The following is a 57,671-nucleotide window of genomic DNA, read 5'->3' as shown; positions in this document are numbered from 1 at the left end:
AGGCCGGGGCATCCGCACGAGATCGTCTGGAACGACCGCGTAGGCGACCACCACGCCACTCGGATCCTCAACCTCCAGACGGGAGCCGAACGCGTGCTCGACGACGCCATCTATTGCCTGAGCCCCGACGGGCGCTTTGGCGTCGGCACGGATTTCCGGCGCATCCAGAACATGCGCCCGGGCTACGGCTATGCTGGTCTGCCAGACCCCAATGAGTCCAACCGCACGCCGGACGATACGGGCATCTATCGTCTGGATCTTGATACGGGCCAAAAAACGACGCTCGTCTCGATCCGTGATCTGGCCCTCATCCCACACCGGGGCGAGTCGCTGGCAGGCTTCTGGAACTACTTCAATCACCTCCTCATCAGTCCGGATGGTCAGCGGTTGGTCTTCCTCCATCGCTGGCGTCGCACGATGGGGGAACGGGCCTCCCGTGCCTCAGGGGGCTTCGAAACCCGCATGGTGACGATGGATGGGGACGGCTCGAATATCTACATTCTCGACCCTTCGGGCAACACTTCCCATTTCATCTGGCGCGACCCCGAACACATCTGCGCCTGGACCCAGCCCGAGGGTGGGGCGGAGAGGTTCTATCTGTTCCGGGATCGCACGGCAGAGCTGGAGCCCGTGGGCCATCGGCTGATGCCGCGGAACGGTCACAATACCTACCTCCCCGCGCCGCACGCCGACTGGATCCTCAACGACACCTACGCCCACCAGAGCGGTCGTAAGCAGGAGCTCTATCTGTATCATCCGGGTCAGGACCGTCGCATCGAGCTCGGTGCCTTTCCGGCGGCCCCGGAATACACAGGCGAATGGCGTTGCGACCTTCATCCCAAGGCCACTCCTGATGGCAGGACCATCCTGATCGACTCCACTCACGAAGGCGACGGTCGGCAAATCTACGCGGTCGACATCAGCCAGTTGCCCCTCGGTTCCTGAAGCGCTCGACGCACTTGATCTACAGGGAGACTTGTTGATCAGTCGTCGTTTGCGGCGGCACTCAGATACTACTTTCAGAACCCCATGGAGCGCGGCTTCATTCGTTGGTCGCATTGTGATATCACTCTGATCAGCCCGCGCTCCAGACAGCTTTAAGAAGGTCAACTCCCCCCTCCCATGATTGCGGAATATGCTACTCTAGCCATTTACTTCGTAGTGCTCATTATCCTGGGCGCAGTCTTGTCTCGGCAGAACAAGAACCTCAGTGATTACGTCCGCGGTGGCGCCCAGGGCGTCTGGTGGCTCATCGGCACCAGTATGCTGATGTCGGGCATCAGCGCGTTTACCTTCACGGGTAATTCATCGGCCGCGTTTGAAGCCGGCCCGACGATGCTGGCAATCTACTTCGCAAACTGCTGCGGCTTTTTCGTATGCTGGCTGTGGGTAGGTGCCCGCTTTCGCAATACCCGTGCCTACACGATTGTCGATATCGTACGCTCTCGCTATGGCACCGTCGTGGAGCAGTTCACCGTGTATGCGGGGCTGCTTACATTGCCCCTGTCGGCGGCGATCCAGCTGTGGGCTCTCGCTGTATTCACCAGCTCGATCTTCCAGCTCCCGCTCGAGCCCACCATCGTGGCGATCGGGGCCGTGGTGGTCTTCTATTCGACCAGCGGTGGACGTTGGGCCGTCATGGCGACGGATTTCGTGCAAGGCCTCGTGCTGGTCCCGATCACCCTCCTGATCGCCTTCCTGGCCCTGAAGGAAATCGGTGGAGTCGGCGCGTTTCTGGGTTACTTCAACGACCCGCGTTTTGCGGCAGACTTCACCTGGGCGAAGGAGCCCGGAGCTTTTCCCGACAACAAGTTTACTTGGGAATGGATCATCGTGATTTTCCTGATGCAGTTCATCGGCTTTGTCGGGCACGGGAGCGCGCAGCGGTTCCTGGCGGCAAAGGACGGTAAGGAGGCGGGGAGGGGCTCGCTGCTGGCCCTCATCCTTATGATGATCGGCACCGCGGCATGGTTCATCCCCCCGATGGTCGCCCGCTTCCTGTATGAAGGCGAAATCATGGCGCTGGACATGGAGAACCCCTCCAACGCCGCCTACGCCTACCTCGCCACCAAGCTCCTGCCTTCTGGCATGACGGGCTTGATGATCGCAGCCATGTTTTCTGCCACCATGAGCAGCATGGACACCGGCCTGAACAGCCAGACCGGGATTATCGCCAACAACCTCGTCCCTAGGGTGCGCGAAGCCATGCGCCTGCCACCGTTGTCGGACAAGGCCAACCTCATCCTCTGCAAGACGGTTACCGTGCTCCTGGGGCTGCTGCTGGTCAGCTATGCGCTGTTGCTTTCCCAACAGGAGGAGTTCCGGCTCTTCGATGCCTACCTCATGGTGCAGTCGGTCATCGGTCTGCCGCTCGCGTTGCCCTTGCTGGTCGCGCTTTACCTGAAAAAGCTCCCCCGTTGGTCGTTCTTCTTCATCTTTTTCGTCTGCCTGATTCCCTCCATCTGGTCGATGGTCGATGCGCACTTCTTCGGCGAAAGCTGGACGATCCAGGAGCGGGCGATGTGGATCCTCATCTCCTGTGGACTGGCGGTGCTGGCCTGTCGCCCCTTCTATCGTTACTCCAGCGAGAAATACAAGGCGCAGGTCGAGTCGTTTTTCCGCACGATGGCGACTCCGGTCGACTATATGAAAGAGGTGGGGGTTTCCAAAGACTACGACCAGCTCTTTATCATGGGTAACACCTGTCTCGTGGCGGGCGGCCTGCTCTGCCTGCTGTTGCTCGGCATCAGCGAGCTATGGGAAGCCTTGTGTGTCTTCTTCGTCACCGGCTTTGTCGCGGCCATCGGCTTACTCTTGCGCAAAGGAGCGGCCGCCGAGAAACGGCGTGCCGAACGCCTCCTTCAAGCCGCTTCGGCCTCTCCTTTCAACCCCTAATCCCCTTTATTTCATGATGTTGAAAACAAATCACTGGCGTTTTAGCGCGATGGCTGCGCTCCTCCTTGGCCTTGGCACCAGCGCGTGCGCCCAAACCAAAGACAAGAGCCCTGATACTGAAGATTCCCCTGTCATCCTGGTCCGATCCGGCTGGCAGACCTCCAATATCGGCGACATCGCACACACGCCCGGCCTCCTGGCGCTTTTGGAGACGCACGCGCCGGATGCCGAGATAGTCCTTTGGGGCAAGGATCTGGGTATCGGGGTCAAGGAAACGCTGCAGCGGCAGTTTCCCCGCGTGAGCTTTGTCGATGGAGACGTGAACCCCGACGGGACCTTTACGACCGATGCGCTTTCGCAGGCATTTGACGAAGCCGATCTGCTGCTGCACGGATCCGCCCCTGCTATCCACCTGAACCCAGGCTTCCAGCTCTGGTGGAAGGAATCAGGCAAGCCCTTCGGCTACTACGGCGTCACCCTGGATCATGACACCTTGTTCGCGCAGATCTCGGAACGTGGCCCCATTGAGCCGGAAACGGTGGAATTTCTCAGCGATGCCGCCTTTGTGTTTTTCCGTGAGGCGGATTCACTGGAAGCGGCGCAAAAGGCTGGCATCAAGGCAGAAATAATGGAATTTGCGCCCGATGCGACCTTCGCTGCAACCCAGCAAGACGAAGAGAAGGCGCATGCCTGGATGGAAGCGCACGAGCTCGAGCCCGACGCCTATATCTGCATCATCGCACGCACCCGCTTTGCCCCCTACTACCGCATCCGCAACCGGGAGCCGAATGAGATCGACCGCAGGAAGGATGCTTTCAACGCTCGATACCTCGAAGCCGACATGCGGAGCATCCGCGAGATCATCGTGCGCTGGGTGCGCGAAACCGGCCTAAAAGTCGCCCTCGTGCCGGAAATGGTTTTCGAGATGGATCTGCACCGCGAGTGGGTGTTCGACCGACTGCCGGAAGATGTGAAGCCTTACGTGGCGTGGCGGGAGGATTATTGGCTGCCCGACGAAGCCGCCGCCCTCTACGAGAATGCGGTCGCCCTCGTCAGTATGGAATGCCATTCTCCTATCCTGGCTTCCGCAGTCGGCACCCCCGCCATTTACCTGACCTCTTCCACGGAGACCTACAAGAAGCAGATGTGGAACGACATCGGGCTGAGCGACTGGATGTTCGACATCGACGAGGCGAGCAGCGACGACATCGTCCAAACGCTATTCGAGATGCACCGTGATCCCACGCAGGCCCAACAAAAACTGGCGGAGGCCATGAAGATCGTCGAAGAGCGCCAGCGGAAATCCATGGCCATCGTTCACGAAGCGGCCTTTGGAACCGAGCAATAAGATGGCTTCACCCATGGAATTTTCGACCGCCCCGCGCATTGGAAAATACTCTACCGGGCTTGTCTCGGTCACCTTCCGGCAGCTTTCGCCTCAGGAGATTGTTGCTCTGGTGGCCGCAGCGTCCCAGCGGGGCATCGAGTGGGGAGGGGACGTGCATGTGCCGGCAGGTGATCTGGCGCAGGCGCATGCCGTCGGTCAGATGACGCGAGACGCGGGTCTGGAAGTGGTCTGCTACGGCTCCTACTACCGCTGCGGCGAGCAGAAGCCGGGCGAGCCTGAATTCGAGACCGTGCTGGAGACCGCACTTGCCTTGGGCGCCCCTAGCATCCGCGTGTGGGCGGGGCGGCGCAGCCCCCAGGATTACACTCAAGAGGAAGCGCAGGCGGTAAAGGACGATTACGTAAGAATCTGCGAGCTGGCTTTGACTCACCAGATCGACGTCGCGACCGAGTTCCACGGCAAAACGCTTACCGAAAATCGCCCATCCACAGTCCAGTTCTTTCGAGGCATCGACTTGCCCAATGCAAAATCGCTCTGGCAGCCTCACGCAAGAACGGACTTTGCCACCTGCCTTGCCACCATGGATGATGTGCAAGACCGGCTGGCCCACATCCATGTCTTCCACTGGGGCGCTGGCGGGTGGACGGATCGACGCCCCTTGGCCGAAGGCGAGGAGGATTGGAAAGCCTATCTCGACGCCGTAGCGGCCGACGGCCAGCACCGCTGGGCCCTCATCGAGTTCGTCGCCGGTGATGACCCGGCGCACTATCCGCGCGAGGCCGCTACGCTCAATCATTGGGTACAGCATGCGGCTCGCTGAAAGCACAGATTGAGGCTCGTTTTAGCTTTCAAATCGTTAGTCTGGATCGTGCCCCATACTGGACATCAGCTGTCGGCTTTACGAGAAGCAGCTTCCAAGGCGTGCACATGCTACGCAAAGGCATCGGAGAGCCAAATATTCAAGATGCTTAGAGCCGCTTTGGGGCAAAATCAGCAACCTTTCCGTTTCTGGCCGCCCGCCGCCCCTCACCCAGCGCCAACCACCGCTTCACGATGACGTCGCAGTAGGCGGGCGAGATTTCCATGCCGTAGACGCGGCGGCCAAGTTGTTCGGCTGCGATGAGCTGGGAGCCGGAGCCGCTGAAGGGCTCGTAGCAGAGGTTGCCGCGGCGGGTGTGCTGGCGCATCGGGATGGCGAAGCACTCAAGCGGCTTCGGGGTGGGTGGTCGGGCCGCTCGGTGTGGACGATGTTCGAGATCTCCCACACTGAGTTTAAGTGCCCCTCAGCGGTTTTCTCCGGCTTCTGACGTTTGAGCCAGCCGAAGAAGCACGGTTCGTGGTTCCAGAAATACCACGAGCGGGTGAGGATCGGCGTGTTCTTGAGCCAGATGATCTGCTGGTGGACGAGCGCCCCGTGCTTTTCCCAGGCCTCTTCCAGTAGCTTTTGCCGTCGGCTCGCGTGCCAGCAATACCACGCCGCGTTTGGCGCGATCGCGTGTGCCTTCGCCGGCGCGATAAAGCGGTCGTAGAGGTCGCTGTTCTCTTCCTGCTCGTCCCAGGTCTTCCCGTAGGTATCCGACCAGTCCTTGTTCGCCTTTGGGTCGGGATTCGGATGGTTGCACCCGTCGTAGCCGACCAGGTAGGGCGGGTCGGTCGCGAAGAGGATCGCGCGCTCGCCCTGCATCAGGCGGATCAGGTCTTCGGGGTTGGTAGCGTCACCGCAGAGCAGTCGGTGCTCGCCCAGCTCGTAGAGATTGCCTGGCAGGGTGATAGGATTCGCCGGAGGCTCCGGGACTTCTCCGGCGGCCTCCTCGGTCTCGATGCCGCGCAGCAAGTCGGCGATCGCGTCGCCGTCGAAGCCGGTCAGGTCCATGTCGATCTCGCCTTCGAGTTCGGCCAGCAACTCCTTGAGAGCGTCCTGGTCGGTATCGGCCAACTCCGCGATGCGGTTATCGGCCACCATATCGGCCCACTCGGCCGCCTCGTGTTCGTAGTCCTGATAGTCGACCGGCACCGCTTCCATCTCGAGCAGGCGGGCCGCGTCCAGCCGCCCGTGCCCCTTCACCACGAAACCGCTTCGCTTAATACCACGATCGCGTTGCGGAAGCCCTGCGCCCGGATGATCTTGGCCAGCTGCTTCACTTGGCTTTCCGGGTGTCGGTTCGGCACCAGCCGCTCGATGTCCACTAGTTCGGTGTGCGCGTAAGGATTTGAATCTCGCTTGTTGCGAACGACGGGGGCAACTAGTGCTGTTTGATATGGCGGGATATTATGATGAATAATGCCGCGAAGAAGGGAAGCAAAATACTTGAAGGCTCTGGAATTTGCGCATTATCATAAACAACAAATATGGAGGTTATTTGTCTTCCACCCGGGACGGTTATGGTTTTACGTTTTCCTGTAAGCGGATCTAGGATTGTAAGTTGATCAGCAACTGATGCATGCTTGTGGTTTACGAGTAGATCACCCCAAGGTAGGAAGCTTATTTCTGTAGGGCTCTGGATTCCGCTAAATCGGACTGTATCTTGTCCTTTGGGTAGTGCGAAAATTGCATTACTTCCAGTAGCAGCAATGTAGATAGTACCCGTGATCGGATTGAAGTCTACGCTTGAGGGTCCGTCGATATTATGATATAAAATTGATCTATCTAGTTTAGGTGAGCCATCTGGCATAAAGTCATAAATGTAAAGCTCGTCTCGTCTGGTATGTGTGGCATATAGCTGGCCAGAAGGTGAGATAGTCAAAGAAGATAATCCAGTTTGAATCGTGAAGTTTTCGACAAAAGCCATGCTGCCTGCTTGATACTCAAACATGCTAAGGAGACCTCCGTTCAGAACGTAGGCTCTATTTCCAAAAGCAATGATGTCATCCGCTCTGCCGCTACTGATTCTGTCCGTTACTCTTTCGATGAAATTTGGATGGTAGCGATCACTATCATACCTAACAAAACTCGAAGTAGGTCGATCTGTGACCAGCAGGTCTCCGTTGCCTGCGATGGAGAATCCCGTCGGAACGCTTGGCGTTTCATAGCCAGTTTGGCGCGAGTCAATTAGGACGGGATCTTGGCCTTGAATAAACCTGAAGGTATAAAAACCGACACTTCCGCTTTCAGTTCCGACGTATACCAGAGCCGTTTCTACGGCGGCATAGCCAGATCGGATCGCGAGCGAAAGGGCAAGAAAGAGGGTGATCCAAGAGGATTTCATTAGAATCTAAATCATAAGAGGCATACTCGGGAGTGTCGAGAGCGTTGATCAATATTTAATGTTACGTTATAGTAACTCCTCTGCCCCCACCAGCTTCGGCATCGTAGCGGCGACAACCTGCATGGCCTCACAATCGAAGTAGTGGTTCGGGCGCTTGCCGATCTGGACCCACTGCCACTTGCCCTTGACCTGGGTGCGGTGCTCGCTTTCAAGCTGCTTCAGGTAGCCGTCGGGCGCGTCTTCGGAGACTTGCCATATGGGTTTCGCCGTCGGGGCCGGACTCGCGGCGTAGGCGGGCGAGAATGTCTTTGATCGAGAGGTTCGACCAGTAGTGCATGAGGCAGGTGCGGCCGCTGACGTCGGTCCGGCGGGCGGGGGAGTAGAAGCGCTGCATGCGCCGCTTCCCGTCGTTGTGCCAGAACGAGGCGTGGTTGCCGTCGCCCATCAGAGCAGTCCAGCCGCGGGCGGCGCAACGCCGGTAGACCTCGTAGCTGTTGTAGCCGGCGTCGATGAACACGAGGCCCGGGTGGATCTCGAAGCGCTCTTGGACCTGCTCGATCTCCTCCCACGTGAGCGCGCGCTGGCACCAGAGCAGCCGCGACTGGCCCTCGGCCGACCAGCTCCGCACGACGAGCCAGAAGTGATCCATCTGCACGTCGACGGTCAGGAAGCGCAGTCGCACCTTACGCGAGGCGACGGGGAAGGGCGCCGGCAGGATCTGCCCACGCGCGTCGAGGCCCGCTTCCTCCGGCCAGTCCTCGCCGAGGCGGTAGCGCTGGGCGTAATCTCGACCTTGAAGTCCTCCGCGTAGTCGTGCCAGGGCAGGGCGAGCCGCTTCTGGTAGAACACCTGCAACTGGTTGATGTCGCCCTTGCGCGCCGCCAGCTTGGCCCGCAGGTAGAGCTCGGCCAGCTCGCCCCACGACATCGTGGCCAGGCTGTTCCAGTGAAAGCCGACGTTCTCCGCCGCCGCATGCGAGTTCTGGGGCACGAATCGGCCGGTCGCGTTGAGCCGACGCCGGTTCTCCGGCGTGTCGTCGATCGCGTGGTTGCAGTGCGCGCAATGCATCACGGTCGCCTGCCGGATGCGCGGAAAGTCGTACTGGTCGTCGGCGTCCTTGCAGTCCTTCGGCCATTCGACCTGCTCCCACTTGAACGGCTGGCGCTCGCCGCAGGCCGGGCACGCAAAGGTCCACTCGCGCATGTCCGTGCTCTCAAACTTGCGGTGCGTATCGTCGTGCGCGAGGCCGCCCTGGCTCATGAAGATGCACTTGCCCAGCCAGCCAAAAGCCATCACGCGGGCCTCGGCTTCCGCCATGTGGCCGGGAGGCCAGCGCCACGTCTCGTCGCCGATCAGCCAACGGATCGAGCGCCGTTGCATGTTCGTTTTAGTGTGAGCTCCGAAGGCCCACAAGGTCATGCCGTTCGAAAAGTGGATCGTGTCCTTGCGCTTCTTGTGGCGGTTGAGCGGGAAGAGCGCCTTCACCGGCTCGCACTCCTCGAAGAGCACATGTAGGCGCGCTTCGACCTGATCCTTGGCGTCATCGTCGGTCTGGTCGAGCCACAAGGCGGGGCCCGGCAGGTTGGCGATGATGTAACAGATCGCCAGCTCGATCCCCAGCGTCTTCGAACTCTGAATGCTCGCCATGATCGAGACCACCCTCACTCGCGGGTCGACCATTGCGTCCATCACCTCGCGCAGCCACGGCGAGTTCTCGCTGCGGAACCGCCCCGGCATCGGCGAGTAGGGTATGGCGGTCACATGCTCCTCGCACCATTCCCACGGCTGCCTACGGTCCGGTGGCCGCCAAGCATCGCGCCAGATTTGTTCGAGGGTGGTCATTGCTCTGGCGGAAGCGTCAAAACTACTTTCTCTGTTGCTTGCCTACTTTACGTTCACGCGCGTATCTCCTTTGAGCAAATCGTCGTTAGCTATCCAAATTTCGATTGGATGAGCGTTGCTGCAGTCGCTCTCGTTGCGCTTCCTTCTTGTGGAATATTATGCTCAGCCTGAGTAGTGTGAATAATATCTCCGAAACGGCAATCACTAGCGTCAGGGAGTATGTACCCAAAAGCCCGCAGAATAACCAGAATGCTTTTATAAACCGCTCATCGCCGAGAAATCTAGCCGAATCTGGAGCTGGAAGCTGATATGCTGTCTTAGCTGCGATAGCTAGCAAAAGCGCTAAAAACTGCATAAAAATAAAATGGATGAAAACTCCACCGGCTATGCCTAATGGAGAGCGCAAGGATTCTTTCTTATGATTCGCTTCGCTGGTTGCACATAGGATGTTTACAAACTTGTGCCCGTTTGTCCCAAAGCTCAGGACGAATCCCAGACCAGCAACCGAGAACCCCAATATCGCAGGATGTGTCTCCAAGATGATAGCCCACCATCCCGGCTTTGCCCAAATCGACTGAGATAGCCAAGTAAGTAATAGGGCTATGTGGAAGTATGGGCTTTTAAGAAGCCTAGAAGGGCCGCCGTAGGCGATTTGATACCTACAGAGGAATTTTATAAGTTGTTTCCATCCTGAGAAGAACCCTTTCATCGGTGATTCGGATAGATAACTCTACAAAGCTTCCTCGCACTCTCGATGAGAAAGTCGAAATAAGTCTGTTCTGAATGAGCGTCGTATTGGTAGTTTTCCCTCACTGGGGACTCTGCGGTGTCCTCGCTTCTCTTGTCGTCTTCTTCATCAAGTCCCCTGGCTTGAACCCTTCCATTGGTGAGTGCGGCTCTCATCAGCTTTTTAGTCCTTGTGTTTGGTGTAATCGAATTACCCTTTTTTGCTGTTAGTTCAAGTTTGCTTCTGCCAATGTTCTGCTCTTCCATCTCTTCTTCGATTGTCTTTTCGATGTCATCTCCTGTGTCGTTTGGTCGATTTAGCTCAATTTTTAGCTTCTCAATTTTTAGGCTGAAGATTCTGTCTAGAGATGCGGTGCTCTGAACTAGGTTCACATCTACAGAGGCATAATCCGCGGACTGCACGATCCTATTGTCATTGAATAGTTCGCTTATGTAGTCTCGCATCATGCTCTCGGAGATGCTCCCTAATACATTATCTGTAGTGACGAAAACAAAGAGGTGCTTTTCCGGAATAAAAACGTACCCGATTCGCTTTAAATGAGGGACTACTCCTTCGGGAATTTGAATTTGTTCTGCCTCCTCCTCCGTCAGCGGTTCCCCTTCTTCGAAGTGAAACCAGTCGGATGGCCCAATTCGGGTGAAAGTGTAGATTTCACCGTAAATCAGAGAATTTTCTTCTTTCCCATTCTGAAATGCAGATTTTAGAATTCCGTAGCGAATTCCACGTATCCGGATTGGCTGCCTGAGTTTTAATGCAGCACTAAAAATACTCTTATAAGATTGGGAAGAATGAGGGTGAGTAACTAGGTTTAGGGCGGAAAGGCAGATGTTACGAGACATTGTATTGCTAATTTCTAGATGAACATTTCATAGATTAGAATAGTTACAAACGCATAGTTGGCAAGACACAAATGGTCTGTCATGATTCTGTGCGCTCATCCATGCAGCGCCTCACACACCTCATCGATCGCCGCCGCGCATTCCTTCTGGATGCCGACGGCATCAAAGCCTGAGAGCACGGGCGGCAGTTCGCTCTCGAACTTCGACCGCAGCAAGGCGATGGCTTTGCCGACTCGGGTGGTCTACTCCTCGCGGACCTGAGCCAGAGGAATGTAATCGCCCTTCATTATCGCCGTCTTCAACTCGCGCTGCTCGACCTCGGCCAGAAGCTTCCGCGCCTTCAGTGCTTCGCTTGAGGCCGGGGCGTCGTCCGAGTTCTTCAGGTCTCTCGCCTTGGCAAACTCCCGCCACGCGATCACGTCGTGCTCGCCATTCGCCGCGGGCACCGGCGCGCCCTCCATCTTCTTCCATGCGTAGAGCGTCTGGCGCGTCACGCCCAGCAGGGACGCCAGTTGCGTCAGGTTCTTCGCCTTCGTCACCGAGGCGTCGGTCTCGCCCGCAACCGACCGAATCCGCTGGAGTTCGGAGGGCGTCAGCGTCTTGCCGGCCTTCACCTTCTTCAGGATATTGTGGACGTCGGCCTTCACCAGCTTCTCGGCATCCTCGGGAGTCAGCGAGTTGGAAAAGACCAGGGCTTCGTTGTCTTTGCTACGTCTGAGCGGCATACCCTTCTTCGCTGTCAAGCTTGACGCTCCTTCCACCGCCTCGAGAGGGCTGCGCAGTATTCTACCAGTGCCCAACGCAAATTCGTGTAAAGTGGGAAAATTTGGAAGTCACACGGAAAGGCCGCGCTGCTGATGGACCCCGCAGGGCGTATAAGTGGCCTAAAAGATTCCTTACGCCCCCCTCCCTTAGGTGGGGATCTTTGGTTCGGGCTGGACAACCCGCTAACCGCTGGCTAGCGGGAATAGATGAGTCCATCGCAAAGGCGGCTGCTTTCAGAGATCGAGGACGGGAAGACATCGTTCGCGTTTCGTGAGGGCGAAGACCTCGAATCTTGGGCCGATATAACTAACGCGCTCGATTGGCTCGCGTCTCGGCAAAAGATCTGGGTAACCCTGAGGCACAAGAACAGCCGTTGTTCCGAGCCGGAGCATGACTTGTATCTCGTGGACCGGGTCGAACTGTAGATCACACCTCTTCGGCCTCCAGCTCTTTGACCTTGGTGGGAGCTAGCCGGCGATCTTCGGGAGCGTCATATCCGATCGGGTGAAGCTCCCGTAGCTATTTCCACCGGTTGAAATCTGGGCTTGTCGAAGAGGGGGCTCTTTCCGGTGGGGGAAGATCAACCTGAATAGTCAGCGGGATCGGAAAATCCACCCCGATAATGGCTGCTTCTCCGGGAGCTAGATTCGGTACGAACTTGGCAGCAGCGGCGTCGATCTGCCCACATGCCATCTCTACCATTCGACGGTCCGCTTCATTGATCAGTCGATGAACGATCAAGGTTCCCATTTGGCTGAGAATTCCTGCTGGGATGTCGCGAGGCTGCTGGGTTGCAAGAACAAGACTCAACCAGTATTTCCGCCCCTCTTTGGCTAGCTTTTCAAAAGCATCGAGTCGATAGCGAGCTTCATCCTCCCCAAGGTGCTGATTGAGAAAGTTATGGGCCTCATCAAGAACGACCACCACGGGTGCTCTCTCCTTGAGCCTAAAATCTCTGATGTGCTCGTTCAGCCAGCGCCCGATCAAATTCACCGTTATTTCGCGGAGCCCAAAATCGAAGCTCAGCTGGCTGAGGTTGATCCTGAGAATCTGCTTGTCCTCTCTGGCTAAGAAGTTCTCCAACTCGGTAAATAGAGAATTACCTTCGGCGCTGCCAAATATCGGAGCCCAGGCGTTTGACGCTTTGACTGCCCGGATTTTTGCGACCAACGGCTGGCACCACCCTTGGGACTGTTGGTCTTCTATCCACGTAGTGCCTTCGTCTCTCGGGTTTTCCTTAACACATTCAAGAAGGATCTGATCCGCAAGGTTGGTGAACTCAAAGGAGTATTCCGGATCCTCGATACGTTTACGAATTTCAGCCTGCGAAACCACGCTAAAATACTCACGGCATGGCTTGTTCTTCTTTTTCACCAACCCGCCTTGTGTGAAGAAAGATGTCAGCTTATTCTTATATGCAGTATACTCAGAGCCATTTAGTATCTTGACCAGCCGGAGGCTATGGATCGCCTCAGTAAGCTTGATTCGCTGAGTTGTGGAAGGTGCCAGAATTGAGAAATAATCGGATTCTCGGAGGTTGTCGGGTGGGATTCGAACCTTGTCCTCCCCGTTGGGCGCCTCTCCAGTACCCAGGAAACAGGATTTATGACCTGTGGCCGCACGTGCGTATTCGCCCGTGGGATCAATCAGGATGATCTTGCACTTCGGGAGCTGCTTGCAGCAAGAGTGCAGCAGAGTGGCAATGGTTGTGCTTTTGCCCCCTCCCGTGGTCCCGAGGATGGCGCAGTGTCTTGAGAATAGTCCTTTAGCCGAGAGGCTTACCTGAGTAGCTGCAGAATCTTTCACATGGCCCAAGTGAACACATGCGACGTAATCTTGGCCCAAAGACTGCGAGATAGCCCCCGCAAAGCGTCCGACGATGGAGGGAGAGGCACCGTAAACCTGCGCTCCAAGCGTGGGATGCCGGGTCACTCCGCCGATAATCTTGTCTTTGTTTAAATCCAGGACGCCCAGTAAATGGAGTTTTGCAATGGGGTGGGGCGTTGCAGTTCGTCCAAGATTCGGCTCAAGGTCTAATCGTTCGACTGTGGGAAGGCGCACTTCCATGACCCGGGCAAAAACGGCTAAGGAATCGCAGTCAATGACTACGAAGTCACCGACGCCACCGCCCCCGAAAGAATTTCCATCGAGAATCCTCCCAGCGATCTGGCTTTCACCATCAAGGTTGATTAAAACGGCATCCGGAAAAACGGTGGTCACAGAGCCCACCCGTCGAACTGGATCAAAGGTCCTGGGAAGTTCCGACGCGTCCATTGCTCAGTTTGATCTTTCTCCTGGAATTCGGCGGCCAGATTCAAGCGCCTGAACCAAGCGGTTTACGAGATCGTCCTGACGCCTTGCCTCTGAGAAGCTCGGCAGAATCTGCGTGAAGTTTGCGAACGAACCCTCTACGAAAGTGATGTCTGCACCGGCGAGCTGACAGTCTGAAAGCTCTGTCCAGGGTTCCCAGCCCTTGGCCCCTATCTTCTCCTCAATCGCGTGGTCTGCGATCACCATCTTGAATGAATTTGGATTCGTCAGGAGAGCAGTTCTAATTGGTTGAACCAAATGATGGTCATTGAAACCAAAGCCGACTACGACGAGGCATGTATCCGGTTCGCGAAGCGATGACTGGTAGCGAGAAATCATCTCTAGGAACGGCTGTTCGTAGGATAATGCAAACTTTTCGTCTCGAGGATATACGAGGTGGGGCCTCTTGGTTGCTGGATTTCGCAACACGGAACCGGTGTCTTCATGAAGCTCCCAGTCAACCGAACCATGCAGCTTCAGAAGTTGAAACACGCCGTCGAGAAACTCGGATCCTGCCTTGTCCTTACCTCGCTTTACTAAATCATAGTCCAGCCAGCGGCCATGAAATCGGCGCGGGTAGGCGAACGAGAAGCCGTCCAAGTAAGGCATACCAAGCTGCTCTGCAGCGTTTTCCAAGCAAAGATCATAGTTGGTTGTGAAGATTTTCGTTCTAGGAAAGTCACCTCTGCGGGGAACCAACTTTCGGAGAAGCTGAACGTAGGGGGCCAGCGTGTCAGGAGTGCTTGCAAACTCCCGACACAGTCTCGAAATTTTCTTCTCCGCCTGCGCCTGAAAGTCACGCACTTTCTTGCCATCGGCGTCATCCCCAGCATGAAGCCTAGAGTGAAAAAGGCAAAGGCTCAGCAGGTGCTCAATGTCTTCTTCTCTGCCCTCTGACCTCGGGTGATTTACCAATTTTACTACTTCGGCGTGGTTTGCGATGCTGGAGCAAGATTTCCATAGGTCACTCATTCCTGGCCCTCCCACCGCTCTGGACGCTCCAGAACCAGTCAGAACCAAGAGATTCCTCGTTGTGAGTGCCCCGCTGAGAATCTGGGTAAGGCGTTCGGTTTCATTATCGTCTCTTGGGGGACTCTGCAATTCCACCCATTCTCCATTGCGGCCCGTACGAAAGCGCAGAAAGGGTTGTTGACTGTTCAGGGGATTAGCCTCGGACATCGTTGGAATTATAGGCCGAAAACTCGCTGATTGTCTATACATTGATGTCTCGAACTGTGCCCCGGGATGCTTTCGTCCTTACTGCCCCAGTCTGCGGCTAGCTCTGCTTTGCCGGCGCACGAACTAGCGCGGGGCAAAAACCGCCGGACTGGGTTTGACGTGACGCGAGGGCCAGAGTCTTAAAAAGGTAGGCAGCACGAAATCCTGAGGACTACTGTCCACCTTTGGACTCATGTACCATGACTTAAGCCCACGAGAGGCCGAGGTTGAAGGCAGGGTGGGGGCGAGTCAGGGGCCGCCCTGCCAAAACTTGTTTTTGATGACCAACATCAAAAATCTTCCAGAACCCATCACCCTCACGACTGAGGGCTTAACCGAGCGCTACTACCCGTGGCCGTTTTTCGAAGTCCAGGGGGCTGAAATCAGAGCTCATGGCATCGACCCGTATCATTGGCAGGCGATGCTGCATGACCGGCTGCCTGCTGACCACCCGCTGACTCCCATCGTGCAGACAATTCCGGCCGAACTGCTGTCGCTGGTCCGAACGCTGCCGGGGTGCACTTACGAGGCCCTGCAGCTCGCGCGGGCCAACCGCGCCGCTATGATGAAGATCTTGAGGACCTGCCCGTTACTGGCGGTTCATTTGGGTATTTATTGGAGGGAGCACCCGATGGACCTTCTGACGCTGATCTCGCACCTGAATGATGACTTTCCATCGCTGGCGCGCTGGCTGCGCCTGGTGCGATCGGATTGTGAGGACTATGGCGCGCCATTTCTCGTCCGCATGCTGAAGCGGGTCGAGATAGAAGGCGTCACCTATGAAGACCTCAATATCTTCTATCGGTCCTTAAGCCACATGCACGTATGCCGAACGTTGGCTCAGCATAAAGGTCCCATCAGCCCAGGAGTCATTCGCTGTCTTGAACTGCGCCCTGAGATCCTATCCCCCGCAGTGCTCAGAGTCGCGGCAGCCTCCGCCCTGCCGGTGCACGAACTGGCGCGCCGCTATGGTGAGCTCACCTTGATGTTGGGTAGGCGCCTGCTTGAGTGGCCGTCTGCAATTGAGTTGCGTGTGGGGATACAGCGGCTGGAGTCAGCTCTAATCTACAAGAATAAGGGCTGGTGCTTTGGGCCGCCGCCTCCACCTCAGTATCGGCGTGTAGAGACTGATGAACAGCTGCGCAAGCTGGCCCTCTTGCTCGAGGACGGCGGCGTCTTCGGCTACCGGAATCTGTGTGGCACCGGGGCTTGTGTGATCTATTGGCGAGATGACGTGCCCTTGGGTTTTGTCGCCGAGCGAATCAACGGGAAGTATCTGCCCACTGGAATTCTTGGTCATCATCCCGCTCCGTACTCTGCAGTAATCGACGACCTGATGCGCTATTTCAAGGAGCAAGAGCCATGCTGATACTTTGTTCATGCAACTCGCCCACGCCACCGAAGGATGGAAACAGATATGAACCTTAAGAAAACATGGACTACGTCATTCGAGATGTCTTTGCCGAATCCTGGCCCAGGTTACACCCAATGGCACCTGCTAGCAGCAGGCCTGCTGTCCCAAGAAGAAGCGATGGAGCTGCTAACGCAAAGCCGGCATCTTGGCGATGACCTGATGGTCAAGCGCCTATCGGAGCCAATGACGGAGTTCCCCGTCTGCGGCATTTATTTCGTCAACAACGACTCCGAAAGGAGTGATGAAGAGTTACGAAGTGTGTGCAGAGGCAGGACACCGCTGGAAATATCCAAGGCGCTCGAGCGGCCTCTGCTAGCCGGATACCACTGGAAACCAAGTTGGCTCCACCCTGTAGTGCGCCGAGCATGGGAGGCATCCTGTCATTCTCTCGGCCTGGACCCGCAGATGATGCAATGCGATTAATTTAGGTGGGCTGTTTTAGCATGGACGCCGGAAGGGCGGAGCCAGTTCTGCTCTTCCAGCTGTTTTCGCAGGGTAAAGGTGTGGCAGTATTTTACGAAATATTTACCAAGATTTCCTGCTCCAACTCTTTCGGCGCGGACCCTGTTTATATTAAGCTGTAGTGTGAAAAAGAGCATACACGCAAAAGAATCACTACATCAACCTGCCTCTAACGAGGCCCTTATGACACGCAAGGAGGCTGCTGAATATGTAGTCACGAGCAAAAAGTCGATTGACCGTCACGTAACCTGTCACGAGGGCCTACGAGTGATGCTAGGGCGTAGCGTCCGCGTTCCCCGGTGGGTGATGGAGCGGGTGGCGCGTGAGGGATGGCCGGCCCAGTGGCCAGAGCGCCAATCAGCAGCGTAAGGTGAGCATTATCCGCTCGTCAAGGTCATAGAGCTGAACCCGTCGACGCGCCAGAATTGCCAGCTGGCGCGTCGATTCTAGGTAAGTCATCGAATGAATTACAGGTTCAAGCTGTAAGCTCCATACCTTGGTCAGTGTCTCAGCGTGAAGGATCTCGAGTGAAGACCCTCCCTCGCAGGACACTGTTATTGCAAAAATCGGATGATCTCCAAATGTGGCAACGGAGGTAACGCTGAAAGGCTTCCTTCGAGCTTGCCTTAGCAGTTGCCCAGATCGGGCACAGTAGCTCGATATAAGCCCCGGTTCTTCGGATATCACGAAAACCTTTTCAGGTGAAATGGCAACATGATCTACAATACCATAGACCTCCCAGCAAGTGTAACCATCTCTTTCAATCCGTAATATCCTACGGGGTTCCAATACGAATACTGAATCGGCCGTGGCATGAGCAACCGAAGCACCGTATCTGCACTCGACGTTGAATCGAGCGGCCACTGCCCCGTCAGAATTCAGCCACTGGATACTTTTCTCACAAAGAATAACCAAAGTCCCATCAGTTGCGGCAGCAACGTCGTGTAGATCTGGGTAGGGTAAGCTGACCGTGATATCTACTGATCTCATTGACTGGCAAATCAGGAACCCGTCTTCGAACCGCCATAAGTGGCTACCAGAAATAACAGCAGGGCGTAGCACATTGACGGTTGATCTGTTTGAGCCGAGTGACCAGCTGATTTCCCTGATGAGCCGTCCTGTCTGCCTGTCCCACTGCCGCACCGCCTGAGTGTTTGAGCCGCGCTGGAAGCAAGCAGATATTGAGTCGGAAGCAGCAGAGAACTGAATCTGACCCAAGGCGATGTCCGGCGAACTGAATGCCCAAGTAGGTATCATGAAATGAAGAATAGCAACAAGGTTAGATGGGAACGAACAAAATAGATTCTTGAAGGGGTTTCGGAACTCGTAGAATGAGCTTGTTCTCTTCGGTAAATCTTCAAACTAAGTGAGGCGAAAGCCACTGTAATCGGTTTATCACTGAAGATCAATGGGATAAGATACGGGGTAGGTGTTGCCCGGGCGAAGACGGGGAGGCCGCGCTTCGTCGACCGAGAGGTACTGGAAGGCATCTTATGTGGCTTGAACGCTGGAGCGCGTTGGCGCGATCTACCCCGAGAGTATCTCATCGCCTCGACAGGCTAGCGTCGATTGCGTGATTGGGAGGAACTGGAGGTTGGGAGACGGTCCGGGAAGCCTTTCTGCGGGATACGCAATGGGCTGGTGGACTGTGAACAGGCGTTCGTGGATGCAAGCTTCTTTGCGGCGAAAACAGGGGGCGACGGAATCGGCAAGGCCAAACGGGGCAACGAAGTATATGGTGGTGGCAGACCGCCAACGTCTTCCTCTTTCATGTCGGCTCGCGAGCGCCAGTGGGGCCGAGACCACGCTGCTCAAAGACGCCGTCGGCCATCTCAAAATCCGCCGATACCAGGGTCCCCGAAGATATCAACAACAAGAGCAAGGTTATCAAACGTATGGCATACGTCTACCGAGGCTCTGAATGCTTCTTCCTTTAGACCAAAGATGGGACTCCCCCGAAATACCACGGTTGCTGCTCAAAAGCCGAAGATCAGCGAGCGCTCACGAGCTCACCAACCGGTGGGCTTGAGACCGCTCACCCCGCTTTCAACCACACCACGCGGCCGGAGAAATCGGCCGCAGCGGGGCAATGGAGCACTCTTCCAGCCTGTTCCACGCTGGCGGCGCCGGCATCCGTCAACTCGCCCACGACGCGCCAGGGACGGTCGCCAGGCAGCGGGAGGCGGATTTCGTCCGGCGCGGCAGCGAATGTATGCACGACAACCAAGAGCTGACCGTCGCTTTCGCGCAGCACCGCCTGCCAGCCCTTGGGATAGCGCCACGAGAGCCCATGCTGTGACACCAGTTGCGAGCGGCCACTCTTGATGACGGGAGTCACCTGAGTGTAGAGATCAAGTCCATGCCGTAGCAGCTGCCCCTGCTCGTCGGAAAGCTGGTCGATGTCGCCAGAAAGGCACAGCCGTCCGAGGAACCCGGCCGCCAGGCTGTAGCAGATGCGCCGGCGTGAATCGTTTGCCCGCAGTACCGCCCAGATCAGAGACTGGCGGGGTGGAATGAGTCGGTGCAGCGCCGCTCCGATGATGGGGATCTCCAGGCTTTCGTGCGCGTCCGAAAAGGACGACATGGCCGTGCGCCGCACGATCGAGGGCTCTAGCCGGTGGCCGCCCGAGGCGCAGTTCTCGATCACCAACTCTGGTAGACGCTCACGTAGCTGGTCGAACAGTTGCCACGTGCCCAGCAGGTGTTGGCGCAAGCCTTCGCCTTGAGACTCCGCACCATCGCAGCCAATCCCGATCGTCTCGTTGTAATCGATCTTCACGTAGCCAAAGCTGCCCCGTTCGAGCAGACCAATGATTTTTTCGCTCAGGTAATCGCGCACCCACGGGTCGTTCAGATCCCAGAAGCGGCGCCCTTTGGCCGTGATAGGGATGCCGTCGCGTTTGAGCAAGTGATCGATGAGGCTGAAGGCAGTTGAGTGCTCGCCACAGGTCTCGGCCTCGAACCAAAGGCCGGGAATAAGCCCCTGTCGGCGAATGGCCTCGGCGGTTGCCTCAATGCCCTTGGGGAAGAGGGCGGCACTGGGTTGCCAGTCTCCGTGCCCATTGGCCCAGGTGGCGTCGGGGCGCTTGTACCAACCCGCGTCGATCACGAAATATCGGACCGGTGTGCCCTTGAGGTGACGCGCGATGCGCACCACTTTGTCGTGCTGCGGATCGCCCCAAGTGGTACAGAATTCGTTGAAGGTAATCGGCAGGTCCTGCTCGACTGCCGGTTGCTCGTCCGCGAGTCGCTCCAACCGCTGGACCAGCCGTGCGCAGGCTGCATCCACGTCGCCCTCTACGCAAGTCAGGATCGCGAGGGGTGCCCTCAGTGTTTCCCCCGGCACCAGTGCCTTTTGCCAGTGCCCGAATTCGCGGTCGGCCAGTCCACCGGTTAGGGCCACGTTGTCGTAGCGACGATGCACCTCCATCTGCCATGACCCCGGCCACTCCAGTTGCGCTGCCCAGGTGACGCCGACCACCTGATCTTCGACCGCAGCCAACGGAAACCATTGGCGCACGGGCAGCGAGCCGACTTGGCCAAAGCGCTCTGTCCGCACCGCCGAGCCGCTCCAGGACCGCTCCAGATGCAGCTCCTCCAACGAACGGCTTTCAAGCCTGCCTTCCGCGCTCCAGCCCGAGCGGAACCGGTGCAGGACCATCCGGCCAGGAGCGTCATCAGGACAGAATGGGGAGAGGTTTCCAAGAGAGAAGCTGCTCAGCATCTCGAGGCTGACGGCCGTCAGGCCTCGGTTGCGGATAGTCGTCTGAACCTGGAGTGTTTCATCGCCATCCTGCCATTCCAGCCGGTGCTCCAATTCAAGGTCCAGCGGATGCTGCAGGCGAGAAACGACGGAATGGTGGCTCCGGTGCGATTCGTGGGTTTGGCCGGCAAATCGAAACTGGGCGGTACTGGGGCTGCGCTGCATCGTATGTCCTTGGGCGAAGCCGCCGCTGTAGGCGTCGTGAGCGAATTTGATCTGCACGAGTGGATCGACGGTTCGCGCGGGTTCAAGCACCGCATCCGCGCAGCTGGCGTCATAAACGTCCCAAGGCTGAGCGGTACGAGGCGTGGCTAGCTGAGCTTCCAGGCCGGCTGGAATCAGCTCCAGTCCGATCTGACCGGTGCTTTCATCAAGCAAGTAACGGATGGCGATTGGACCGCAGGAGAATGTGGAGTAAAGGGAAGCCATTTCGGGTGAAACGTGGAGCTGACGCTGGTTGGAAGCGTGTCAGGTAATGGGTTGACGTTCTATTGCGGTTGAACTTGCGGCTCTCCCCGGCTAAAACAACGATCACGTCGTTTCTATTGATAAGTGGACCCCCTTCCTGCTCCCAACCCCAAGACGAAGCGCCCCGGGCGGCGCGTCAGCCAACGTGATATTGCGGCCGCAGCCGGCGTCAGCCAGGTCACGGTGTCGCTGGCGCTGCGTGGGCATCCTTCGTTGCCTGAGGAGACGCGGGAACGCCTGCGGACGCTGGCCAAGGAGATGGGCTACGTACCCGATCCGGCTCTGGAGGCGCTGGTTTCCTATCGTAATGCCAAGCGGCCGGCGGCGTATCACTCTACCATCGGCTGGATCAATACCCACGATACCGAGCAGGGCTGGAAAACTGCGGCGACGACGCTCTACCACGATGCGGCGGTGGAACGAGCTACGGAATTAGGCCTCAAGCTCGAGACGTTCTGGCTCCGCGGCCCCGGCATGTCTCCGGCGCGGATGAGCTCCATCCTTCGCGCCCGCAACATCGTAGGCCTGCTCATGCCGCCTCAGCCCAAGGCGTTTGCGGACCTCTCGCTCGACTGGGGCAGGTTTGTGGTGGTGACGCTTGGATTCACGCTCAGCAGCCCTATCTTCCACTGTGTCGCCAGCAACCATTTTCTGTCCATGCGCCTCCTGATGCAGCAACTTGTAGCTCGAGGATACCGGCGCCCTGGGCTTGCAATCGTGCAGCAGATGGACGACCGCGTGGCTCGGGGTTGGACAGGCGGCTTTTTGGCCGAATCTTCCAGAATGCCGCCGGAATGTCGTGTGCCGCTACACTTGCAGGATGGTTTGCCGTTGGATCCAGCGCAGTTCGATCAGTGGTTTCTTGAACACGAGCCGGATGCGGTTGTGACGCTCCACCGCGAGATAATTCCGGCCCTGCAAAAGCTGGGGAGGCGGGTGCCGGAGGACGTCGGCGTAGCCTTTCCGACTGTTGTGCATCAGCTCGGCGAGTTCAGCGGCATCGACGAAGATTCCCGGCGAATCGGCCGTACCGCTGTCGACATCTTGTCAGGCCTTTTACGGCAAAACGAGGTGGGCGTGCCCGCGCATCCCATGCGGGTGCTGGTCGAGGGGCAGTGGGCGCCGGGCTATACGACGCGTGGGTGACGAGGTGCGTTACCTTTTCAGTAAAAGCTGAAGCGGTCTGGCTGGGACTCTGGCGGCCCGGCAAGATACGGCTGTTCAACCGGTGCTCCTATAGCACCTATCCCCGCGCATCTACCCCATGAGCATCCTTTTACCCTTCCCGCGGTTTAGCCGTCGGCTGTGTGCGTTTTGTGCCGTGACACTGGCAAGCGTCGTAATTGTCTCGGCGCGTGACCTGATCAGCCTTGCCGATCCCTCCAGCAGCTGGAATCTCTTTGTGCCCGCCAAGGCGGCCGACGCACATCCCGACTACACTCTCAAAGATGGAGTGGCCCGCCTGAGTGCCGATGCACCGGCTCGCTTTGCCCTCCAGTCTTTCTTGGCTTCTATAGAGCCCGGCCAGACTTATCGCGTAGGGGCCGAAATCGGGCTCCAAGGCAGCTACGCTTTCGAGCCGAAGACGCCGGGTGTATTGTTGCGCCTCACGTTTTTCGATGCCGACCGCAAACCGCTCGACACCGATCACCTACATTTCGGTCTGGACGGGCGGATGGTGACGGCCGATGCCATTGGTGCGCTCAACCGCACGAGCTGGCCCGAAGGCTGGCACCGGATCGACCAAACGTTTACCGCCCCCGAGCGAGCGCGATTCGTTCAAGTGGCGCTCTTTATGTGGAGCGGGCAGGGCCCCGTCCAATGGCGTGGAGTCGAGATCACCGACACGACTCAGGAACGCTCTACCGCCGATGCGCACGTCAGTGCTCCGGCTAAGCCGACCACGTCGCTTGAAGGGTGGAACGCTACGTTGCCAGAGCAGGCCACTTGGGCCGCTGGACATCCACGGGTCGTCTTGAATGACGACAAGCTGGCCGAGATTCGCCAGCGTATCGCAGTCGCCGGTCCGGCACGGGATGCCTGGCAGCGCCTGTTGGCCGAGTGCGACCGCTATGTCACGCCGGGCGATTCTCGCTACAAGGTCCCGGCCAAGGCATTCGCCGATTATGCTGCACTGGATGCCACCACGCATCAGGGGCGCAGCCAGATGGAGGTGGCGCTGCGGCGGTGGACGACGCCTATTGAGCTGTTGGCCTTCGCCTACGCCGTCTCTGGGCGCGATGAATATGGTGACGCGGCTGCCGCGTTAACACTTGCTGGCGTGCGCCGCGTAAAGCTCGAGCAGATGGAGCAGGGATTCTTTCTCACCCGCAGCTTTCTTGCCCGCGCCTCTGCGTTTGGGCTCGACTGGTGCTACGACCGCTTTTCGCCGGAGGAACGCCAAGAGCTGCGCCTTTCACTCGGCCGTCAAGTAGATGCCCTTTATCAGGGCACGCTCAATGGCGTCTGGGGGCAGTCTTCGCTAGGCCGCATCTGGAACTGGAACGCGGGTTCGTCGGCTGCGTGGGGCCTCGCTGCGCTTGTGCTCGAAGGAGAAACGGACTTCCCAGTGCGCCAGTGGATCTTCCAGGCGGCGCGCAACCTTGAGGACTATCTCGACTTCGGGATCGACTCCGCTGGTGGCGTGATCGAAGGGCCCGTTTACTTCAGCTACGGCGCTGGTGCGACGCCGTTTTTCATCGAAGCACTGCGAGCCACAACAGGCGAAGACCTATACACGAAAACGCATTACGCGCAGGTCATGGACTGGATGCGGTGGGAAATCCTGCCGTCGCCGGGGCGAGTGAACAATCTGATGGATTCGGACCATGTGGTGCGCGTCGCGGATCCGCTTACCTATGCGCGCTTTCGGGAAGCCGATCCAACTGCGAACTGGATTTGGCGGCACCTCTTTTACGATGAACAGGACTTGCGGGGCGGGGTGGAGTCATTGCCCGCGCTCGTGCTGTGGTCGCCTACTGCCGAAGAGCTGGCTCAAGCCACCGCGCCGGCCGTAGAGGCCCCAGCGGCGTTTGCTCCCGGGCGCGGTCTCGCCGTCTCGCGGACGGGGTGGGGCGAAGCCGCAGTCATGTTCACAGTGCACGCCCAGCAATACACCGAATTCAAGCACGACCAGGCGGACAAGGGCCAGTTCACGCTCTACGCCTACGGGCAGGATTTTGCGGTCGATTCCGGGTATGGCAACGACTCCAAGCCAGACCGCAGCTCGAGCGCTTTTGCGCACAACCTCGTGCTGGTCGATGGGCAGCCCCAACTGCAGGGCGGAGCTCACGCCCGCACCGACGGTTGGATCCGCAGCTTCCTGCCGTCTCCGGTGGTGGACCTGACCAAGGTCGATCAGGAAGACGCCTACGAGTTTTTCTACGCTTCGAACTTCCAGGACGCCACCTACCGGAAGCACCGCCAGACAGACTTCGCGCGCGCAATGCGGACGACACTCTTTGTGCGTGAGCCATTGCCATATGTGCTCATTTACGACGACATCCAGCGCGACGAGGAGCCCTATACCTACAGCTGGTTGCTCCACACTGCGGCCGACACGCGGGTGACGGACGCTGATCCCGCCATCGTTTTTCAGCCCAAAGGCGGGGACAAGGTTGCCCATATGGAGCTCTACGTGCTGAATCCGCAGCAGTTCGCGTTGGACCTCCAACCTTTCGAGACCACGCGCAATGGGAAGCATCCCCGCTTGGCGGTTGAAGCCGAGGCTGTGCGCCCGCAGTTCATCCATTGCCTGTTGCCCATTCCTCCCGACCTGCCGGCGCGTGAACGTCCGCAGTTCCAGAGCGCGTCCAACGGGAGCAGCGTCATTACCTGGCCCGATGGTCAACAGGATTGGGTCGGTGCGGGCCAGAAGGCCGGACCGAGTGGCTGGAGTGTGGATGCAGATGCCTTCTGGGTGCGCCTCAATGCCGCTGGGGAGCTGCAGGCGCTGGCCGTGATAGGCTGTCGTCGTCTCGCCCGTGAAGGGCGAAACATGATCCTTGCGGACCCGGCGGGAGACTTCGTTCTGGCTGATGGTCGCTTGCACGTTCCGGCCGAACAGGCAGACCCGAGGGTGCTGCAGCTCGGGAAGGTCTCGATCGAGCGTGCCGATCCTACCTTGCCGCCGCTTGCGCTGCCGCAACGTCCTCAGGCAAACCGTTAAGCTGCTTCCCAAATGGTCACAATCGGAATTGCTGGCGTATCCGGTTACGCGCAGAACCACCTGCGCGCCCTGCGAGAGCTGGAACAACAGGGGTTGGTGCGGCTTGTTGCCGCGGTCGCGATCAATGCCGCCGAAATCCCTGAAACCGTGGCTGACCTTGAGAGTCGCGGAGTCGAGATCTACGGGAACTATACGGCGATGTTGAGCGCTTGGCAGGGGCGTCTGGACGTCGTCTGCCTACCCACGCCGATTCACCTCCACGCCAGTATGACGATTGCAGCGCTGGAGGCAGGCTTCCATGTCTTTGTGGAAAAGCCGCTTTCGGCCACCGTTGCGGAGGTCGAGGCCATCATTGCGGCGCGCGAGCGCAGCGGGCTATTCGTCGGTGTCGGCTTCCAGGATATTTCGCTGCCACAGGCTCAGGAGGTGAAGCGCCTGTTGCTGGAAGGTGCGCTCGGGGACCTACGAGAGATCCAGATCGGTGCGCTTTGGCCGCGTGGGCTCGCCTACTTTGCCCGAAGCGGGTGGGCCGGCCGGATAGCAGTTGGGGATCAGGCCGTCTATGATTCTCCGCTCTCCAACGCGCTCGCGCACTTCGCCAACCTCGCCTTCTACTGGGCGGGGGCTACACCGCAGGTCAGTTGTCAGCTGACGGGAGTGGAAGCAGAGCTCTACCGCGCAAATCCAATCGAAAACTTCGACACCATTGCCGCGCGTTTCATGACGGACCGAAGCCAGCCGATTCGCTTCCTCGCTTCTCACGCCTGCACGGAAGAGCGAGAGGCGCGCATTCTCGTCTCCTGCGCCGCCGGTAACGTGCTGTGGCACAATGGCCAAGACGTGACCATCACCTGGCCTGACGGGAGTCAAAAGGTCGAGCCCCTGCCACGCCCCGGTCGATACATGGTGCCGATGTGGCGGGCATTCCTCGACCGTCTGCAAGGGCACGATGCTCCCATGGCCACGCCCGAGATTGCCTGCACTCATACCTATGCGGTTGAGATGGTCCAGCGCTCGGTCCCTGTCCAGACGGTAGCGGCGGATGTCCTCCGGGAGCGCGCGGAAGCGATCACGATCATGGGGCTCGAGAGCGTTTTTGATCGGGCGTGGTCGCGTGGTGTCCTGTTCTCCGAAGCGGGCGCCAGTTGGGCGGCGCCCGCTCCTTCATGACGCCCTTGAGCGCTTGTGCGCGCGGTGAGCAGATCGCTCGTTCTCATTTGGCCAGACCCCTCCTTTTCGCGTTAACTCCAACCCTTGAATAACCCCATGCCCATGCTGACGCCAGAGCGCCACCGCGCCATCCTCCGGATCCTTGCTGAGGATGGAAAGGTGACGATTACAGATCTGGTCGAGCGCCTCGATATCTCTCCGGCGACGGCCCGCCGCGATGCTTCCGCCTTGGCCGCGAGCGGTAAGGCGCTGCGCAGCCATGGAGGCCTTTTGCCGGCTCGCTACCTGCGCCAGGAGCCGCACTACCGTGCCAAGGCGCAACGATGGGCAGACCAGAAGGAGCGGTTGGCGCAAAAGGCGGCCGCGATCATCCCGCACGAGGGTAACATCTTTGTCGATGGCGGGACGACCTGCCTCGAAGTCGGCAAGCTGCTGCTCGACCGCACGGATCTGCGGATCTTCACCAATTCCATACCCTTACTTTCCCTGGCGGACGAATCCCGAGCCGCTTTGACAGCCATTGGGGGTGAGGTGCGCCGCGTGTCGATGGCCATGACCGGAGCTCTGGCGCAGGCGTGGCTTTCTCATTTGCGCTTCGATTTTGTAGTGGTGGGTGCCTCCGGCTTTTCCGCCGACCATGGCGCCTATACGACGGAAATTCACGAGGCGGCCGTGAAGTCCGAGGTCCTGCGCCGCGCCACTGGCCGCATGTTGGTCGCAGAAGCCGAAAAGCTCAATCAGCCCACCGCCGTCCATTTCGCCCCTTGGTGCAGCTTCAGCCATTTCATCAGTGGCAAGGCTGTCCCTCCCGAGGTTCGTCGGAGCATCGCCTCCGAAGGGGTCCGTATTCACCTCGTCTGATCCATTTCCCATGAAGACTGCGCGTATCAACCGCTTGTTCAACCCCGAGACCGGACGCTGCTTCGACGTGGCGATCGACCACGGCTTTTTTAACGAAAGCGATTTCCTGCAGGGGATCGAACACCTGCCCCATGCCGTGGCCCAGCTCGTCGCGGCCGCGCCGGATGCCATCCAGCTGACCGTCGGCCAGGCAAGTCATCTGCAGGGGATCAAGGTGCGGCACAAGCCGGCCCTCGTCCTGCGCACGGATGTGGCCAACGTCTACGGTCGCAAGCTGCCCCGCACGCTCTTTTCCCGCATGATTGCCGACCCGGTGGAGCAGGCTCTGCGCCTCGACGCCACATCGGTTGTGGTCAACCTCTTCAGCATCCCGGGCGAACCCGAAGTCGCCGACCAGTGCATCGAGAATATCCTGCGCATCAAGCCGGCCTGCGACCGCTATAGCATGCCGCTGATGATCGAGCCGCTCGTTTTCCAGCCTAACGAAAAGGCAGGAGGCTACATGGTCGACGGCGACCCGGCCAAGATCATCCCGTTGGTGCGCCAGGCTGTCGAATTGGGAGCCGACATCGTCAAAGCCGACCCGACACAGGATGCACGCGACTACCACCGCGTGATCGAGACAGCCGGTGGCATCCCGGTGCTGGTGCGGGGCGGCAGCAAGGCCAGTGAGCGCGAGATCTTTGAGCGCACCCATACGCTGATGGAGCAGGGGGCCGCCGGGATCGTCTACGGCCGCAATATCATCCAGCACGCCAACCCTGCTGCGATTACCCGCGCACTGATGGCGATCGTGCACGAAGGCGCCACCGTCGAACAAGCCCTGCAAATCGTCGCATGAGCCCTTCTCCCACAGTTCGCGTCGGCGTCATCGGCGCAGGCCTCATGGGCCGAGAAGTTGCCAGTGCTTTCGGTCGCTGGTTCACCTTGCTCGATTGCCCGGTGACCCCCGTCCTGACTGCGGTCTGCGATGTCAACCCGTCCGCTCTCGACTGGTTCCGGCAAGTGCCAACCGTAGCGAATTTCTGCACCGATCACCATCAACTGCTGGCGCTGGACGAGGTAGACGTGGTCTATGTCGCAGTGCCGCACCACCTGCACGAGGCGATCTACCTCGACGTCTTGCGGGCAGGGAAAGATCTGCTGGCAGAGAAACCCTTTGGGATCGATCTGGCGGCGGCGGAACGCATCCGCGACGAAGCCAAGGCTCTTGGGCGATTTGTGCGGGTTTCCTCAGAATTTCCCTTCCTGCCCGGTGTGCAGCGTGTAATCCAGGCGGTTCGCGAGCTGGATCTGGGCAAGCTGCTCCACATTCGCTCGTCATTCCTGCACTCCAGCGACCTCGATCCGCGCAAGCCGATCAACTGGAAGCGCCAGAACCGCTTTTGCGGCGATGCCGGTGTCATGAACGACCTCGGCCTGCACGTTACTCACGTCCCGGTTCGCCTTGGCTGGACGCCGCACCGGGTCTACGGGCAGCTCCAGAAGATTTACCGCGAGCGCCCCGACGGCCAGGGAGGCGTGGCAGTCTGCGACACTTGGGACAATGCCACCGTCCACGGAACTGCCACGCTCGAAGGCCAGGAAGTCCCGGTGACTTTTGAGATGAAGCGCATGGCACCGACTGAAACCAACACTTGGTCGCTCGAAGTCCTCGGCACCGACGCGGGCGCCCGATTTTCAACCAAGGAGCCCAAGACGCTCTGGATCTACCGGCGTGATCGCGAGCAGTGGTGGCAAAAGACCGACCTCGGCTTTGCCACGCCTTTCAAAACCGTTACCGGCGGCATTTTCGAGCCGGGTTTCCCGGATGTGCTGATGCAGATGTGGGCCGCCTTTCTCGCCGAGCGTGCTGGGGCTCTTGGCCGGCGTTTTGGCTGCGCCACGCCCGACGAGGCGGTCGCCCAGCATGCAATCTGGGCCGCCGCGCTGGTAAGCCACCGGGAAGGTCGCGTGGTCCAGGTTTCAACCGTCCAGCCCTCCTGAAGCGATGAAGCGCTCCGAAATCAACGCCGTCTGTCAGGCCGCAGCCGCTTGCTTCCACGCCAACGGCTGGCACCTCCCGCCCAAGCCCGCATGGGACGTTACGGACTTTGGGCGCGGCCGGTTTGAGCAATATGGTCTCGTCCTCGTCAATCTCGCAACCGAGCCCGAATACTGCGAAAAGCTGATGTATGCGCGCCGGGGGCAGCTGACTCCTTGTCACACTCACCGGCATAAGAAAGAAGACATCATCTGCCGCGCGGGCCGCCTGCGCTTGCGCCTGTGGCACGACCGGCCCGGGCGGTTCGACGACGAGCCGTTCTGCGTGCAGGTCAATGGCCAGTCGCTCGAAGTCCGTTCCGGACACGATCTGGTGCTGGAGGCTGGGTCGCGCGTCACGCTGGTGCCCGGGGTGTGGCACGAGTTCGCTCCACTCAGCGCGGAATGCGTCATTGGCGAAGTCTCCACCGCCAACGACGACCTCCACGACAACTTCTTCCTCGACGCATCCGTCGGGCGCTTCCCTCCCATTGAGGAGGATGAGGCCCCGGCGGTGCGTTTACTCTCGGAGCGCTGAGCTATGCCTGAAGGAATTATTGCTGCGGGGAACTGGATCCTCGATCAGGTGAAGTTGCTCGACGTATGGCCTGAGCAGGACGCTCTCGCTACGATCCGCAGCCAGACGGCAGGCAACGGTGGCTCCCCCTACAACCTGCTCAAGGATCTCGCACTATTGGGGGCGCGCTTCCCGCTACGTGCGGTGGGCCTGGTGGGCGATGACGCGTATGGGAGGGACATCATTGCGGACTGCCGCAACCACGGGATCGATACCGCCCAACTGGCGACGACTCCTGCCGCCCCCACCTCCTACACCGACGTGATGACGGTGGCCTCGACGGGGCGCCGTACCTTTTTCCACCACCGGGGTGCAAATGCACTGCTCGGGCCGGAGCACTTCAATCTCGAGGGGCAGGCCGCCCGTTGGTTCCATTTGGGCTATCTGCTGTTACTCGACCGCTTGGATGCAATCGGCCCCGACGGACGACCGGTGGCGGCCGCAGTGCTTGAACGCGCTCGTTCGGCGGGCCTCAAAGTGTCACTCGACTGCGTCAGCGAAGCCGGCCCCCGGCTGCGGCAAGTCGTGAGCCCGGTGCTGCCGCTGGTCGATCTGCTGTTCATCAACGATTTCGAATGCGAGGGCCTGACCGGCATCTCCCTCCGCCAAGGCGAGGCGCTTTGCACATCTTCGGTGGAGAAGGCTGCTCGTCAGCTTGTTGCTCAAGGCGTGCGCGAGTGGGTGGTGGTCCACTTCCCGGAAGGCGCCTGTGCCTGTTCCGCACAAGGGGAAGTCTGCTGGCAAGGCAGCGTATGCCTGCCGCAGGAATTCATTGCCGGAGCTGCTGGGGCAGGGGATGCCTTTGCCGCCGGCGTGCTCTATTGCCTGCACGACGAGCGCCCGATGGCCGCCGCCCTAGAGTTGGGCGTCGCCGCTGCGGCCGCTTCGTTGCGTGACGTCACGTGCTCCGCCGGGGTCCAGAAGGCAGAAGACTGCATCGCCTTGGCGGCTGATTACGGCTGCCGGTCCCTCATGGCCTTCGCGCCATCCCGAGCCTGAAAACCCACATCACTTTTTTCAATATGCTATACCCCATCGATTCAGAAACCCGCGAAGTCAAGGAGCTGAACGGCCTCTGGGATTTCCAGCTCGACGCGGACAATCGCGGCCTGAGCGAACGCTGGTTTGAACAAACCACTTTGCCTGGAAACACGCTGCGCATGCCCGTGCCTGCCAGTTACAACGACATCACGACCGAGGCGCGCGTGCGGGATCATATTGGCCCCGTCTGGTATCGTCGTACCTTTTTTGTGCCTCGCAGCTGGCAAGGCCAACGAGTGGCGATTCGCATCGGATCGGCCTCACACCGTGCCATCGTCTGGTGCAATGGAGTGGAGATCGTGCGCCATAAAGGCGGCTACCTGCCCTTTGAAGGGCCCGCAGCCGAGGCCATTCATTATGGAGCGGAAAACACCATCGTCGTCCGCGTCGACAACATCCTAGACTGGACCACGTTGCCACCAGGCGAGATTGTGACCGAGACCGGCAAGCCGCCATACCCTCCCGGCTACCAGCACCAGGTGTCCTACCACGATTTCTTCAACTACAGCGGCATCCATCGCCCGGTGCGACTCGTAGTAACGCCGCCCCACGGCATTGAAGATATCACGGTGGTTACGACGCTCGATGAACGCAGATGCGGAGTTGTGAAGGTCACCGTCGGATCCGGCGCCCCCCAACACCGCCTCACACTACATGCGGCCGATGGTGCTGCTGTTGCGACCGATACGGGCACTACAGTCGAGCTACAGGTCAGCCGCCCTGAACTTTGGGAGCCGGGCCATCCTTATCTCTACGAGTTGAAAGTCGAGGCATTGGACGAAAACGGTGAGCCCTTCGACGTTTACCGCCTGCCGGTCGGCATCCGCACCATACGCATCGACGGCGATCGCTTTTTGCTGAACGAAAAGCCCTTTTATTTCCGTGGATTCGGCAAGCATGAAGACTCCGACGTGCGGGGCAAGGGCCTCGACGAAGCGCTCAACCAGCGCGACTTCAACCTGCTCAAGTGGATCAACGCCAACTCGTTCCGGACCACGCACTACCCATATTCGGAAGAGATCATGCGCATGGCTGACCGCGAGGGTATCGTGATAATTGACGAAGTGCCGGCGGTGGGCCTCTATTTTTTCAACGACGAAGACCTGCCGACCAAAGACGTCTTTACCGAAAAGCGAGCGGGCAAGGAGCTACGGGAGCACCACAAGGACTGCATCCGCGAGATGATCGCCCGCGACAAGAATCACCCCTGCGTGGTCATGTGGAGCCTTGGCAACGAGACAGCTACCCACGAAGACGAGGGTGCGCAGCATTACCGCGAGGTCGCAGCCCTGGTGCGCGAACTGGACTCGACCCGTCCGTTGACGATCGTTGAATACAACTTTGCCTGGTTTTCAAAGGTGGGCGACACCGTCGATGTGCTGGGCGTAAATCGCTATTATGGCTGGTATTTTGACACCGCACGCTTGGATACAATCGAACTGAAGTTGATGAACGAACTGCAGGAGTGGCATCGTAAATGGAAAAAACCAGTCTTGTTTACCGAATATGGAGCGGATACAATTTCAGGCTATCACGTATTGCCCTCGCGCATGTTTTCGGAGGAGTTTCAGATCGATTATCTGGATGCCTGCAATCGAGTGATCGACCAATGTCCATTCGTCATTGGAGAACACGTATGGAATTTTGCCGACTTCCAGACTAAGCAGGGGCTGGTACGCTTCGGAGGAAACAAGAAGGGCGTGTTTACTCGCCAACGCGAGCCCAAGGCAGCCGCGCACTACATTCGCAAGCGTTGGCAGTCCCAGATCGAGCAGGATTCGTAACCTTTGGCGCGTCCACGTATCCTGATCGTTCTTTTTTCATCAGAGTGAGCGAATGATCGGAATTGACTGTTTTGATCACTAGGCGTTTCTCCGATTGTTCGGATCCCTTTTATTTCGCATAAAACGTTTTGTTCGCCCGGCTGTCTGCCAGCGCGGACCTGCCTGATGCCGCACAATTGTGCGTAGCATCAATATCCCCACCACCTACAATCTTGCTGTATGTTTCCCCTCTCCCCAAAAGCAAAGCGTCAACCCCTCCGCTTCGAAACAACGCTCACGATCGCCCTTGCACTGCTCACGCCACTGCCTCTGGCGGCCCAAGCCAACGATGCTGGCACGACTGCGCAGTCCAAGTCCTCCCAGCCGGCGGATGAGGACGAGATTTTCGAACTATCGCCGTTTACCGTCAACGCCTCGGAAGACACTGGCTACCGCGCAAGCTCAACCCTTTCGGGCACCCGCTTACGCAGCAACCTTAGCGACGTCGCTGCTTCCGTCTCGGTTGTGACCAAGGATTTCATGGAAGACGTCAACGCCAATGACCTTGGCGTGTTGCTCAACTACACCGTGGGCACTGAAGTGGCGGGCGTCAGCGGCAATTACTCTGGCTCTTCCGCGTCGTCCAACTATGTCGATTTCGATTCGGTCAACCGCAGCCCCTCGACGTCAACCCGCTTCCGCGGCCTTTCCGTGGCCGACACTACGCGCGACTTCTTTGCGACCGACGTGCCGATGGACAGCTACAATGTCGAGCGCGTCGACCTGAACCGTGGGGCAAACTCGATGCTCTTCGGCCTCGGCAGTCCCGCTGGCATCATCAACTCGACCCTGATCTCTGCCCAGCTCAAGGAAACGAAGAGCAACCTAAAGCTGGAGAACGACCAATACGGCTCCTTCCGCCAGTCGCTCGACCATAATCAGGTGCTGATCAAGGACAAGCTGGCCTTGCGCGTCGCCGTGTTGCATGACGACCAGAAATTCCAGCAGGATCCCGCCTTTATTGAGGATTGGCGCGTCTACGGCACCGCTACCTGGCAGATCCTCCCCAACACCCGCCTCCGCGTCAGCGCCGAATGGGCGGACCAGGAATCGAACAAGCCGCAGAACCGCCCCCCGATGGACTCGTTTACTTGGTGGTGGGATGTAGGGCAGCCGGTTTACGACCCCACCACCAATCAGGTGACGCTTCTGGGCGAGGCTCCGGAGAATCCGCTGGTGAACCCGCGCTCCGCCAGCGGCAGCCGCAATTCGAATATCATCAACGGCCAGATGAACAGTGCCTGGTCGTCCAACGTTGGAGTCATCCTCGAAGATCCCAACCAGAAGGGCTTCGGAATCAGCGGGACAGGCGCTCAAGCCATTGAAGCGCGGAATGAGCGGGCACGTGTCGCTGGTTCCTCATTGCAGACGGCCAGCATGGTCTCACTGCAAGGCAGCCGGCAATATCTGCAGCAGCTCAATGGTGGCAGCAGCAGCCCGATGTACAACTTCTGGCGGCACCAGCAGTTGTCCGACCCAGACGTCTTCAATTTCTACGACGACATGATCGAAGGGGACAACAAGCGCGAGTGGGCCGAGTGGAACACCGTTACCGCCGTGCTCGAGCAGCATTTCTTCGAAAACACGCTTGGTTTTGAGGTGGCCTACGATCACGAGGAGATGGATTTTGGCTATTATAACCCGTTCAATAGCACGGGCTACACCATCTACCTCGACATCAATACCAAGCTGCCCAACGGCGAACCGAACCCAAATCTTGGCCGGCCCTTCATCGCTGACTACGGCTGGGGCTCTTCGAGCAGCACCGTGCGCGATGCGACCCGATTGACGGGCTACTACGAGCTCGATTTCAACAAATACAACGATGGCTGGATCGGGAAGTTGCTGGGCCGCCACACCTTCACCGGCAACTTCAACCGGCAGACGGTCGACGGCGAGGTCTTCCAGGGCCGCCCGACTCTGATGGGCCTCGATTATATCACTTCCGAGGCCGAGACTTACCACCCGGCTGGCGGCCTCAGCCGCTACTCCTATGAGTCGCGCCGCGCGATGATCCAGACCGCCTACATCGGCGACAGCGTGATCGGGCTGGGCGACGCCGGAGCCGCCGACTTGACGGGCATTAACGTGCAGACCGGCGTGCGCGACCTCGACTCGGTCGATGTGCTCTACTACCAGTCGCCGCTCAATGGCTCAACCACGTTGGCGGACTGGGAGGTGCGCAACTTTGATCTCGTCCAGAACGACGAACACGACTTCCGCACGACCTCGAGTGTCACCAACCGCACCCGCGGCGAATACGATTCCCTCGCCTTTATCGCTCAAAGCTTCTGGTGGGACGGCGTTTTCGTGACGACCGCCGGCTGGCGCCAGGACGATTACGACACCTTCGAAGCCGGCGGCGCACCTTATGACCCGGAGACGGGTTTGCGTATCATCGACGACAGCTACCGTGCCCAGCCCAGCCTGTCCGACCGCCAGCAGACGTTTGGCTACGGTTGTGTGTTTCATCTGCGGCCCTTCATCCAGCGCTACCTCGACAAAGACATTGGCCTGAGCCTGATTTATAACCAGTCCGACAACTTCCGCCCCACAGCGCAGCGTTACGACCAGCTCGGCCATGAGCTCGATCCGGAATCTGGTGAAACGGAAGAATACGGCGTGCTATTGGACGTATTTGATAGCCGCCTTACCCTCCGTGTCACTCATTATGAGTCATCTTCGAAGAACTCGACCAACAGCAACTTGCGTGAGATCCAAAACGCCTTCGCCCGCGAGCCCGGCTTTGTGGTGGAGAACAATGCTACAGGCCTGAACAACGATCTGCCGGAAGCCCTTGCGGCCTGGGATGCCTGGATGGCGTCGCCGCTGGGGCAGCAGTTCCTCGACACCTTCGAATATCGCTACGAGACCGACGTTGACGGTAACACCAGTTACACGCACGAAGACCGTATCAACACGGTCGTCTCCACTTCCGATACCGTGTCCAAAGGCTGGGAATTTGAAGCCACGATCAACCCCACACCCAACTGGCGGATTTCGATGAATGCGGCTCGCAATGAAGCCGAGCGCGACAACACGGCCAGCACCTTCGCCTATGTGCTCGAGGAAAGTATTATGCCCGTCTGGGCAGGGCCAGCTGGTGATCTGCGCCGCAGCGCAACGAGCAACGAAACGCTCCGCGAACATGCCCAGAGCGAATACGCCAAATTCCAGCGCGAGTTGATGCTCGACGGCCAGTCCAATCCGGAAATCCGCAAGTGGCGCTTCAACCTGATCACCAACTACAAGTTTACGGAGGGGCCGCTCAAGGGCTTCAACATCGGGGGCGGTATCCGTTTTCAGGACAAAGCCGAGATCGGCTATGGCGTAACTGGCACCTCGCCCGAAGACGCCCAGTATGACGTGACCCAGCCTTATTATGGCCCCAGTATCACCAACTACGATGCGTGGATCGGCTACAGCCGGCGCGTGGGGCCGGTTTGGTGGAACGTTCAGCTCAACGTCCGCAACATTGGGGTGGGAGACGAGCTGATCCCGGTCAATGCCCAGCCCGATGGCAGCATTTCCGCCTGGAGAATCCGCGAGCCGATGGTGTTCACCCTGCGTAACTCGTTCTACTTCTAGGCAATCGAGACAAGAGCCGGCACGTGTAGCCAATGGGGGTGGCAGCGTGCCGGCTGCCTCTTTTATCACAAATCCTCTGGGCGGAGCTTGCTCCCCCATTTCTGGTTCGGCTCCGGCCGCGCTTTCCCTTATTTTGCCCCAGACCCTTTATGGACAAGACGATCGAAGTCGCCGTCATTCTAGTTTACCTGCTGTTTCTCCTCGGGATCGGTTTTTCATTTCGCAAGCTCGACCGCGACGCCAGCGACTACTTCCGCAGCGGCTGCCGAGGCACATGGTGGCTGGTCGGCACCAGCGTCTTCATGTCCGGGATCAGCGCGATCACCTTCACCAGCAATGGCGGCGTCGCCTATGCGGCCGGGCTCAGTTATCTGGTTATTTACCTGGGCAATGTCATTGCATTCGTCATCAACGCGCTCTGGCTCGCCCCCTGGTTTCGTCAGCTGCGTGCGATCACTTTCCCCGAGGTCGTAAGGATGCGTTACGGCGCATCCGCCCAGCAGATTTACGCCTACGTCGGGCTCGTGGTCTTCCTGCTCGGGGCCGGCATCCAGCTGTGGGCATTGGCGCTGTTCAGCAGCACCATCTTTGGGCTGCCCATCCTGTGGGTCATCATCGGAATTGGCGCGGTCGTCATGATCTATTCCACCACGGGAGGCAGTTGGGCGGTGATGGGGACCGACTTTGTGCAAGGGCTGATGATGTTGCCGATGACGGCCCTCATTGCGGTACTGTGCATTCAGGAGGTTGGCGGGCTCGGTTTGTTTATCGAGCGGCTTGGAGACCCTGCCTTGCATGGGGACTATCAGCTGCTCAAGCCCCAGGGGCACGAGTTGGCGGGCAAGTTCGGGCTGCCATGGATCGGCGCAATGCTGCTGTTTCAGATCATGACGCAGTGTTCGCTCAATTCCGCGCAGCGCTACTTCTCCGTCAAGGACGGGAAGGAAGCGCGATGGTCGGCCTGGCTTGCCGCTGGGCTGATGGCGATGGGTACCCTTTGCTGGATCATTCCTCCGATCACCGGGCGCATGTTGTTCGCCGACCAGATCGCGACTCTGCCGCTGAACAATCCCGCGGAGGGAGCCTATGCCTTTGTCAGCACGCGCCTGCTGCCCAATGGCCTGGCCGGAATGATTGTCGTTGCGATGTTTGCCGCCACCATGAGTTCGATGGATACGGGCATCAATCGCAATGCCGCCATGGTTGTTCGTGATGTCTTGCCCGCCCTGCGGCGCCTTACGGGGCTGAAACCGATCCCTCCAGAGGCCGAAGTGAAGATAGGACGGGCCACATCCATCTTCTTTGGCTGCCTCATTATCGGCATCTCCTGCTATTTTGCGGGCGCGAGTGGCCATGGCATTTTTGAGGTCGCCTTTCGTATCGGCGCCGTCATTGGGGGGCCGCTGACCGTGCCGCTGGTGCTGGGGATCTTCGTGCGTCGCGTGCCCCGCTGGTCGGTCTTTGTCGCTGTCGGGTGTGCTACGCTGCCGAGCCTGGTCGAGCTCTATCGAACAACGGCCCTCGGGTTGCCTGCCTTCAGCTGGCCCACCATCACCTTCCTGGTTTACGGCCTGGGTGCGCTCGGTTTCCTGGCGACCCGTCCCTTTGCCCGCCGGATGACGCCCGCGTATCGGGAGCAGGTTGATGAATTCTATACCCGTATGCACCGCCCGATCGATTTCGCCCGCGAAGTCGGTGAAGCCAATGACGACTTTCAGCTGCGCATCCTGGGCCGCTTCGCTCTTGCAGTGGGAGGGTTCGTCACGCTGCTGGTCTTTCTGCCCAATCCGTTGAGTGCGCGCTTCATGATTGTCGGCATCGCCGCCTTTGTTGCAGCAGTCGGGGGCTTTATGATGTGGCGCGCCAGCAAGCGGTGATCCTGAGTAGCGTTTTGGTAGTAGAGTTGAAAAGAGGATCTCGACGGAGATCCTCTTTATTCGATCCGCTCGCTCGCTTATCAATAGAAGTAGCAGGACTTTCGTCGGGCGGGAACGAGCTAGATAGGCTTGGGTCCCATGAAAAATACAACCCCACTCCTTCATAGACCCCAATTCCGAAATCTGAAACCGCTGGCGTCCCTGATCGCGGGCCTCTCGGCGGTAACGGCCTTTGCCGACATCGTCGGCCCAGACGGATTGACTTACCCCGACTGGACCAAGGCGGGCATTGCGGGCGGCATTCCCGCTGTCACATCGCCACTGGTCGACCTGAGCGCCTACGGCAGTGACTCGGCAGACGACTCCGCAGCCATCGAGGCGGCTGCGGCGAGCCTCACCAGTGGTGGGGTCGTGTACCTCGGTGCCGGCACTTATTATCTGGACCGCCCGGTCGTCATCGAAAACAGCGGCGTCGTGCTGCGTGGGGCAGGGGAAGGCTCCACCAAGATCGTTTTCCGCTGGGCCGGTCCCACCAGCGCACCCGAGTTCACCCGCCCCGCCTCCGGCTCGACGGTCTACCGCAACACCTACATTCAGGCATTTGCGAATCCCGATGACCTGAAGAAGCTCACGATCAAGGTTGACGGCACCACTGTGCAATCCGTCTCTCGCTCGAGCAACAGCGAGGTTCCCATCTGCTCCATCTCCACCAGTGGCCAGAAGGTCATCAGCAAAGCCGGTGCTGGCAGCGTAACGCTTTCGGTAGAGGCGCAATACTTTTCCAGCGCGACACAGACCAGTTCAATGACCGTCACGCTCGATAGCTCTACCGTCTCGGATCCCTGGCGTATCCCCAATGAAGTGGGCGGGGTAGGGTTGATCGGTGCCATTTCCTTCCTTGGAGGCCAGCCCACCTTTAACAACACAATCTATTCGCAGAAGAACCTGACCGCTACTGCCGCCCGCGGAGACGACGAGATCGTGCTTTCCTCGGGGCACGGCTTCAGCGTTGGCGACAAGTTGGAGATCCAAGCCCCGCCGACGAGCCGCTGGAACGCTGAGACAGGCAACCCAATTACCTTCGGCGTGCACCGTGCCAACCAATACGAGGTCACCGGCGTCAGCGGCAACACGCTCACCGTTGATGGCAATTTTCGGGTTGAATTCACACTGGCAGACGTGCCCTATGTCCGCAAACTCGCGCCCATCGAGCGCTGCGGAGTTGAAGACCTGACGCTGGAGCAGACTACCGATCTCTGGATCTGCGGCTTTCTCTTCAGCAACGCTTGGGAATGCTGGGCGCAAAACGTGACGGTCAGGAAGGCTGGCCGCCATCCGCTCTACATGGTCAGCTCGAAGTATGGCGAGATCCGCGACTGCACGATGATCGATGGCGTCTGGAAGGGCCACGGCGGGAGCGCCTACGTCGGTTGGGATCAATCCTACGACTGCCTGATGGAAGACGTGTCGACTGCCTTCCTGCGCCACGCGCCGATCGTCCAGTGGGGCGCATCCGGCAATGTGATCCGCAACAGCACCTTCTACGGCAGCGATGCGCAGTTCCATGCCGGCTACGCCAACGAAAATCTCTTCGAAAACTGTGTCGTGCTTTCCAATGTGGGCGACGGAAGTTATGGCGGCGCCGTCTATTCTGCCAACGACACCAGCCACGGCATCAATGGCCCCCGCAATGTCGTCTACAACTGCGACTTCAGTGCGCCCAACGACGGCTACTACAACGGTGGTGTATGGCTCGGAGGCGGCAACAACGACTGGAAGATTTTACACAACCGTTTCCTGCTAGAGAATGAAGGCGCGATCTACCTCAAGGAAGCAAGCACCGATCACCTGTTCGGCGACAACGTGTGGGTGCTGCGGTCGCCCTCCAGTGGAATCCAGATCGACAATACCGGCTCGGATGACATCTCTGTGGTCGACAACGACTTCATCGGCATCACCGCTGCGCAGTTTTCGGGCGGCGCCATGGCTCCCGACGCTACCAGTGGCAACTCGTTTACCGACATGCTCGATTCCCTATCGCTAAGCAACGGCAGTTTCGAGTCGGGCATCACCGGTTGGGTGCAGGCGGAGGCCTCCTTTTCCGCCGTGGTCTCAGGCAGTGCCAAAGACGGCACTTATCGTCTTCGCCTGACCGATACCAGTGTCGGCAGCGGCTCAGCCTACAGCTCACGTCTGGAAAGTGGCAGCTACAGCGTCAACCCGGGCGAGACGTGCCAATTACAATTCTGGACCAAATTCGTGGCGGGCGACGATACGGGAGCTGTTGTCCAATTGCAGTTCCTGAACAGCTCGAACAACGTTCTTCGCAACGTTTCCACCCAGATCAAAGATTACTGGACTGAGTGGCGACTGGTCTCAATCACAGGCGACGCGCCAGCTGGCACCGCAAGCTGCCGCATTGCAGTCCGCTCATATGACGACAAAGAGGCGACGGTCGATTTCGACGGCTTTCGCCTGGGCGTGCTCCCGGTCGGGATCGCCAATCCCGGCTTCGAAGGGCAACTCGACTTCTGGGACGACACCGGCGATAACGGCCTCAGCGTCGCCGACACCAATGCAGCATTTAATGGCAGCTATGGCGTGCGCGTGACCGATAACTCCGCTTCGCTCAATTCTTCCCTCAAAAGCGAGGAAGTCCCCGCCACCGCGGGCAAGACCTATCAGGTCCGCTTCCGCGCCCGCGTCAATTCAGGGGAGGGGGTGCGCGTCTGGCTGCGCTTCTCCAACGCATCCGGCAGCATCATCGACGAGCAGTCCTATACGCTCCCTTCGGCGGCGGACGCGGCGGATTGGCGGCAATATGTCTTGCAGGCCATCGCCCCCGCCAGCACCGCCTTCGTGCGGGTGCGGATTCGCTCCTTCGCCACCTCCGGCCTGGAAGCTGACTTCGATGATTTCGTGCTGATGGAAGCTCCAGACCGGCCGACGCCAAGCACGCCTTCGATCTTTGCATGGCAACGCCTCTAGGCGCCACCGCGCTCCGTCCTTCAGCGGAGCGCTTTTTGCTCAGGACGGGCCACAAAAAGAGCCTCCGGTTTCCCGGAGGCTCGTCTTGGCCCTGTGTCACTATCCAAAAGAATCAGTCTTTTGGAACCCAAACCCATTCGCCGCTGCTGGCCGGTGCAGGCTCGTGCGTGAAATAGATCCAGCGCCCCATCCGAGGGCTATATACCCAGGGAAACTCCGCCAGATAGAGTGAGCCAAACCAGTTGGCGGCATGAACCCAGTTTTCCTGGGTGTAAGGATAGCCGCCCCAAGACTCTCCGCCCCCGGTGCTGCCGCTTTCGACTTGGGCCGAGATGTTCTTGATCGAAACCTGGCTTGCGGTGCTGGCCGCGTCGCTCACCCGCAGGAAGAGCATATCAAAGGTTTTGAACGGCGCGCCTTCGCCCAGATCCGTTCCGTTGTCGTTGACGGCGTAGCTGGAGACGAGGGTCGAGCCTTCGTAGATGTTCATCGTCTGTACCAGATTGCTTTGGCTCTCCAGATACAGTTCGTAGCTCAGCGTATACTCCACGCCATCCTGAAAGCTGTAGGTGCCGGAATCCGAGAGACGGGTAAAGGCGGAGGTGCTGCCCAGCAGGCTGTTGTTGGGCGGCATGCGCTTACCGAGTTCCGTTACGGAGCCCGTGGGGTTCGAGGTGAAGCGTAGAAATGCGGCGTAGCCTTCGGAGTCGGCCCAAGGGCTGACCGCGCCTCCGGAGTCGGTGTTGATATCTTCTTCGACGCGTCCCTCTTCATGATGGAACAGGCCCATGCGAAAGCCGCGGCTGGCCCCGGAACTGAGCCCGGTGGGGACCAGTGTTACCGATACGGTCAACTTTTCTCCCACGTTGAGCGTGTAGGGCGTCCCGGTAAAGTAGGTCCAGATACGGGTGGTGCTACCGCCAAAGGTGAAGTCCAGGCTGCCGGTATTGACAACGAGGCCTTCGGGGGAGCCGGTCCAGACGGCAGCCTCATCCGGGAAGTTGGCCTCGAAGCGATTGCCATCGGCAAACGAGTCGTCGAGCAGCACGGTCTGGCTGTGCAGCGTGCCGGCAGCAAGGACTGCGGCGAGGGAGCATGCCTTTAGGAAGGTCTTGAGGGGCTGTTTCATGTGCAGAGGAGTGTGGGTGTTAAAAAAAAATAAGAGACATCATTGGGCGGTGACTTCTACCGCGTGCCATGCCACAGGGCCTTTGCCCGTCCAGATGAAGAGCGCGACCTGCACGTAATGCGCGTTGGCAGGGGCTTCGAAGTCTCCCTCCAGATCGGTCCAGCCGCCGGGCCAGCTTTTGCGGTTCAGGTTGCCGATGGCGGCAACGGTAGCCGTCTCGCCGCCGATCCCGATGTGCAGGTGCTCACTGTCCAGCGGCTTCTTGTCCGCATTGTAGTAAGTCAGGCGCAGCACCACGCCGGGGGATTTGCGTTCAAGCTCCGACTGCGGTGTAATCAGAATCCGCGCCTTGTAATGGCAGGGCTGCCCCGGTTCGACCGCCGCCAGCGATGACTGCAGGGCAAAACGGGCCAGTTCGTCGGACTTCATCAAGGCAATGCCCGAGTCGATCTGAAAAGAAGCGCCGCAATCGGCATATTTCGACGGCACAAATAGCCGCCACTCGGAGGCGTGGGCGTCGCTCAACTCGATGAGGGTGCGCGCCGGCAACGAAAATGCGGCACCGAAGGTCGCGGCGACTGTCAGCAGCCGATGCAAGGTACGACTGCGACGATATGTAGGGCTGAAGGGATTCATAGGGGAGTCTTTGGGGTTGGGGATGAGCTGCCTGGGCAGCGCTGCTTCGAATGGCCAGATGCTAGGATGCCCCGGGTTATGGCACGAGCGGAGCACTGCTTTTATTGAAAAGCCAGGATCGTTATCTCTCTGTGGGTTCAGGGCACCGCCAGGCGGAAAAAGGTCGGCTGGCCCCAGGCAGGAACTTCAGCCGCGTGTTCGACGAGCGCATCGGCGTCGGCCTCCTGTTCGGTGCTGTATACAGCGTCCCAAGTGCGAAGGTCGGTCGAACGTTGCAACTCAAGCCCGAACCCGTCGCGCGCCTTGGGTTGCCGCCATGAAAGGGTCCATACGGGGCCTTCGGCTTCGATCTGCAATCCTCGATCGCCCAGATCCGAATCTGGTCCGAGGCCAAGAGCGAATTTCAGCCCTATCGGCGTTCCATCCAATCCGCGCGCCAGGGCGGGGTTGGGTTCCTTTTGCCACGCAAAGATCGAAGGAACCGGAGCCTCAGGCAAGGCGGGCGCGGTCAGTACAAAAGCATCGTCGAAGTAGGCGCTGCCGCTGCCGCTGCCTTCGGCTTCGGCCATGAGGATAACCTGCAGCGTGGCCGAGCCTGCGGGAACCATCGCGCGGTGCACGTATTGGCGCCAAGGAGCGGGGCCTGGGGGCAGCAGGTGCAGCGTCTCCATAATGAGGGCGCCATCGCGATCCACAAAGCGCAATCCAACGGCAAAGCCCTGCCCGTCAACCACACTCGCGCGGATGCGAATCTGCGCCGTCTCTCCCACAACGACAGGCATGGCACGGCTCACTACTTTTACGGCCTCGCCAATGTTGACGAGCTCCAGGCCGCGCCCTCCCGTGTAGGCGGCATCGGCGGAAGCCTGAGGTTCACCAGCTTCGATTGACCAAAATACCAGACCGCATTCAAAGCCGGGATTAGCGAGCGCAACGGGAACTCGCGCCAATCCGATACCATCGTAGTCGACGGTCGAAATGCGGTTCTCGTAAGTCCTCAATACCACCCGGACGCCAGCCGCATTTGGTGGTGCGTCTCCATTCACCGCGATGCGCCGCCATGCTGTCCAGTAGTCCTTGATTACCTTGTTGTAGCCGGTCAAGACCATGCCCGAGGCGTTCACAAATTGCAGTTCGAGCACGCCTGCCTGCGAGGAAGCCTCGACGGAGCGCACCCAGGCGCGGGCTTGCCAGGTCTGCCCCGGTTCAACTGGGTAGACCGCTGAAGATACGCTCGCCGCGGTATCGGTATTAGAGTCAGTCAGCCGAAGGCCGTACGTGCCGACCCGTGCCGCTTCTGTCGTGGTGAGCGCGCCGTTTCCCTCGGTTGTCCAGCCTGCCAGGGCGGCTTCGAAACCAGCGCTTTCCAAGACAACTGGTTCAGTGCGGTCGAGAAAAGTATTGTCGGAAGCCAGTGCCGGTTGCATGAGCCCGCTGGCCAGTTCGCTTGCGGCCAATCCGTCAAAGACGTTTCCGGTGATCTCGATTCCGGATGAGGTCTCATTGTCGTAATGCACCCCGCCACCCGGTTCGCCGAACGCCCAGACGTTGTGGTAAAACAGGTGGTCACGGCTCCGATCGCGCAGATAGATTGCGCCCTCGTGGTCGAGCATGAAGCGGCTGTGCAATATCATCCAGTCATCGTTGCCACCGCCAAACCACGCCCCGCCATTGTAGTAGCCGTCGTTGGGCGCGCTGAAGTCGCAATGGTAAATGACGTTGCGCGGGCCGTTGACACCGTGGCTGGTGTCGCTAGCGGAGTAGAGCGCGCCCCCATACCCTCCGTCTCCAGTGTTGGAGAGCACGACACAGTTCTCGATGAGGTTTTCGTGCGTATAACCGGCGTGGAATTGCGCGTCGCTGCCGTAGAAGGTGCTGTTACGGATCACGTTGCCGGCCGCGCCCCACTGGAACAGGGGTGCATGACGCAGGAAGGCCGTCGTCACGTTTTCCATCAGGCAGTCGTATGACTGATCCCAACCGACGTAGGCGCTGCCGGCATGGCCCTTCCAGCCGGCGTCGATCATCGTGCAGTCGCGGATTTCTCCGTGTTTGGAGCTGACCATGTAGAGCGGGTGGCGACCAGCCTTTCGGACGGTCACGTTTTGCGCCCAGCATTCCCAGCTCTGGCTGAACAACACACCACAGACCCAAAGATCGCTCGTCTGCTCCAGCGTCAGGTTTTCAATCCCGCAGCGTTCGATGGGATCCAGCTGCCGCACGAAAGCGCCATCTTCCATGGGAAAGTCGATCCGCAAAGGCGCATCGACAACGACTTTGCTGCCGTTTACCGCGACAACCTTATATTGATTGGCCCGGTGTGTCCCAAAGGTGATCTGATTCCCTGTTTCGGCGTTCCAGCGTTCCGTCGGCGGAGCCTGGATCTCCAGCCTGTCTCCCACCTCGAAACCGTGGCCGGAGCCGAGTTCCAGCACCTCACTCCCACGGATCGCCGATTGCTTTAAGGTCCGCTGCGAGTAAATCGTGTTGTTGAAGGTGGGCTGGCTGCCTGCAAACGTAATGGCTCCCAACAGTCCGACGCCTCCGCTTTCATTGGGCAAGATCCATGGGCCGTCCGTGGTCGCCTGCAGCTGGATCGTTTGCGAAGTGCTACGAGTGGGCTTCTCGTAGTAGTCCACTTGCACGGTGAGGGTGACACTGCCAGTGCCGCCCGCCTTGGTTAGGATTTTTTGACCGTTGGTTGAGAGGCTGCAGATGGGTTCATCGTCTTTCAGTCGAGAAGCCGATTGCACCACGACCCCATTCACCAGGATCGAGATCTTTTTCAGCCCCTGCGGATCCGCAAAGGCCTGAATCCACGAGTTCTTGTAGACGTTGCTGCCCGGTGCTGGCCAAAGAATCTCGGGATTGTTCTCTGGTCCGTTCCAGCGAAAGACGATCCGCGTTGCATTTTGGCCTGCTCCTCGCAGGACGACACCGCTTTGGCGGATCACGACCGGCCGGTCCAGGTAATAGGTTCCCGCTCCAAGGTTGACGACACCTCCGCCGGTGAGGCTGGCGGCGGCTTCTTCAATTGCGGCAGCATCGTCTTCCAGGTCGGCGCCGTGCACAGTCAGGTCAACTGCGGGCGAAGCCACCGCAGGAATGCCGCCGTTAATCCCGGCTCGTGTCCAGTCGGGGTATTGGAGCCCATCGGGCCCAGTGATCGAGGCGTGGCAGGCTGCCGCAGACAGGAAGGCGCCAAGGAGAGGGAGGGTAAAACGCATGGAGTAAAAGGGTGGGGTAGATTCCGCTGTGTCCCTTTTGGATCTGCCGGTGGTCCACATCGCCGGCGAGGGTAGGAGCGTTTTTATTGAGAAGTGGTCGAGGTGACGTGCCGTGAGATTCGTTTTTCAATAAAAGCGGCGCTGCCGTTGAGCGCTCGGCTGCGAGTCCTTCAGCCTGCGGGCACCTCGCTGCGGATCTACTCCCCGCAACAGGCTTATCCTATGAACTCACAGCACCCCATTCTCACTCCTCTGGCGGCCGTCATTGCCGGCCTGATTCTCTCCTCGCAACTGAGTGCCACCGTGCTCCTTTCGGATTCCTTCGATTACATGGATGGCGAGCTTGTCTCCGTGGCGGGTGGCAACTGGTCGACTCTCGACTCGGCCTACGCACAAACCTACCGGGTGGTGGACGAGCAGTTGGTGGCGGAGTTTTCAGCCATCGGAGGCTCCACCAACCGCGAAGTCGGCGCCGCGCTCTCCAGCTCGGCCACCACCGGCTTTGTCTACACCAGCTTCCAGTTCCAAGCGTCCGTTGCTCCCACCTCTTCCGCAGGCTACATCGCCTTCCTGACTGCTGAAGGTTCCACCGGTACCCGCGCGAGCCGCCTCACCTATCGCTTGAGCGACGGTGGCCTGCAATGGGGCATCACCAACACCTCCAGTGCCAGCCAGGCCACGTGGCAAACGGCCACCGCCGGCGATCTGGACACGGCCTACCTCATCGTCACTCGCTACGACCTCTCCACGGGCACTTCAACCCTCTGGATCGATCCAACAGACGAGCTTTCGACGTCGGTGGAGTCGACGAACGGAACGCTCATCAACGAGGTGGGCGGCGTGGGGCTACGTTTACGGTCCAGTGTCGATTCCGGCACCTATGCGCTCGATAACTACCTCGTCGGCACCTCTTGGAGCGATGTCGTCTCGACTGCCGCCGTTCCGGAGCCCTCTACTTACGCGCTCGCCGCAGGCTTCTTCACCCTCGGCTTCGCCGCCTGGCGCCGCCGCCGCGCCTGAAGCGATAGCGGAACTTTGCGTCTTCCTCGCCGACGGCCACACCAGCCGTCGGCTTTTTGGCGTATCGCCCATGGCATGTTTAGCGTCTACGTCCTGCTATTACTTTAGTTTACGTTTACCTTAGGCTTCATTCCTAATCGCGAGAACAGACAGAATTCGTCTACAACCCCTAATATTCTCTAGGGCCAAGCACTTTTGTTAAGTTGCCCTTCATCCTGCTAGTCAGGTAGCCTTCTTGATCAATCGCGTAGCGACCGGGTAAGTAAAGTTTGATCTCCTTGTTGTAGGCCCCTGTTAGCTCCGCTAGTGCTTTACGCAATGGCTTGCAGCGACTTCTGGGCCGTCCTGCGCAGTCTATGTAGCGGTTGGTGCTTAACAGCTGAGCAGCAAGAATCAGCAGTATTCGCTGCTTCCTTTCGAAGCTGTGTGATCTTTTGTCAGTCCAATTCTCGCTAATGCTAATAGCCATCAGATCTTTAGATTGTTTACTGGGCGTCCATTTGAGTCTTACACAAGGGATAAGGTCTGGCCCCTTCATCCCGGGCCACTGTTGATCTCGGCCTATGATCTGCTGGATCGCGTGAAAACGAAAAAACCCGTGGACGATGGTAGATCCATGGACCAAAAGAGGGGTCTTAAAGCCGTCACGCAGTATCTCTGTAACCAAGCGGGACGTAACGGTCTGGAAATGGTCAATTATACAACGGTAGTACTGATAGTCCATAGGCCAGTTGATATCGCTGCCTAGGTCTCTGGTCCTGAGCTGGCGATGGAGATCAAGACGAAGAGAGCTGGCGGAAACATGAGTCACTGGTGCATCCGTTAACCTGAGCATTATTGATGGTATATGTTGTTGTTTTGCAGGTTGCAATCGAAAGACGGAAAAGTCCGACTTTTGCGTAAGATTCAGAAAATCAGATATATAAGGGACGTTTACGTTTTTTCTGAACGAAGATCAGAATATAGCATATGAAAGAAACGACAAGAGCTCTGATCGAGCTTGCTATAACAGGAGACGAAACGGTTGGAAAACTGCAGCGCCAGCGCGTGCTAGACGCGCTGGAGAACTCGGAGGAGCGAATGATGCATCCGGAGGCAAGGCCAATGACGGTTGCACGGCTCGCCCAGGTGCTGGGAGCCTCCCGGACGTCGTTATATGCTGAGGCCAAGCGTCATGGTATCTTGCTTCACAGGGGGTGTGCCGGAAAGTTGACGCCTGAAACAGTTGACCAATTCCTCCGAATCATGCGCCCTGCGCGGCAAACAAAAAAGCTAAGATGAGCTTAGAAATATCTAGTCGAAGTCCCTATTTCTTTTCAGTCATGCGCATGGATGGAAAGAGGAAAAAGATTGCTTTGAGGTGCAAGTATGCAGGGGTGCCACCAGAGGGGTATCGCATTTCCAGCCCAGGTGACGCTGAGTTTGAAGCCTCGCGCAAGCTGGCTCTGGAAGAGGAGGCTAAACTGGCTGCGCGTTTGCAAAGATCCAACAACCCCGCTCAGGTGCTAGCTGAGTGGAGCCGTAATGGTCATAGCGAATTGGCGCCGACCCCAGAAAGGTTAACAACGGACAAGCTCTATGCTCTCTGGCTTAAGCAGCCGCGCAAACGCAAGAGTAAAAGCCCAAAACATGGCGAAGAGGTTCGGCGTCAGTTGAGCATGTTTGCGGGCTATATGCAGCAAAAATTCTCGGTTGAGGATTTAGGGACAGTGGAGTCGCGCCACTGCAAATTATATGTCAGTGATCTGGATGATGGAAAGCTGACAAACGGTTCAATCAATAAGCGCGTGGGAATTCTCTCGGCGCTTTACAACGCGGCGGTATATTATGAGTATCTCAGTCGGAATCCATTTGAAAAAGTAGAAGAGCTAGAGGACGACTCAATTTCAAGGCGTGCGTTCTCACAACAAGAGATAGAGGTGATCTTGGACCGCTGCCAGGATGATCCACAGTTGCATTTCTTAATCGCGGTAGGTGTTAGCACGGGCATGAGGTTGGTAGATTGCTGCCAGCTCCGGTGGAGAGAGGTAGATCTGAATAGGGGATGCATAAGGATAAAAACTCGGAAAACAGGAAAGGAGGTCGCTATTCCGTTGTTCCCAAGGCTAAGAAACGTTCTGATCAGTAGGGGAGTTGGTAACCCTGAAGACTTTGTTTATCCCGCTGTGGCAAAGCAGTATTCCCGAAATACCAAACTGCTTGACAAGCGGCTAAAGGAGCTCCTGCTGGCGATCGGGTTCAATCTTGACGATGCGGACGAGAAGAGCTTGCAGGTCGTACGAGAAAAAGGCAGTCGCCGCGCGTCTACATTCGGATTTCACGCGCTTAAAACGACCTTTATCACCTTGGCGGTGGCCAGTGGCGTCCCTATTTCGGTCCTGCAAAAGGTTGTGGGCAACAACACGGTTGAGGTCATTATCAATCGCTACATTCAGCTTAGCCTGGACCAATCAAGGCAGGCGTTCAGTAAGCTGCCTACTGTCATTACTGGTCTTCCTGCTTCAGTGCCGGACGCTCGTGACCAGGTCCTGGCCGAAGTGGAGAAGATGAACTCGGAAAATTGGCAGATCATCCGAGCGGAGATACTCCGAAGGTTTGGGGGCAAGCCTGATGGCGTCCACTAGTTACGGTTAAGAGGTCTGAGGCTGGTTATATCAACGCGCCAGAGCGGCTATTCTGTGCCTCTGGCCAAAGCCTCTGTCCTCGGCCCTCAGGCGTATCTCGCAGTCGGGGACTTGTTAGTGGATCATTTGGTGCTGTCAGCATAGACGTTGAAGCCGAAAGGACAACTGCCAGGGCGCTCCCCGCCTTTAACATCGCTAGAGGGGCTCCTCACGCATTTTCCAGTAGCACATCAGTTCGGTTCGGTGGCAAAACCGTAGAAGCAGCGAGGCTGGCAATAGTGTTGGTAGCTGACAGAGGCTGCACGCCGGGACTGGAGGAGTTCAGATGTCAAAACTGCAAGGTAATGCCCTCCCCACAGACTTTGAGCATCACAAACACGGGCCATTGCGACATATTAACGTGCTTTGCACCGCAAGCCCGCGCCATCAGCGGGCTCAGAGACTTGGGACACGCTGCCGGCTGGACTTGGGACATTGTCCCAAGTTTGGGACGTGTTCAGGGGTGTTCACCGGTGTTAAAAGTTGCAAACGTCCCGACGCATGAGCATGCCAGAAATCTGGTCAAAAATAAAAGCCGCTGAAAATCAGCGGCTTTTACCGGTAAATTGGGTGCAGGGGCTGGATTTGAACCAACGACCTTCAGGTTATGAGCCTGACGAGCTACCGGACTGCTCCACCCTGCATCTTTGAAAGTAAAAGTTTTAGAATGGCGTGATTCGCTTTCGAATCAAGATCTATTTCTGATAGTCTTTATTTTTTCGGATCCGTCAACGGAATTCCGAGAAAAAGTGACGTTTTTTTGTCAGCCGTATCTCGGAAGCGTGACGGAGCAACTGCTTCACCCGAGGCGGTTTTTGAAATCGGCGTAGGTGAATTCGCGCAAGACCTCCAAGTGGCCGGTCTCCGGGTCGTAGGTGGCGATGGCGGGGTGCTGCACGCCGTTGAAGAACGAGGTCTTCACCATCGTGTAGTGCGCCATGTCGGTAAACACCAGGCGATCGCCGGCCTTGAGGGGCTGGTCGAACGAGTATTGACCGATCACGTCGCCGGCGAGGCAGGTCATGCCGCCGAGGCGGTAGGTGTGGGCTTTTTCGCCGGCCTCGCCGCTGCCGATGATATGGGGGCGGTAGGGCATCTCCAGCGTGTCGGGCATGTGGGCCGTGGCGGAGGTGTCGAGGATGGCGTTGAGGCCGTCGTTTTCCACCACATCGAGGACGGACGCGACTAGCACGCCCGCATTGAGGGCCACGGCTTCGCCCGGCTCAACATAGACTTCCACGCCGAAGCGTTTGCGCACGCGTTCGATGCACTCGCAGAGGAGGTCGAGATTGTAATCGGGTCGGCTGATATGGTGACCGCCGCCAAAGTTGACGTATTCCACTTGCTCGAGCAGGTGCGCGAACTTCTTCTCGACCACGCGTAGGGTGCGGTCGAGCGCATCGGAGTTCTGCTCACAGAGCGTGTGCCAGTGGAGGCCGCTGATTCCGTCGAGGGACACCCCTTGCAGGTCGTCGTAGCGGATGCCGAGGCGCGAACCGGGGGCGCAGGGGTCGTAGAGCGGCACCGCACCCTCGCTGTGCTCCGGATTGATGCGGAAGGCGCAGTCGATGGAGCGGGGAGCCGCTTCGATCAGGGGGCGGAAGCGCTTCCATTGGGCCACGGAGTTGAAGACGAGGTGGTCCGTCAACTCGAGCAGCTCGTGGATGTGCGCTTCGCTGTAGGCGGCGGCAAAGGTGTGGACTTCCTTGCCAAACTCTTCGCGGCCGAGGCGGGCTTCCCAAGGGCCGCTGGCGCAGACGCCGTCGAGCGTCTCGCGGATCAGTGGGTAGACGTGGAAGAGCGAGAACGCCTTCTGCGCGAGCAGGACCTTGGCACCCGTGCGCTGCTTCACCTGACCGAGGACGGCCAGGTTGCGACGCAGCCCGCCGAGGTCGACGACGAAGCACGGGGAGGGGGCCTGCTGAACGATGTTGTTCAGGTGCGGGTCTTGCATCAATGGGCTAGTTCAGGACTTCGACCGGTTGCTCGACGACCTTCCACGGCAGCCCGTGTTGGTTGAGGGCTTCCATGAAGGGATCCGGGTCGAACTGTTCCATGTTGAAGACGCCTTCGCCGCGCCACTTGCCTTGCAGCACCATCTTGGCGCCGATCATCGCGGGCACGCCGGTGGTGTAGCTGATGGCCTGGCTGCGGACCTCGCGGTAGCAGGCTTCGTGGTCGCAGATGTTGTAGATGTAGAACTGCTTGCGTTCGCCGTTCTTGATCCCGCGGGCGACGATGCCGATGCAGGTCTGGCCCTTGGTCAACGGACCGAGGGACGACGGGTCGGGCAGCACCGCCTTGAGGAACTGCAGTGGGATGATCTCCTGCCCATTGTAGACCACCGGGTCGATCCGCGTCATGCCGACGTTCTGGAGCACTTCGAGGTGCTTCAGGTAGTTGGCGCTAAAGGTCATCCAAAATTGGGCGCGCTTGATCGTGGGGAAGTGCTTCACCAGCGATTCCAGCTCCTCGTGATACATCCGGTAGATATTCAGCTCGCCGATGCCTTCGGGGAAGTCGTAGCCGCGGTGGCAGCTCATGGCCTTGGTTTCCACCCAGTCGCCATTTTCCCAGTGGCGGCAGGGGGCCGTCACTTCCCGGATGTTGATTTCCGGGTTGAAGTTGGTGGCAAAGGGCTGGCCGTGGTTGCCCGCGTTGGCGTCGATGATGTCCAGCTCGTGGATTTCGTCGAGCAAGTGCTTGGCGGCGTAGGCGGTGTAGACGTTGGTCACGCCCGGGTCGAAGCCACTGCCGAGCAGGGCCATCAGCTTGGCCTTCACAAAGCGGTCCTGATAGGCCCACTGCCAGCTATATTCAAACTTCGCGGTGTCGCGCGGCTCGTAGTTGGCCGTATCGAGGTAGTCGATGCCGGCTTCGAGGCAGGCGTCCATCAACGGGAGGTCCTGGTAGGGCAGGGCCACGTTGACGACGAGGTCGGGCTTTTCCTGGCGCAGCAGGGCGACCGTTTCGGCCACGTTGTCCGCATCCACCTTGGCGGTGCGGATGTCGCGGCCTTGCATTTCCTTAATCTCGCGGGCGATCGCGTCGCACTTGCTCACGGTGCGCGAGGCGAGGACGATTTCGGAAAAGACTTCCGGCACTTGGGCGCACTTGTGGGCGACCACGCTGCCGACACCGCCGGCTCCAATAATCAGGACTTTGCTCATTTTCGGGCTAAGACTGGGGGCTCAGGATTGGTAGTAGGTATAGCCGTTGAGGTTGCGCAGGTAGATTTCCATGATCTGCTTGCGCTCGCGGCTGGAGATATGGCCGTCGCGCACGGCGTTTTCCGCACGGCGGCGGAAGCGGCTGGCGACTTCCTTGGGGTCGTATTCGACGTATTCGAGCACATCGGCGATCGAGTCGCCCTCGATTTCGGAGCGGATTTCGAACTTGCCCTTTTCGTCGACGCGCACGCTGGCCACGTGGGTATCGCCCAGGAGGTTGTGCAGGTCGCCAAGGGTTTCCTGATACGCACCGACGAGGAACACGCCGAGGTAATAATCCTTGTCCTCTTCCAGTTCGTGCAGGGTCAGGGTGTTCTTGACGTCCTGCAGGTCGATGAAGCGGTCGATCTTGCCGTCGCAATCGCAAGTGATGTCGGCGATCACGGCCTGGCGGGTCGGGGCCTCGGCGAGGCGGTGGATCGGCATCACCGGGAAGAGCTGGTCGATGGCCCAGATGTCGGGCAAAGACTGGAAGACGCTCAGGTTGCTGTGGTAGGTGTCGGCGATGGCCACGTTGAGGCTCTCGAACTCGTCGGGCACATACTTTTCGTGCTTCAGCATCTCGGCGATCTTCTGCGTCAAGGCCCAGAAGATACCTTCGACCTGGCCGCGCTCGCGGATGCTCACCTTGCCATACTTGAACAGCTCGCGGATCTCGTCGCGGTAATACAGGCTGTCGTGGAAGACTTCCTGCATGTTCTTGCGGGTGAGAGACTTGGCGGCGTGGAGGATGTGCTTGGAGTAATCGTGCGCATCTTCGGGCAGCTCCGGCAGCTTGCTGCTGGGCGCAAAGCGGCTCACGTCGAGCACGTTGAAGATCAGCACCGAGTAGTAGGCGACGGTTGCGCGGCCGCTTTCCGTAATCAGCGTGGGGTGGGCGATCTCGTCCTCATTGAGGATGGTCATGACCACTTCCACGATGTCGCGGGCGTATTCGCCAATCGTGTAGTTGCAGCTGCTGGCAAAGTTGGTCGCGCTGCCATCGTAGTCGACGGCGAGGCCGCCGCCGAGGTCGAGGAAGCCCATCGGGGCGCCTTCCTTTACGAGCCCGGCGTAGGTGCGCACAGCTTCTACCACGGAATTGCGCACGTCGCGGATGTTCGGCACTTGCGAACCGAGGTGGTAGTGCATCAGGCGCAGGCAGTCGAGCATCCCGGCCTTGCGTAGTTCGTCCACCACCTGGATGATCTGGTTGGTGGAGAGGCCGAAGGCGCTGCGGTCGCCACCGCTGCTCTTCCAGTGGCCGCTGCCGCTGCTGGAGAGCTTGAGGCGCACGCCGATCAGCGGCTCGACTCCCATGGCCTTGGAGCGCTCGATGATCAGCGGCAGCTCCATCATCGTTTCGATCACGATGACGCAGTTGATGCCGAGGCGGCGCGCACTGAGGGCGAGGTTGATAAATTCCGCATCCTTGTAGCCGTTGCAGATCAGGAGCGATTCCGGATCGTCGAGATACGACATGGCCGTGATCAGCTCCGCCTTGCTGCCTGCTTCCAGGCCGTGGTGGAACTGCTTGCCGAACGTCGTGACTTCTTCGACGACCTGCTGCTGCTGGTTGACCTTGATCGGGTAGACGCCCCGGAACTTGCCCTTGTAGCCATACTCGTTGATGGCCTTGGCAAAGGACTCGTTGATCAGGCGCAGGCGGGAGGCCAGGATGTCTTCAAAGCGCAGCAGCACGGGCATGTCCCAGCCGCGCTCGCGTAAGCCTTCCACGATTTCGCGGAGGCTGGCGCCGGCCAGGCCGGGCTCGCCTTTGGGGTTCACCAAGACGTCACCGGACGACGAGATATCGAAGTATCCCGCCCCCCAGTTCTTGATGCCGTAGAGATCGGCCGCTTGTTCGAGCGACCATTTGTCCAACAACGGATTTTTGCGGTTCAACGCGGTCTGTGTTTCTGAAGGGTTTGTGGCAATGGGAGAGGCCATGAAAATGCGTCAAAAGTCGTGAATAACAATCAAGAAATGCAACGCGCCTGCGGATTTTTGGGAAGCTCGAAAGCCGCCCATTCCGAAGCGGGCCGCCACGGGTAAGGGTGAGAGAAAAGGTGATCTTTTCGACTGAAGCGGAAAGCTCATCTGGCTAACACTACGGGGCCGGAAAAACCCGACCGCATATCCTAAAGTATCTCTCCCGGTCGCACAACCGTTTTGGCCGAAATTGGGCTTTAGCCGCCAAAATGTCACGCATTAGGGGCCGGAATCTGACTGTTTGGCCTCAAAACCAGCATTGACCATCGACGCCGCTCGCCCGCTGCGGCATCTTCGGGCATTCTGTTATGCCCCAGCTATCTCCCTACGCGCCCTCGGGCCCCCAACCGAAGCCAGTCGTCTCGCCCGGCGAATGCTGTTTTGCCGCCAGCCATTTCGAGCACGGCCATATCTACATGCAGATCGACGGTCTGGCGCAGGCCGGGGGCACCCTGACCAAGATCTACGAGCCCGACGACGCCAAGGCGGCCAAGGTGTTGCAGCACTACCCCGATTGTAAGCGGGTGGCGTGCTTCGAGGAGATTCTGGAAGACCCCCGGGTACGCATCGTCACCTCCGCCGCAATCCCCGACGAGCGGTGCGACCTCGGCCTGCAGGTGCTGAGGGCGCGCAAGGAGTATCTGACCGACAAGGCGCCCTTCACGACGCTGGACCAGCTCCAACGGGCCTGGGAAGCTGCGCGCGACACCGGGCAGCGCTACATGTGCTGCTACTCCGAGCGCCTGTTGAGTGAAGCCGCCTACCACGCAGGCGAGCTCATCCGCCAAGGGGCCATCGGGCAGGTGCTGCAGGTGATCAACCTCGCTCCACACAACCTTGGCGCCGCCGGTCGTCCGGATTGGTTTTTTCAGAAAGCCCGCTACGGCGGCATCCTGACCGATATCGGCTCGCACCAGTTCGAGCAGTTCCTCCACTACACGGGCGCGACCGATGGGGTGGTCAACTTCGCCCGGGTCGAGAACTTCGCCAACCCCGCTTACCCGGAGCTGGAAGACTTTGGTGAAGCCTCGCTCACGTTGAACAACGGCGCGTCCTGCTATTGTCGCCTCGACTGGTTCAACCCCGCCGGCCTGCGCTCCTGGGGCGATGGCCGCACCTTTGCACTCGGGACCAAGGGCACGCTGGAGATCCGCAAGCAGCTCGACGTGGGCCAAGACCACGGGGGCGAAAAGATCTACCTCGTCGACCAGGAGCGCGAGCATCTGATCGATTGCCAGGGCAAAGTCGGCTTTCCCTTCTTCGGCCAATACATTCTCGATGTACTCCACGGCACCGAGCAGGCCATGACGCAGGCGCACAGCTTCAAGGCCGCCGAGCTTTCGCTCCGCGCACAGGCCGCAGCCGATGCGGGCCGTTCATCAGATTAGAGCGCCGTTCGACAAACGCGCGGTGGCAATTCGACAAGCAGCGGGAACGCGCCTAGGGTAGGGGAGCGATGCGGCGTTTGAAGCCAGCACGGAACCCCGACCCATCATGGCCAATTTTTACGATCAACTGAAGAAGATGCGCACCGCCCAAGGCTTCATTGCCGCGCTCGACCAGAGCGGCGGCTCTACGCCCAAGGCGCTGCGCGAATACGGCATCGAAGAAGATGCATACCAGACCGAGGCCGAGATGTACGACCTCGTGCACCAGATGCGCAGCCGCATCATCAGCAACGAAGCCTTCGACGAACGCATCATCGGAGCCATCCTTTTTGAGGCCACGATGGAGCGCAAAGTCGAGGGGCAGCCCACCGCCACTTACCTGTGGGAGCAAAAACGCATCGTGCCGTTCCTGAAAGTCGACCAAGGGATGGAGAAAGAGCGGGACGGCGTGCAGCTGATGAAGCCGATGGATAGACTCGACCACCTGCTGCAGCGGGCCAAGCAGGAAGGGATCTTTGGCACCAAGATGCGCTCCGTCATCCACAAGGCCAGCATCGAAGGGGTAAAGGCCGTGGTTGCCCAGCAGTTTGAATATGCCCGCCGCATCTGCGCGGTGGGGCTGGTGCCGATCGTCGAACCGGAAGTCGACATCAAATCTCCCACCAAGGCCGAGGCGGAGAAGCTCCTGCGCGAAGCCATCGTCGAGCAGCTCGACCAGCTGGAAGAAAACGAGTTGGTGATGCTCAAGCTCTCCCTGCCCAGCCAGCCCGGCTATTACGAAGCCTGCCGCGCCCACCCCAACGTGGTCCGCGTGGTGGCGCTTTCCGGCGGTTACGACCGGGAAGAGGCAAATGCGCAGCTCAGCAAGAACTCGAAGATCATTGCCAGCTTCTCCCGCGCGCTGCTCGAAGGGTTGACTGCGCAACAGAGCGACGAAGAGTTTACCAAGACGCTCGACGCCTCCATCGAGAGCATCTACCGGGCTTCGCTGACTTGAAGTAACTGCTTCAAGAT

General features: G+C 58.9%; 38 protein-coding genes, 1 tRNA gene and 1 pseudogene (1 of these 40 cut by a window edge). 23 read left to right on the top strand and 17 right to left on the bottom strand.

Annotated elements, in window-relative coordinates; genetic code table 11:
• The 4 genes from Q7P63_17305 to Q7P63_17290 form a co-directional block, all read left to right on the top strand.
• Positions 1-945 carry the 3' portion of a hypothetical protein gene (locus Q7P63_17305; protein MDP0501854.1) on the top strand. 258 nt of this gene lie to the left of the window's left edge, so the window shows 945 of its 1,203 coding nt (coding positions 259-1,203); its start codon lies beyond the left edge, outside the window; the stop codon is at positions 943-945.
• 177 nt (positions 946-1,122) lie between these two features.
• A complete protein-coding gene (locus tag Q7P63_17300) occupies positions 1,123-2,895 on the top strand; it encodes a hypothetical protein (protein MDP0501853.1) in 1,773 nt (590 codons plus the stop codon).
• A 49-nt stretch (positions 2,896-2,944) separates the two neighbouring features.
• Entirely contained in the window at positions 2,945-4,243 is a 1,299-nt protein-coding gene (locus Q7P63_17295; GenBank protein MDP0501852.1) for a polysaccharide pyruvyl transferase family protein, read from the top strand.
• 13 nt (positions 4,244-4,256) lie between these two features.
• Positions 4,257-5,063, top strand: a complete 807-nt coding sequence (locus tag Q7P63_17290; protein ID MDP0501851.1) for a TIM barrel protein — start codon at positions 4,257-4,259, stop codon at positions 5,061-5,063.
• 148 nt (positions 5,064-5,211) lie between these two features.
• Here Q7P63_17290 and Q7P63_17285 read toward each other — a convergent pair whose 3' ends face one another.
• The 9 genes from Q7P63_17285 to Q7P63_17245 all read right to left on the bottom strand — a co-directional run bounded on the left by Q7P63_17285 (position 5,212) and on the right by Q7P63_17245 (position 15,132).
• A complete protein-coding gene (locus Q7P63_17285) occupies positions 5,212-5,430 on the bottom strand; it encodes a DNA methyltransferase (GenBank protein MDP0501850.1) in 219 nt (72 codons plus the stop codon).
• Positions 5,431-6,486: 1,056 nt separating this feature from the next.
• The gene (locus Q7P63_17280) at positions 6,487-7,449 is read right to left on the bottom strand and encodes a hypothetical protein (protein ID MDP0501849.1); all 963 of its coding nucleotides are present in this window, start codon (positions 7,447-7,449) and stop codon (positions 6,487-6,489) included.
• Between the two features lie 208 nt (positions 7,450-7,657).
• Complete coding sequence (locus Q7P63_17275) at positions 7,658-8,131, bottom strand: hypothetical protein (protein MDP0501848.1); 474 nt, start codon at positions 8,129-8,131, stop codon at positions 7,658-7,660.
• Positions 8,113-9,291 carry a phage terminase large subunit family protein gene (locus tag Q7P63_17270; protein ID MDP0501847.1) on the bottom strand — a complete coding sequence of 393 codons (1,179 nt, stop codon included), beginning with the start codon at positions 9,289-9,291 and terminating at the stop codon, positions 8,113-8,115. The genes Q7P63_17275 and Q7P63_17270 overlap by 19 nt, the downstream gene beginning before the upstream one ends.
• A gap of 85 nt (positions 9,292-9,376) precedes the next feature.
• The gene (locus Q7P63_17265) at positions 9,377-10,000 is read right to left on the bottom strand and encodes a hypothetical protein (protein MDP0501846.1); all 624 of its coding nucleotides are present in this window, start codon (positions 9,998-10,000) and stop codon (positions 9,377-9,379) included.
• Positions 9,997-10,878 carry a DUF4747 family protein gene (locus Q7P63_17260; protein MDP0501845.1) on the bottom strand — a complete coding sequence of 294 codons (882 nt, stop codon included), beginning with the start codon at positions 10,876-10,878 and terminating at the stop codon, positions 9,997-9,999. Before Q7P63_17260 ends, Q7P63_17265 begins: the two co-directional genes overlap by 4 nt.
• A gap of 242 nt (positions 10,879-11,120) precedes the next feature.
• Entirely contained in the window at positions 11,121-11,603 is a 483-nt protein-coding gene (locus Q7P63_17255) for a hypothetical protein (protein ID MDP0501844.1), read from the bottom strand.
• 559 nt (positions 11,604-12,162) lie between these two features.
• A complete protein-coding gene (locus Q7P63_17250; GenBank protein MDP0501843.1) occupies positions 12,163-13,863 on the bottom strand; it encodes a DUF87 domain-containing protein in 1,701 nt (566 codons plus the stop codon).
• A gap of 57 nt (positions 13,864-13,920) precedes the next feature.
• A complete protein-coding gene (locus tag Q7P63_17245) occupies positions 13,921-15,132 on the bottom strand; it encodes an SIR2 family protein (protein ID MDP0501842.1) in 1,212 nt (403 codons plus the stop codon).
• Positions 15,133-15,451: 319 nt separating this feature from the next.
• On the opposite strand from Q7P63_17245, the gene Q7P63_17240 reads away from it, so the two are divergent.
• Together Q7P63_17240 and Q7P63_17235 are read left to right on the top strand one after the other, a co-directional pair.
• Positions 15,452-16,540 (top strand): hypothetical protein, encoded by a 1,089-nt coding sequence (locus tag Q7P63_17240; GenBank protein MDP0501841.1) that lies wholly within the window; start codon positions 15,452-15,454, stop codon positions 16,538-16,540.
• A gap of 2,354 nt (positions 16,541-18,894) precedes the next feature.
• A pseudogene (locus Q7P63_17235) lies at positions 18,895-18,984 on the top strand (ISL3 family transposase).
• Positions 18,985-19,082: 98 nt separating this feature from the next.
• Here Q7P63_17235 and Q7P63_17230 read toward each other — a convergent pair.
• Complete coding sequence (locus tag Q7P63_17230) at positions 19,083-20,708, bottom strand: alpha-galactosidase (protein ID MDP0501840.1); 1,626 nt, start codon at positions 20,706-20,708, stop codon at positions 19,083-19,085.
• Between Q7P63_17230 and Q7P63_17225 the strand changes: the two genes are divergently transcribed.
• The 13 genes from Q7P63_17225 (at position 20,697) to Q7P63_17165 (ending at position 41,393) form a co-directional block, all read left to right on the top strand.
• Positions 20,697-21,125 carry a hypothetical protein gene (locus Q7P63_17225; GenBank protein MDP0501839.1) on the top strand — a complete coding sequence of 143 codons (429 nt, stop codon included), beginning with the start codon at positions 20,697-20,699 and terminating at the stop codon, positions 21,123-21,125. The two genes, Q7P63_17230 and Q7P63_17225, sit on opposite strands and share 12 nt — an antisense overlap.
• Positions 21,126-21,362: 237 nt before the next feature.
• A complete protein-coding gene (locus tag Q7P63_17220) occupies positions 21,363-22,424 on the top strand; it encodes a LacI family DNA-binding transcriptional regulator (GenBank protein MDP0501838.1) in 1,062 nt (353 codons plus the stop codon).
• A gap of 118 nt (positions 22,425-22,542) precedes the next feature.
• Positions 22,543-25,446 carry a heparinase II/III family protein gene (locus Q7P63_17215; GenBank protein ID MDP0501837.1) on the top strand — a complete coding sequence of 968 codons (2,904 nt, stop codon included), beginning with the start codon at positions 22,543-22,545 and terminating at the stop codon, positions 25,444-25,446.
• 12 nt (positions 25,447-25,458) lie between these two features.
• Entirely contained in the window at positions 25,459-26,616 is a 1,158-nt protein-coding gene (locus tag Q7P63_17210) for a Gfo/Idh/MocA family oxidoreductase (GenBank protein MDP0501836.1), read from the top strand.
• Positions 26,617-26,718: 102 nt separating this feature from the next.
• The gene (locus Q7P63_17205; GenBank protein ID MDP0501835.1) at positions 26,719-27,477 is read left to right on the top strand and encodes a DeoR/GlpR family DNA-binding transcription regulator; all 759 of its coding nucleotides are present in this window, start codon (positions 26,719-26,721) and stop codon (positions 27,475-27,477) included.
• A 10-nt stretch (positions 27,478-27,487) separates the two neighbouring features.
• The gene (locus tag Q7P63_17200; GenBank protein ID MDP0501834.1) at positions 27,488-28,318 is read left to right on the top strand and encodes an aldolase; all 831 of its coding nucleotides are present in this window, start codon (positions 27,488-27,490) and stop codon (positions 28,316-28,318) included.
• Complete coding sequence (locus Q7P63_17195; protein ID MDP0501833.1) at positions 28,315-29,463, top strand: Gfo/Idh/MocA family oxidoreductase; 1,149 nt, start codon at positions 28,315-28,317, stop codon at positions 29,461-29,463. The genes Q7P63_17200 and Q7P63_17195 overlap by 4 nt, the downstream gene beginning before the upstream one ends.
• A 4-nt stretch (positions 29,464-29,467) precedes the next feature.
• Positions 29,468-30,037, top strand: coding sequence for a D-lyxose/D-mannose family sugar isomerase (locus tag Q7P63_17190; GenBank protein MDP0501832.1), 570 nt, complete (start codon positions 29,468-29,470; stop codon positions 30,035-30,037).
• A 3-nt stretch (positions 30,038-30,040) separates the two neighbouring features.
• A complete protein-coding gene (locus Q7P63_17185) occupies positions 30,041-31,075 on the top strand; it encodes a carbohydrate kinase family protein (GenBank protein ID MDP0501831.1) in 1,035 nt (344 codons plus the stop codon).
• 23 nt (positions 31,076-31,098) lie between these two features.
• Positions 31,099-32,901: a beta-glucuronidase gene (uidA, locus tag Q7P63_17180; GenBank protein ID MDP0501830.1), complete on the top strand. Its 1,803-nt coding sequence runs from the start codon at positions 31,099-31,101 to the stop codon at positions 32,899-32,901.
• A 219-nt stretch (positions 32,902-33,120) separates the two neighbouring features.
• The gene (locus Q7P63_17175) at positions 33,121-36,528 is read left to right on the top strand and encodes a TonB-dependent receptor plug domain-containing protein (GenBank protein MDP0501829.1); all 3,408 of its coding nucleotides are present in this window, start codon (positions 33,121-33,123) and stop codon (positions 36,526-36,528) included.
• A gap of 149 nt (positions 36,529-36,677) precedes the next feature.
• Complete coding sequence (locus tag Q7P63_17170) at positions 36,678-38,405, top strand: hypothetical protein (protein MDP0501828.1); 1,728 nt, start codon at positions 36,678-36,680, stop codon at positions 38,403-38,405.
• A 138-nt stretch (positions 38,406-38,543) separates the two neighbouring features.
• Entirely contained in the window at positions 38,544-41,393 is a 2,850-nt protein-coding gene (locus Q7P63_17165; GenBank protein MDP0501827.1) for a carbohydrate binding domain-containing protein, read from the top strand.
• Between the two features lie 112 nt (positions 41,394-41,505).
• Here Q7P63_17165 and Q7P63_17160 read toward each other — a convergent pair whose 3' ends face one another.
• The 3 genes from Q7P63_17160 to Q7P63_17150 all read right to left on the bottom strand — a co-directional run bounded on the left by Q7P63_17160 (position 41,506) and on the right by Q7P63_17150 (position 46,385).
• Positions 41,506-42,522 (bottom strand): hypothetical protein, encoded by a 1,017-nt coding sequence (locus Q7P63_17160; protein MDP0501826.1) that lies wholly within the window; start codon positions 42,520-42,522, stop codon positions 41,506-41,508.
• Between the two features lie 39 nt (positions 42,523-42,561).
• Positions 42,562-43,158: a hypothetical protein gene (locus Q7P63_17155; GenBank protein MDP0501825.1), complete on the bottom strand. Its 597-nt coding sequence runs from the start codon at positions 43,156-43,158 to the stop codon at positions 42,562-42,564.
• Between the two features lie 137 nt (positions 43,159-43,295).
• The gene (locus Q7P63_17150; protein ID MDP0501824.1) at positions 43,296-46,385 is read right to left on the bottom strand and encodes a right-handed parallel beta-helix repeat-containing protein; all 3,090 of its coding nucleotides are present in this window, start codon (positions 46,383-46,385) and stop codon (positions 43,296-43,298) included.
• 222 nt (positions 46,386-46,607) lie between these two features.
• Between Q7P63_17150 and Q7P63_17145 the strand changes: the two genes are divergently transcribed.
• Together Q7P63_17145 and Q7P63_17140 are read left to right on the top strand one after the other, a co-directional pair.
• A complete protein-coding gene (locus Q7P63_17145) occupies positions 46,608-47,405 on the top strand; it encodes a hypothetical protein (protein ID MDP0501823.1) in 798 nt (265 codons plus the stop codon).
• A 1,322-nt stretch (positions 47,406-48,727) separates the two neighbouring features.
• A complete protein-coding gene (locus tag Q7P63_17140) occupies positions 48,728-50,029 on the top strand; it encodes a site-specific integrase (GenBank protein ID MDP0501822.1) in 1,302 nt (433 codons plus the stop codon).
• Between the two features lie 606 nt (positions 50,030-50,635).
• On the opposite strand, the gene Q7P63_17135 is transcribed toward Q7P63_17140, so the two are convergent.
• The 4 genes from Q7P63_17135 to speA form a co-directional block, all read right to left on the bottom strand.
• Positions 50,636-50,712: transfer RNA gene (locus tag Q7P63_17135), tRNA-Met, on the bottom strand.
• Between the two features lie 155 nt (positions 50,713-50,867).
• Positions 50,868-52,022: a carboxynorspermidine decarboxylase gene (gene nspC / locus Q7P63_17130; protein MDP0501821.1), complete on the bottom strand. Its 1,155-nt coding sequence runs from the start codon at positions 52,020-52,022 to the stop codon at positions 50,868-50,870.
• Positions 52,023-52,029: 7 nt separating this feature from the next.
• Entirely contained in the window at positions 52,030-53,238 is a 1,209-nt protein-coding gene (locus Q7P63_17125) for a saccharopine dehydrogenase family protein (GenBank protein MDP0501820.1), read from the bottom strand.
• Between the two features lie 21 nt (positions 53,239-53,259).
• A complete protein-coding gene (gene speA, locus Q7P63_17120; protein MDP0501819.1) occupies positions 53,260-55,182 on the bottom strand; it encodes a biosynthetic arginine decarboxylase in 1,923 nt (640 codons plus the stop codon).
• 395 nt (positions 55,183-55,577) lie between these two features.
• On the opposite strand from speA, the gene Q7P63_17115 reads away from it, so the two are divergent.
• On the top strand, positions 55,578-56,657 hold the full coding sequence (locus Q7P63_17115) for a Gfo/Idh/MocA family oxidoreductase (GenBank protein ID MDP0501818.1): 1,080 nt from the start codon (positions 55,578-55,580) through the stop codon (positions 56,655-56,657).
• A 106-nt stretch (positions 56,658-56,763) separates the two neighbouring features.
• Complete coding sequence (locus Q7P63_17110) at positions 56,764-57,654, top strand: fructose bisphosphate aldolase (GenBank protein ID MDP0501817.1); 891 nt, start codon at positions 56,764-56,766, stop codon at positions 57,652-57,654.
• Positions 57,655-57,671: the final 17 nt, after the last annotated feature.

It is taken from the genome of Verrucomicrobiota bacterium JB022, from assembly GCA_030673845.1.
Lineage (GTDB): Bacteria > Verrucomicrobiota > Verrucomicrobiia > Opitutales > Oceanipulchritudinaceae > WOUP01.
The sequence above is the reverse complement of the archived record's forward strand: the minus strand, read 5'-3'. Positions and strand labels throughout refer to the sequence as shown.

Coding starts and splice junctions, on each gene's coding strand:
- Q7P63_17150 (MDP0501824.1), bottom strand. CDS start 46,385: ATGCGTTTTACCCTCCCTCTCCTTGGCGCCTTCCTGTCTGCGGCAGCC.
- Q7P63_17215 (MDP0501837.1), top strand. CDS start 22,543: ATGAGCATCCTTTTACCCTTCCCGCGGTTTAGCCGTCGGCTGTGTGCG.
- Q7P63_17145 (MDP0501823.1), top strand. CDS start 46,608: ATGAACTCACAGCACCCCATTCTCACTCCTCTGGCGGCCGTCATTGCC.
- Q7P63_17280 (MDP0501849.1), bottom strand. CDS start 7,449: ATGAAATCCTCTTGGATCACCCTCTTTCTTGCCCTTTCGCTCGCGATC.
- Q7P63_17285 (MDP0501850.1), bottom strand. CDS start 5,430: ATGCGCCAGCACACCCGCCGCGGCAACCTCTGCTACGAGCCCTTCAGC.
- Q7P63_17230 (MDP0501840.1), bottom strand. CDS start 20,708: ATGGTCCTGCACCGGTTCCGCTCGGGCTGGAGCGCGGAAGGCAGGCTT.
- Q7P63_17205 (MDP0501835.1), top strand. CDS start 26,719: ATGCTGACGCCAGAGCGCCACCGCGCCATCCTCCGGATCCTTGCTGAG.
- Q7P63_17270 (MDP0501847.1), bottom strand. CDS start 9,291: ATGACCACCCTCGAACAAATCTGGCGCGATGCTTGGCGGCCACCGGAC.
- Q7P63_17140 (MDP0501822.1), top strand. CDS start 48,728: ATGCGCATGGATGGAAAGAGGAAAAAGATTGCTTTGAGGTGCAAGTAT.
- Q7P63_17200 (MDP0501834.1), top strand. CDS start 27,488: ATGAAGACTGCGCGTATCAACCGCTTGTTCAACCCCGAGACCGGACGC.
- uidA (MDP0501830.1), top strand. CDS start 31,099: ATGCTATACCCCATCGATTCAGAAACCCGCGAAGTCAAGGAGCTGAAC.
- Q7P63_17265 (MDP0501846.1), bottom strand. CDS start 10,000: ATGAAAGGGTTCTTCTCAGGATGGAAACAACTTATAAAATTCCTCTGT.
- Q7P63_17175 (MDP0501829.1), top strand. CDS start 33,121: ATGTTTCCCCTCTCCCCAAAAGCAAAGCGTCAACCCCTCCGCTTCGAA.
- Q7P63_17115 (MDP0501818.1), top strand. CDS start 55,578: ATGCCCCAGCTATCTCCCTACGCGCCCTCGGGCCCCCAACCGAAGCCA.
- Q7P63_17295 (MDP0501852.1), top strand. CDS start 2,945: ATGGCTGCGCTCCTCCTTGGCCTTGGCACCAGCGCGTGCGCCCAAACC.
- Q7P63_17110 (MDP0501817.1), top strand. CDS start 56,764: ATGGCCAATTTTTACGATCAACTGAAGAAGATGCGCACCGCCCAAGGC.
- Q7P63_17245 (MDP0501842.1), bottom strand. CDS start 15,132: ATGTCCGAGGCTAATCCCCTGAACAGTCAACAACCCTTTCTGCGCTTT.
- nspC (MDP0501821.1), bottom strand. CDS start 52,022: ATGCAAGACCCGCACCTGAACAACATCGTTCAGCAGGCCCCCTCCCCG.
- Q7P63_17195 (MDP0501833.1), top strand. CDS start 28,315: ATGAGCCCTTCTCCCACAGTTCGCGTCGGCGTCATCGGCGCAGGCCTC.
- Q7P63_17290 (MDP0501851.1), top strand. CDS start 4,257: ATGGAATTTTCGACCGCCCCGCGCATTGGAAAATACTCTACCGGGCTT.
- Q7P63_17160 (MDP0501826.1), bottom strand. CDS start 42,522: ATGAAACAGCCCCTCAAGACCTTCCTAAAGGCATGCTCCCTCGCCGCA.
- Q7P63_17210 (MDP0501836.1), top strand. CDS start 25,459: ATGGTCACAATCGGAATTGCTGGCGTATCCGGTTACGCGCAGAACCAC.
- Q7P63_17240 (MDP0501841.1), top strand. CDS start 15,452: ATGACCAACATCAAAAATCTTCCAGAACCCATCACCCTCACGACTGAG.
- Q7P63_17260 (MDP0501845.1), bottom strand. CDS start 10,878: ATGTCTCGTAACATCTGCCTTTCCGCCCTAAACCTAGTTACTCACCCT.
- Q7P63_17185 (MDP0501831.1), top strand. CDS start 30,041: ATGCCTGAAGGAATTATTGCTGCGGGGAACTGGATCCTCGATCAGGTG.
- Q7P63_17300 (MDP0501853.1), top strand. CDS start 1,123: ATGATTGCGGAATATGCTACTCTAGCCATTTACTTCGTAGTGCTCATT.
- Q7P63_17170 (MDP0501828.1), top strand. CDS start 36,678: ATGGACAAGACGATCGAAGTCGCCGTCATTCTAGTTTACCTGCTGTTT.
- Q7P63_17155 (MDP0501825.1), bottom strand. CDS start 43,158: ATGAATCCCTTCAGCCCTACATATCGTCGCAGTCGTACCTTGCATCGG.
- Q7P63_17125 (MDP0501820.1), bottom strand. CDS start 53,238: ATGAGCAAAGTCCTGATTATTGGAGCCGGCGGTGTCGGCAGCGTGGTC.
- Q7P63_17190 (MDP0501832.1), top strand. CDS start 29,468: ATGAAGCGCTCCGAAATCAACGCCGTCTGTCAGGCCGCAGCCGCTTGC.
- Q7P63_17255 (MDP0501844.1), bottom strand. CDS start 11,603: ATGCCGCTCAGACGTAGCAAAGACAACGAAGCCCTGGTCTTTTCCAAC.
- Q7P63_17165 (MDP0501827.1), top strand. CDS start 38,544: ATGAAAAATACAACCCCACTCCTTCATAGACCCCAATTCCGAAATCTG.